Raw genomic sequence first — 57,671 nt, forward strand, 5'->3', positions numbered from 1 at the left:
GACCGCGCGGTCCCTGCCATAATTCTTGGTCAGGCCGCGGGCCGACAGCAAAAGCCCGGATCTTGACGGAGCGTCCACCGCATCAGGCGTCGTCGCCATGATCAGCTAGCCTTGACTTCATTCCAGATTTTAAGCCACTCGGAGTAATTCTCCGGCGCAACCGGCCACATGAATGACTTCATGACATCCATGTCGTCGATGAAGATCGCTTCCTGCTGCTCCTTCGACAGGTCGTCGCGGATGATCGAGGACGTGGTTGCATAGTTGCCGATCTTGGCGATCTGGCTCGCGAATTCCGCACCAAGCAGATAGTCGATGAACTTGTAGCCGATTTCGGTTTTTTCCGCAGACAGCGTCGCCGGCATGGCGAAGCAGTCGCACCAGCCCATGATCCCGGCTTTCGGCTTGGCCATTCCCATCGCCAGCTTGTCCTTCAGCGCATCATAGGGAACCCGCCACGAAAATGCGCAGGAAACCTCGCCGGTCGCAAACAGATTGATAAGATCGCCGATCGTCTGCCAATAGGTGCGCAACAGCGGCTTCTGCGCGACCAGCAGCTTCTTGGCTTCTGCCAGCTCCTTGGTCTCCATGACGAAGACCTTGTCGCGCGGCACACCGGCGACCAGACCGGCTATGGCGATGGATTCCAGCGCATAGTCGCGCATGGCAAGCTGGCCCTTATATTTCTCGTTGAACAGCGTCGTGTAGTCGGGCTCGCTGTCGAACTTGTCCTTGCGGTAGACGATCGGGTTGAGACCCCAGAGATAGGGAACCGCGAACTGCTTGCCCGAGGCATCGAGAACCTTGGGCGTGGTCTTGAAAACATCGTACATCTTGGTGGCGTTGGGGATCTTGCTCATGTCGATTTCTTTGAGCAGCCCGGCCTTGATGTAGCGCCAGCTTCCGTTCAGCGACGGGTTGATCATGTCCCAGTCGGAGGCCGTGCCGGTCTTCAGCGCCGCGAACTGCGCGTCCTCGCTGGAAAGATAGGACAGCTTTACCTTGACACCGGTCTGCGCCTCAAAGGCGGCGATATATTCAGGATGCCCATTGGAATCCCAGGTCGCCCAGACCATCTCGGAAACGGCGGCCCTGGCGCTGCTTAGCGAACCGAACATCCCTGCTGCCGCGCCAGCCGCGATCCCTGCAAGCGCTTCACGTCGGGTAATTCCTGAACCTGCCATCGTGCCCTCATCTGGTTGCTGTTATACCGGCACCAGTGTGGGCTGTTTCATCGGGAAAGCCTATTACGCAACCCAAATAGACTATATTGCGTTTTGTCAGTTTTTCACGGGGCCAACGTCACTAAACAGACGCCACGGCCTTAGTTATAGGCTGACGCCTGAGGCGGGAGAAATTTGACCACTACAGGCGCTGTCGCATCACAGGCGCGAACGTCGGCCGCAACAGACTTGATCATCTGTCGCAACCAGACATGGTCAGGCGACTGGTGCTTGCATTCATGCCAGAGCATGTAGAACTGCATCTGTCCAAGTTCGCGCGGCGCCTCCAGGACGACGAGTGGAAAGGCCTGAGCGATTTGTTCGGCAAAAATCCGCCCCGTCGTGAAGACGATGTCCAATTGCGTCAGCACATAAGGTGTGATCGCATATTCGGGCACCGACACGGCGATATTACGCTTGAGGCCGAGTTCGATCAGCCGCCCGTCGATCGGACTAAGTTGGGCTCGCTTATCTGAGGTCGGAGAAAGATGCTTCTCTTTCAGGAACTCGCCCATCGTGATTGGCTCGCATTGACTTGCCAGCCGATGGCTTGGACGGACGACACAGACGATATCGGTGGTCAGCAAGGGCGACATCCGCAGGTACTCCGGCGGATGCGGCCAGTTGCCTATGACCGCATCGATAGATCCGTCCGCAAGTTGGCTGATAAGTTCATCATAGCTCGGCATGTGAGACGCATCGACGCGAACACTGGGTGCCTTTTGTGCAATTTTGCCGACGAGCTGCGGCAGAAACACGGCTCCGAGGCAATTGTCCGCGATAATGCGGAAGTTTCGCGTCGCACTGTTCGGGTCGAAAGTGGCATAGGGAGAGAGGTGCGCATTGATCTGGTCGAGGATGTCGCGCAACGTCTCCTTCAGGACGAGACCTCGCTCCGTTGGTACCAATGCGCCTCCGGACCTAACTAGAAGCGGATCGTCCAGCATTTCCCGCAGCCGTTTCAACGTCAGGCTCACCGTCGGCTGCGCCTGGCCCAGGATATCGGCGGTTTTGGAAACGCTGCATTCCGTCAGCAGGGTCAGGAGCGTGCGCATCAGACGCACATCCATCATGCCATTCGCCTGTCGCGTCATGATCTGCCTTCCCCTAGTCGGACGGTGCTACAAACTTTGTGATAAGCATATTTCATGCCAGCCGGGGAGCTCGCTGGTCATGCCTGTAATTATCGCGGTCAAGAGCGTCGAAAGTTGTCGGGCAGAGGATCGCCCGATTTGGAAATATTTTCGCACGGGGAAGTTGCGCTTGCTTTCCATGTCCGGCGCTACCCCCTATGTAAGTCATCAAATCTATTCCACGAGCAATGCCACCCCCTCGCCACGCGGATCGTGGGCGCCCGCAGTTGATCCATCTTCCCGCCGGACAATGAGGCCGGCCTGTCCTGCAAGAGGGCTTAGCCGGTCGATGGACGAAAGCATGTGGCCGCGTGCAGCAAGTTCGGCAAACACTGTGTCGCCCGCGTCGATTTCCAGCTTCAGGCTGTCGCGGCTGTCCGAAAATGTCTTGCCCAGCAGGAAGCGCGATCCCGTGAGCGCGGTGACCGGATCCTCGCCGAAATCGATCATGCGCGTCAGGATCATCGACAGCGTCTGCGGCTGGCCATCGGCTCCCTGCGTTCCGTAGATCAGGGCAGGTTTACCGTCTCTTAGCGCCAGCCCCGGATTGAGCGTGTAGAAAGGTCGCTTTGCCGGAGCGATCGCATTGGGATGCTTGAGGTCGGAGGAAAAGGCAGCGCCGCGATTCTGCCAGAGTATCCCGGTGTCGCCGACAACCACGCCGCTGCCCCAGTCGAAATAGGTGCTCTGCAGGACGCTGACGCTTCTCCCCGACTGATCGGTCGCACCGAAGAAGACGGTGTCACCGGGGCGAAAGGGCTGCGGCCAGTCCATGGCACGTTTAAGATCGATGGACTGCGCCGATCTTGCCAGGTGCGCCGGGCTCAGCCAGTCCTCCACAGGCTGATTCATGAAGTCCGGATCGGCAATCAGCCCGCGATCCAGAAAGGCTCTTTTGACCGCTTCGACGCACAGGTGAATATGATCGACGCCGCCGGGCGCCAATGCTTTCAAATCGAAATGAGACAGAATGCCCATGATCGCCAGTGTTGAAATGCCTTGCGTCGGTGGTGGCGGGGCGAGCAGTTCCACGCCGCGATAATGGAGGCTCGCCGGCTCGCCCTGGCGTGTCCGGGTTGCGGCGAGATCGGCAGACGTGAGCGGAGATCCCGCAGCCATCAACCCTTTTGCAATCCGTGCCCCGAGTTCCCCTTCGTAGAAGCTGCGCGGGCCGTCGCGGGCGATTAGGTGCAATGAGTTCGCCAGCCCTTTCTGGCGGAAAGGCGCTCCGACCTGAGGGGCTATGCCGCCGGGCATGAAAATCTCGCTGAAGCCCGGCCAGTTCATAACTTCGGACTTTCGGAAATCCAGCCAGAACTTCTGGGATTTCGTGACAGGGAAACCGTCTGCTGCGTGCCCGATCGCATCGTCAAGCAGATTGGAAAAGGAGTGGCCACCGCCCCAATTCCGGACGGAATAGTCAAAGGCGTGACGCCAGGCATCCACCGCGCAGGCGGATGTGAGCGTCGACAGGGGCCCTCGCAAGGGGATGGCGTCGTCAAAGCCGGGCAGGATGCGGGCCGATTGGCCGATGCCGAGGAAGCAGTCTTTTCGACCCTCTTCATCTGCGACCATCCAGACAGCGTCACCGCCAAGACCACAGAAATGCGGATAGACCACCGCGATCGTGGCGCCGATGGCGATCGCGGCATCGAGCGCATTACCGCCCTCCCGCAGGATGCGGGCGCCGGATTCGCTGGCAAGTGCATGCGGGCTCGTGACCATGCCGCCCTGTCCCTGCGCAAATCCGGGTCCATTGGTCGACGGTTCGTTCGGTGTCATGCGTTCTTACTCCCAAGGCTTGTCATTTGGACAAAACCGGTTTCAACCTGTCACAAATACGCGCCCAGGAGACAAGCATGGCCATCGATCTCGTGATCCGCAATGCATTTCTGCAGGAGTCCGATGGCTTGACGGATATTGCGTTTGCGAATGGCCGGATTGCCGCAATGGCGCCCCGCTTCGTTTGCGATGCGCCGGAATACGATGCCGGTGGCAAGTTGATCAGCGGGGGCTTGATCGAAACGCATATCCATCTCGATAAGGCCGGCATTATCGGTCGATGCACGCTTTGCACGGGGACGCTGGCTGAAGCCGTCAGCGAGACGTCGAAGGCAAAGGCCGCCTTCACCGAGGAGGATGTTTACACGCGCGCTGCCGGGATCGTCGAACAGGCGATCCTCAATGGCACGAACCGGTTGCGCACATTCGTGGAGATCGACGGGCGCGCCGGGTTCCGGTCTTTCGACGCCATAAAGCGGATACGTGCCGACTACGCCGCTGCCATCGATATCGAAATCTGCGCCTTTGCACAGGAAGGGCTGACCAATGACCCTGGCACGGAGGAGATGCTGGGTGCGGCACTGGCTTCCGGCGCGGATCTGGTTGGCGGCTGTCCCTACACCGATCCGAGGCCGGACGATCATATCCGCAGGATCTTCGATCTTGGTGAGCGTTATGGCGTGCCGATTGATTTCCATTTGGACTTCGATCTCGATCCGGCAGGATCCAACCTTCCCTTTGTGATCGCCGAAACTCTAGCGCGTTGCTACCAGGGGCGCGTATCGGTCGGCCATGTGACCAAGCTCTCTGCCCTGCCGCCCGAAGCATTCGAAACCGTTGGTCGCAGTCTGGCGCAAGCCGGCATTGCGGTGACGGTGCTGCCGGCAACGGATCTGTTCCTGACGGGGCGTGCGGCAACCCATCTCGTTCCGCGTGGCGTCGCGCCGGCCCATCGGCTGGCGGAACTCGGCGTCGTCACGACACTTTCGACCAACAACGTCCTCAACCCCTTCACCCCTTTCGGCGATGTCAGCCTCATCCGCATGGCTAATCTCTATGCCAATGTTGCGCAGATTGGCACCGCTGATGCCCTCGAATCGGTGTTCGATATGATAACGATCAACGCCGCCCGGCTTATGGGGCTGAAACAATACCGGCTTGAAATCGGAGCTCCCGCCACGCTCGTTCTGTTCGATGGGATCTCCGGCGCTGACGCCGTGGCCAGGCTTTCACCGGCGGTGACGGGCTGGAAGGATGGTCGCCAGACATTTGTGCGACCGGCACCTCGATTGCTTTTCGGGCGGCAATGCCAAAGTTTCGAAGACAGGCTGGAATAGCGGCTTTCGGCGTTCATCGGCTGCAAGCCGCACAAATACCTCTTGGCTGGATGTCAAAGCTTCAACAATATTCTTCGCACTATCGCGCCACAGCGTAGATTAGGCGGGGCAGGCGAGCGAAGAGATATTCGCCTGGCACAGGTCGGGAGCCTAAGCCGCTAGCCCCGGGAGAGGCTTTTCAACCAGTCGCAGGAATCGTTGGTTGTGAGCCTCCGCAACCACGCCACAGCATAAAACAATAACCGCTCCCATCTAGGGGGCGGTTTTTGCGTTTTTGGGGTAATCAGCCACTGAAATGTCGCTGGCAAACCACACGTCAAGAACCCTTCGGCCGATCGATCCAGACCTCTCATCATTCAGGTGCAGGACCATCTCTTTAAGCCATGATGAGCGGCTCCTGAAGGGCTAACGAGGCCGCAGCGGTCATTCCTTGGCCCCAACCGCGATTTCTCGCAGCACGGGTCAGGAGCGGGCTTTTGTCCAAACCGCCCATGCAGAGACAAAGCAGGCGAGAATAATGGCATTGGAGACAATGCCGCAGGCAATTGCGATGAAGCGAGCTTCGTTGTCAGTCGCGGCACTTGCCGCAGTTGTCAGCGGCAACAGGATCGCCACGAAGACGACACCAACGCCCAATGGTATTGCAAGACCCATTGTTGGACGCGTGCGCAATGCAGTCAGCATCAGGAACAGAATCAATCCTATGCGGAACGGATCCACGAGCTGAGAGACGAGTGTTTCCAACATTTTAGATCCTCCATTTGCAGTCTTGGCCATGGTTCCACAAAGAACGTGCGCGAGCAAGCAGCCACACATGGTCGACCTTTGGAGATCTTCGACGTCTCTCCTTGCGCGGACCCTCTGTCGCGACGGATCATCGCCCTGCAGGTCAGGTTAAAATCGGTCCAATCAGGCGAGCCAAGGGAAGACAGGCTGTTCAACGGTCACTCCGCGCAGCATGGCTGACACGGGTCAAAAGGACAGGTCGAGAACCTTGCCTTCGAAGAGGCGATCGCGTGAACCTTCGAGGTGGCGGTGCATGAAATCGCGGGCGTCTTCGGCGCGGCCGTCGACGATCGCCTGATAGATCTGCTGATGTTCGCCATAGACCTTTTCGAGGCCGGCGCGGGGACCCATCAGCGACAGGCCGTGCAGGTGCATGCCGACGGCGATATGGGCGCGCAGCGCCTCCAGCGACGCGGTGTAATAGTGATTGTTGGCCGCCTCCGTGACAGCCTTGTGGAACAGGAAGTCGGCATCGGTGCGGTGCAGCTGGTGGCTGGTGGCTTCGCGTAGCTCGGCAAGGGCCGAAGCGATCCGGGCAATCGCTGCATCGTCGCGGCGCTGGGCGGCAAAGAAGGCGGCGGCCGGCTCGATCGTCAGGCGGAATTCGTAGCAGCGCTGGATATCGGCAATCGATTTCACCGGCGAATAGGCCAACTGGGCCGTGACGGAGACCTGCGCGCTCACGAAGGTGCCGGCCCCCTGGCGGGAATAGATCATGCCCTGTTCGCGCAACCGGCTCAGCGCATCGCGCACCACCGGCCGGGACACGCCAAGCATGGAGGCGAGTTCGTGTTCGCCGGGCAGCCGCGAGTCGGGCGCGTAATTGCCGGTGCGGATGCGCTCCTGCAATTGATCGAGCACCCGGTCGACGAGCTTCACCGCTTTGCCGCGCTCGGGTTTTCCGTCGCTGGCGATCACCTCGCCTGCCGCGATATTGCCTGCCATTCCGTTCACCGTTCTTTTCATTGCCCGGCCTCGCGCTTCGCCGGGTTTGCCTCAATTACCTTTATCAGAGATTGTGCATTGCCAAAGCCCCCGGATTTAACGGCGCAGCGGATTTGTCGACCATTGGCGCATCGGACTTCGAACCAGGGAATGCCCGCCTCGATCTCGCCCTTGGGCTCCAGCAATTGCACGCCGAGGCGGCGGAGAATGGCATGGGCTGTGTCGCCGCCCCCCATCATCAGCATGTCGGGGCGGGTCTGTTCGATGAGACGGGTCACGCCGGCGGCAAAGATCTGCGCAACGCTTGTGGCGTCCTGCTGGATGGCGCCGGTACAGCGCAGCAGCAGCGGAAGGGGGTGTGGCAACGCGTCAACGGCCAGCGCTCCGGCAGGGGCATCGCGAGATCCGGCCAGCATGCCGCTTTGCAGCAGCGCTTCCATCTGCGCAAGGGTGATCGGATCGTGGGAGCCGAGCGCAAACAGGGTCCGTTGCGTGCGTTGAAACGGTGATAGGCCGGCGCGGTCTTTTCTGCCGAATCGCCGTGCCAAGGCGCTGCCCAAACCGCGTGCGCCGACTGCGATGGTCGTTGCTCCGTCCAGTGCTGTGATCGCCCGGTCAAGGTCGGCGTCGCTCGATGCGTCGACGATGTCGATCGGCAGGCTGGATCCGGCAAACAGCGGAGCGATGGGCAACGGCTCCGGCACACCATGGCCGGTGACCATGCCGTTGCGGGTAAAGCGGTGCTGGTCGGGAACGGCCGGGGCAATCATGGCGCGGCTGAGGCCAAAGGTCGTTGCCAGAGCTTCGGTTTCTTCTCTGACATTGCCCTTGAGGCGGGAATCGATCTTCTTGAAGACGATAGTGGGCGTAACCGATTGAAACGCTGCGGCAGCTTTTTCAACTTCAGCTGCGGCATCGGCGGCCGGCAGGGAGCGCGAAGCCGTGTTGACGACCACGACATGTGCTCCCGTCGCCACCGCCTCTGCTGCCGCATCGACATCGACTGCCACGACCACGCGCAAGCCGACTTCCACGAAGGGTGTCCCGGTATCAAGGGCGCCCGTCAGGTCGTCGGCGATGATGGCGACGAGAACGGTCATGGCTTACTGTCCGTTGACCGCATGGCAGGCGACCCTATGGCCGGGACGGGCTTCTTTCCAGACCGGCACCTTCTCCTTGCAGATATCCATGGCGACCGGGCAGCGCGTATGAAAGCGGCAACCGGATGGCGGGTCGAGCGGGCTTGGCACGTCGCCCTGCAGGATCTGCCGGGTGCGGGTGCGTTCATGGGCGGGATCGGTTTCCGGCACGGCGGAGAGCAGGGCCTTGGTATAGGGATGCAGCGGTTCGCTGAACAGCGCGTCGCGGGTGGCAAGCTCGGCCAGCCGACCCAGATACATGACGCCGACGCGCGTGCTGATATGGCGCACGACCGCCAGGTCATGGGCGATGAAAAGATAGGTGAGGGCGTATTTTTCCTGCAGGTCGAGCAGAAGGTTGATGATCTGCGCCTGGATCGACACGTCGAGCGCCGAGATCGCCTCGTCGCAGACGATGAATTTCGGCTGGCAGGCGAGCGCCCGGGCAATGACGACGCGCTGGCGCTGCCCGCCGGACAGTTCGTGGGGATAGCGCGAGGCAAAGCGGGCCGGCAGGCCGACATCGCCCAGCAGCGTGGCGATCTTGCCCGGTAGCTCCGCCTTGGTCGCCAGCTTGTGGAACAGGATTGGCTCGCCCACGGCCTCGCCCACGGTCATGCGGGGATTGAGCGTTGAGTAAGGGTCCTGGAAGACGATCTGCAGATCACGACGGAACGGCCGCATGTGCTTTTCATCCAGCAGCGTCAGGTCCTGGCCCTTGTAGATCACCTTGCCGCCGCTGGCGCGATGGAGATTGAGAATGGTGAAGCCGGTGGTTGACTTGCCGCAGCCGGATTCGCCGACCAGGCTCAGGGTCTCGCCCTCGATGATATCCAGATTGAAATCGTCCAGCGCATGCACGGTGGCCGTCTTGTTGCCGAAGGCGCCAAGACGGACGTGGAAATGCTTGACGAGGTTTTCGATCCTCAAAAGCGGTTCGGGGTTCATCACGCGGCCTCCCTGGCCTGTTCGACGGCAAAGCAGGCGGCGCGGTGACCGCCGCTTGCCGAGACTGGTTCAAGCCGCGGAACGGTCGTCCGGCAGATCTCCATGGCCAGCGGGCAGCGCGGTGCGAAGGGACAGCCGGGCGGACGCCGGCGGGGTTCCGGCGGGGTTCCGCCGATCGAGCTCAGGCGGGCGGCCGGGGCATCGGAGAGTTTCGGGATCGAGGCCAGCAGCCCCTGCGTATAGGGATGACGGGGATTGGCGTAGAGCTCATCGACCGGCGCATCCTCGACGACGGTGCCGGCGTAGAGCACGGCGACGCGATCGACCAAACCGGCGATCAGCGCCAGGTCGTGGGTGATCCAGACCACCGACATGCCGAGCTTCCGGCGCAGTTCCTTGACCAGGTCGACGATCTGCGCCTGGATGGTTACGTCGAGGGCCGTCGTCGGTTCGTCGGCGATCAGAAGCTTGGGGTCGCAGGCAAGGCCGATGGCGATCATCACGCGCTGGCGCATGCCGCCGGACAGCTCATGCGGATAGGCCTGCAGGCGTTCCTCGGGCCCTGGAATGCCGACCAGCCGCAACAGGTCGGCGGCCCGCTTGCGGGCCTCCGGCTTCTTCATGCCGCGATGGTAGATCAGCGGCTCGATGAGCTGGTCGCCGATGCGCATCACCGGGTTGAGCGAAGTCATTGGGTCCTGGAAGACAAAACCGACATCGCCGCCGCGCACCTTGCGCAACTCCTTGTTAGACATGGTCTGCAGATCGCGGCCGTCGAATTTCGCCTCGCCCCGGGTGACGCGGATCTTGTTGGGCAGAAGCCGCATCAGGCTCAGCATGGTCAGGCTCTTGCCGCAGCCGGATTCGCCGACGACGCCGAGCGTTTCGCCCCTGTCGACATGCAGGTCGATATTGTCGACGACCACGGCCGGGCCGTTGCGGCCGTCGATCTCGATGGTCAGGCCCTTGACGTCGAGCAGACGTCTGGTGTCGGTCGCGCCGGTCATTTGTTGCCTCGCGGGTTGAGGGCGTCGTTGAGGCCATCGCCGAGGAAGCTGAAGGCAACGGAGGCCAGGCCCAGCACGGCGGCAGGGGCGGCCAAAAGATGGGGATAATGCTGCCAGACGCGCAGGCCGTCGGAGATCATGTTGCCCCAGCTGGGGGTTGGCGGATTGACGCCGACGCCGAGGAAGGAAAAGGCGCTTTCCAGCACCATGGCGGTGCCGAGGCCGGCGCTGACCGAGACGATCAACGGACCCAGCGAGTTGGGCACGACATAGCGCATCATGATGATGCCGTTGGACAGACCGAGGGCGCGGGCGGCGGTGATATAGGCTCGGGAGCGGATCGACAGGACCTGGGCACGCACCAGACGAGCATATGGCGGCCAGGAAATCAGCGCCATGGAGCCGAAGACGAGGAAGAAGTCGATCCAGATGGTCTCGCGGTAGAACGGGTTGAGCGTCGCCAGATAACGCGCCTCCATCCATTGGGCGATCGGCGTTTTCAGGGATGCGTTGATGACCACGACCAGCAGCAGGTTGGGCACGGACATAGTGATATCGGTCAGCCACATGATGACCCGGTCGAAGGGATCGCCGAAAAAGCCTGCGATGGCGCCGAGCATGGTGCCGATGAACAGCGCAATGGCAGTAACGACGACGGCCACCATGAAGGCGGTGCGCGTGCCGTAGACGACACGGCTGAAGACATCGCGGCCGAGATCGTCGGTGCCGAACAGATGGGCCAGCGACGGCCCCTGGTTGCGGGCATCGAGATTCTGGCTGAGGAAATCGTAAGGCGCCAGATAGGATCCGAACAACGCGATGAAGGCTAGCAGCACGATCACCACCAGGCCGAACAGGGCAAGCCTGTTGCGCTTCAGCCGGAACCAGGCATCGCGCCACAGGCTGACCGGGGCGTCTTCCGGCAGTGGATTTGTCTGGACAGGAATGGAGGACATGGTCAACGGCTCCTCTTGGTGTCGTTGGCACGCGGGTCGAGCAGCGGATAGAGCACGTCGACCAGCAGGTTGGAGATCATCACCAGGAAGGAGCCGATCAGGGTGATGGCGAGGATGACCGGGAAATCGGAATTGATGAGTGCCTGCACGGTGAGCCGGCCAAGACCCGGCAGGCCGAACACCAGTTCGACGAAGATGGCGCCGTTGACGATGGTGATCATGATCAGGCCGAGCTGGGTGACGACCGGGGTCAGGACCGGGCGCAGGATGTGGCGCAGGGCGACGATCACCTCCGGCACGCCCTTGGCGCGGGCCGTGCGGACAAAATCCTCCGACAGCACTTCGATGACCGCGGCGCGCGTCTGGCGGATGATCAGGGCGATCGGCTGGAAGGACAGGACGATCAACGGCAGGATGATGCGGGCGTCGAAGACGCCGCCCCAGCCATAGGGAACGTTGATACCCGGCAGCAGCACGATCAACCCGACCATCAGCAGAGGACCGGCGACATAGGCAGGAATGGCCCAGAGGAAAAGGGCCGAGCCGAGGATGATGTAATCGAGGCGGCGGTTCTGGTTGAGGGCCGCGATCATGCCGAGCGGAATGGCGACGACGGCGGTCAACACGATCGAACAGAGCGCCAGCTTGAAGGAGACCGGGGCGGCGGCTGAAACCATGGCCCAGACCGAGCGGCCGGAGGTCAGCGAGTTGCCAAACTTGCCCTGGACGATGTTCAGCACATAGGAGCCGAACTGCTCGAAGAAGGGCCGGTTGAGGCCGGCGCTTTCGCGGATCGCCTCGATCTTTTCGGGATTGTAGGCGACGTCACCGGGCGCCCGGAGGAATATCAGCTTGATCGGATCGCCCGCCCCGTAATAGGCCAGCGCATAGACCGCCATCATGACCAGAATGACCGACGGCACCCATATGGCGAACCGTGTTGCGATATAGCGCAGCATGCCGCGAATTCCTCCCGCCTTGCGTCCCGTGCCGGCCGGGCCGGGTGCGGGGCGCATTATGCACCTGTTTCAGCCGTTTTCCGCAAGTTCACCAAGGATAATGCGACGGCCATCTTATCTGCCGATGGCGTTCCCTCAGACATCAAGGCAACGCTATCGGCAGGAAGACCTGCGCGACGATTTTGCTCGCGCAGGTCCTGTGGATAGGGCTATCAACCGACCGTGATCTCCCACGGCCGGGCGACCTGCCAGTCGAGGTTCTTATCGATGCCCTTCACTTCGGCCGTTGCCCAGCGCGACATGGTCTGGGCGTACCAGGGGATGAAGGCCCAGTCGTCGCGGAAGGCCTTCTGGGCGTCCTGCGCCAGCGTCACGCGCTGCGGATCGTCGGCGGCCTTGGTGGCGGCTTCGGCCAGGAGGCTGTCGACCTTGTCGTTCTTGTAGCCGCCCATCTTGTTCTGGGCATTGGACGAAGTCGAGGCGATCGATCCCTGCAGGTAGGACACTGCGTCGGGGACGCGGGTGCCGACGTCGTCGCGGAAAATCTGCACCGCGTTCTGGTCGGGGCCGGCATAGGCATCCTGCTGCGGCTTCATGTCGACGGCGGTGATGCCGAGATTCTGGCGCCATTGCTCGGCAATGAACTGCGCCGCCATTTCGATGGCCGGGCCGGAGACGCCGACGAACAGCAGCTTGGGCAGGCGTTCAGGCCCGCCATAGCTGGATTCGGCCAGAAGTTTCTTGGCGCCTTCCGGATCGTAGGGGAAGGGCTCGAAGCCACTGTTTTCGGCGCCCGGCACCGAGTTGAGGACCTGGTCGGTCTTCTTGTGCGGTCCATCGGGGAAGGAGGCCTTGATCAGGCCGTCCCGGTCTACCGCGCGGATCAGCGCTTCGCGCACCTTCGGATCGTCCATCGGCGCGCGCGCCGTGTTGAACCAGAAATGCTGGCTGGTCGGGATCAGCGGGCCGGAGGCGAAATCGGCACCCAGGTCCTGCACGATGGTCGAGGTGACCAATTCGGTATGGGCGTTGAATTCGCCTGACTTCAGCAGCGAGGTTGCCGTGACATTGTCCTCGATCGAGCTGATTTCTATGCGCGCCAGTTTCGGCTTCGGACCAAAGAAGTTCTCGTTCGGCTCGAAGGTCAGCGTGCCGGCATCGAGATCGATCGCCGTCAGCTTGAAGGGGCCGGAATAGACGGCTTCGCTGTCGGGCATGTACCAGTCGGCCACTTCCTGGCCATCGGCACCGCGCGACTGGGACGCCTTGGTGATCGGCGCGATATGATTGGCAACGCGCATGAAATAGATCGGATCGGCTTCGCTGAGCGTGACGACAACCGTGTCTTCGTCCGGTGTCGCGATGCCGGAAATTTCGGTGGCGCTGCCCTTGCTGACCTCGGAATAGCCGGCAATCTTGCTCAAGACCTGGTCGGCGCGCTGGTTCTTGGTGTTCGGCATGGCCGATACGTTCCACGAGCCCTTGACGTCTTCTGCGGTGATCTTGCTGCCGTCGGAGAAGGTCGCCTTGGGATCGATCTTGAAGGTCCAGACCTTGTCGCCGTCCGACGGTTCCCAGCTGGTGAAGACATAAGGATTGATCTTGCCATCGGCATCGAAATACATCGGTGCGGCCCACCAGATGGAATTCCAGCGATAGGGCACGCCACCGCCGCGAAGCGGCGACCAATCCTGGTTGAAGGCCGGGTTGGCGACCTTGAGAACCTGTCCATCAGCCGCCATGACAATGCGGGCATTCATGCCGGCGATCGTCAAGCCGATCGTGGCGCCAAGACCGAGCTTCAGGGCTTGGCGACGCGAAATGGATGTCTTCCCAGCGGAAGCGTAGTCTTTCTGCTTGTTCATGCGATCCTCCCCTTGCGTGAAACCAAGCGCCGCCACTCCCTCCTCGGACCAGTCCAGGCGCTTTCGCCAACACTCGTCCGTTAATGTAAATATGTCAACTATAAATGCGATATTGCGCCGTTGAATTTTAATGCCGTTATAAAAACTATTTGATATCAATAATTTAAGTGTAATGATAAAATCAGGATTTGTTTTTTGTATTGACAACTCGGCCTGTGTTGAGGACAAACGCCATCTCATGTGGCCCGCTCGGGAGTGGCGGTTGCCAGGATATTTCCTGAAGGAGGAGCAGGCATGAACCCCAACCAGGTGGTGACCGGCGTCTATAGTGCGGCCTCGACGCCGCTGACTGAAAGTGGCGATCCGGATCTCGGTCTCTTCACCCGCCATTGCCGGCGTTTGCTGGATGAGGGTTGCCACGGCGTAGCACTGCTCGGCACCACGGGCGAGGCCAATTCCTTCTCGCAAGGGGAGCGCCGGACGGTCCTCGAAAGCGCGCTTGCGGCAGACATCTCGCCTGACCGGCTGATGCCGGGCACGGGCCTTGCTGCCATTCCCGATACCGTGGCGCTGACCCGACATGCCCTGTCTGTCGGCGTCACTCGCGTGGTCATGCTGCCGCCCTTCTACTACAAGGGTGTAAGCGACGAGGGGCTGTTTGCGGCCTATTCCCAAATTATTGAAAAGATTGCCGATAATCGTCTGCGGATCATCCTCTACCATATCCCGCAGGTCTCCGGCATTCCGCTGTCCATTCCCCTGATCAGCCGTCTGGCCAAGGCGTTTCCGGAGATCGTGGTTGGCATCAAAGATTCTGCCGGAGAACTCGCCAACATGCAGGCCATCCTGGCGGAGCTGCCGAATTTCTCGGTGCTGGCCGGTGCCGATCCGCTGCTGCTGCCGCTCTTGAAGGCAGGTGGCGCGGGCTGTATCACGGCAACGTCCAATCTTGTGGCCGACAGCCTGCGGGTGGTGTTCGACCATGTCGCCGATCCGGCCAAGCTGGCGGAGGTCGAGGCGGCCCAGGCGCGCATCAACGCCTATCGCACGCTCTCCAATTCCTATGTGCAGATCCCGACCATCAAGGGCATGATTGCCCTGAAGACGGGAGAGGATGCCTGGTTCCGGACGCGGGCGCCGCTGATCAGTCTCAACGCGAGCGAGCGGGCCGAATTGACAACCAAGTTCACCGCGCTGAACTAAGGGAGGCTGTCATGGACTTCACAGCCCTTGATCCGGCATTGGTTCCGGCCCTGATGACGGGAGAAGTTCGTCGAAATTCCGCCGAAAGCGGTCGTTTTGACGCCTATCTGCCGTCGCCTTGCGTCCAGAATCATGCTGCGAACCTCGCCTTTCTGCCGGACGGCACGCTGACCTGCGTCTGGTTCGGCGGCACGATGGAAGGCATGGGCGACATTTCCGTTTACATGTCACGCCTGGCGCCGGAGTCCGATCGCTGGTCAGAGCCGGAAAAGATGTCGGATGATCCGGAGAAATCCGAGCAGAATCCTTTGATATTCAGGGCCCCTGACGGGCGCATCTGGCTGCTGTTCACCTCGCAGACCTCCGGAAACCAGGACGGCGCAGTTGTCAAACGGCGGGTCTCTGACGATGGCGGCAAGAGCTTCGGCGCACCGGATATCCTGTGCGACAATCCGGGCACCTTCGTGCGGCAGCCCATCGTCGTGAATGGTGCGGGCGATTGGCTGCTGCCGGTTTTTCGGTGCATTCCGGAGCCGGGCCGACGCTGGACCGGGAATGTCGATACGGCCGGCGTGCTGGTATCGCGCGACAACGGCGTCAGCTTCGCTCTGCAGGATGTGCCGGACAGTCTCGGCGCCGTGCATATGAACATCGTGCCGCTGGGCGGGGCGGATATGGTGGCCTTCTATCGCAACCGTTTCGCCACGCAGATCCTGTGCAGCCGATCTGGCAATGATGGGCACAGCTGGAGCGCGCCGCGGCCGCTTGACCTGCCCAACAACAATTCGTCGATTCAGGCCGTTGGTTTGAAAAACGGCACTATTGCAATGGTTTACAACCATGCCAATGCCTCCATGTCGCAGGCGCGGCGCCATTCTCTCTATGACGAGATCGAGGGTGATGCTGTCCCCCAACCGCCATCGTCCGGCGGTGCGGTCTGGGGTGTGCCCCGGGCGCCGTTGAGCCTGGCTCTGTCGCGGGATGGAGGCCGGACGTTTCCGCTTCGGGTCGATCTGGATACCGGCGACGGCCACTGTCTCAGCAACAATTCCAAGGACAGCCTGAACCGCGAGTTCTCCTATCCCTCGATCGTCGAGGGACCGGATGGGGTCCTGCACATTGCCTACACCTATTTCCGGCGGGCGATCAAATATGTGCGGTTGGAGCCGGGCTATTTGTCGAAACTCTGAGCGGATGTTGCTGTGATTTGACATCTCGTCGGCACTTGTTCGTTGCTGCCCTGGTGGATGTCCGGGGCATCTCCATCTACAGGTGCAGATCTGCTCTACACTTGTTATAATCATTATATATCAATGTGATAGATTGTTTCTTTCTGAAAATTGCCTCGTCTTGTCATCAAGGTACCTGTCGAAATAAAACAAAAATGACCACCGTCTCTTGCCTTCGTCAGGCTTAGGTTATAACAAATTTACATGTTGTGATGCTTTGCGGGAGATTAAGGTGTCGCATGCTTGGGAGGATTGAGCCGATGAACAGACTGGATACGCCGATTTCCATGGTGAGGCCGGGCCATATCGAGTTCGGCGTCGGCACGTCTGGGCGGCTTGGCGCCTGGGCGCAGGCAAAAGGCTATGGCCGTATTCTGGTCATCTCGGACGCCTTCAATGCAACGCGCACCGATGTGCTCGGCCTGAAGGGCGACGTGGTCGTATTTGGAGAGATCAAGGCGGAGCCCGATACGGGCGATCTCGACAAGGTTCTGGAGGCCGCCGCCGAGGCCAGGGCGGACCTGATTGTTGGCTTCGGCGGCGGGAGCGCCATGGATCTGGCAAAGCTTGCTGCGGTGCTCGCGGACTCTTCGCAGTGTCTCTCTGATGTCGTCGGCGCCGGTCGGGTGGCGGCCCGCGGCGCGTCTGCGCTGGCGCAGGTGCCGACGACATCGGGCACCGGCAGCGAAGCGGGCATTCGCGCGCTGGTCACCGATCCCGTCACCAAGGCGAAGATGGCCGTCGAAAGCATCCATATGCTGGCCGATATCGCGGTGATCGATCCGGCGCTGACCTTCACGGTGCCGCCGCAGGTGACGGCCGCGACGGGCGTCGATGCCATGGCCCATTGCGTCGAGGCCTATACCAATCGCAAGTCCCATCCGGCGATCGATCTCTACGCCATTGAAGGCATCCGTCTGGTCGGGCGCTATCTGGCGCGCGCCGTGGCGGACGGATCGGACGCGGAAGCGCGCGCTGGCCTGTCGCTGGCCTCGCTTTACGGCGGCTATTGCCTGGGGCCGGTCAACACGGCCGGTGGTCATGCGCTGGCCTATCCGCTCGGCACCCGCTGGCATGTGCCGCATGGCGCGGCGAATGCACTGATCTTCCCGCATGTACTGGCCTTCAATGCGCCGGCTGTGCCGGAGAAGACCAAGGCGATCCTGCAGGCGCTGGATCTGGCGCCTTCCGACGATATCCAGACGATCTTCGAAGGCACGCATGGTTTCTGCGCGGCACTCGGCATCGAGATGAGGCTTGCGGCGCTCGGCGTGCCGCAGAGCGATCTTGCGACGATGGCCGACGATGCCTTTGCCATTCGCCGCCTGCTCGACAACAATCCGCGCGATCTGTCGCGCGCCGATATTCTGGCGATTTACGAAGCGGCTTTCTAAGGCCATAGAAGAGCTTCGTTGTTAGGGAGGACATCATGGGCAAACAGACCCGCGTCGCAATCACGCTTGGCGATCCGGCAGGCGTCGGACCGGAAGTGATCTGCAAGGCGCTTGCGTCCTTGCCGAGCGACGATCTCGCCAATTTCGTGGTTGTCGGCAATCTCGAGGCGCTCGAGCGCGCCCGGACGGCGACGTCGACCGACCTGCGTTTCGTCACCGTGGCCGAACCGGGCGCTGTCCTGGTCGAAGAAGTGGCGCTGGATGCGCCGCTGCCGGAGATCGGCAAGGTGAGTGCTGTCGCGGGCGAGGCCTCCGTACGCTATATCCGCCGTGCCGTCGAGATGGCGATGGGCGGACAGGCGGATTGCATCGTCACAGCGCCGATCAACAAGGAAGCCATGAACCTTGCCGGCCATCATTTCGACGGTCATACCGGGCTGCTGGCGCATTTGACCGGCTCAAAGAGTTCCTTCATGCTGCTGGCATCGGAGCGGCTGAACACCATTCATGTCTCCACCCATGTGTCGCTGCGCGGCGCCATCGAGCGGGCGACGACCGAGCGGGTGCTGGCGACGATCGAGGCCGGGCACAAGCATTTCATGCGTCTCGGCCGCAAGCCGCGCATCGCCGTTGCGGGCCTCAATCCCCATTGCGGCGAGAACGGCCTGTTCGGCGATGAGGATACGACATTCCTGGCGCCGGCCGTGGAGATCGCACGGGAGAAGGGCATCGACGTGGTCGGACCGATCTCGGCCGATACCGTTTTTGCCCGCGCCTATAACGGGGCCTTCGATCTGGTGATCGCGCAATATCATGACCAGGGCCATATCCCGATCAAGCTGGTGGCGTTCGAGACCGCGGTCAACGTGTCGCTTGGCCTGCCGATCGATCGCGTCTCGGTCGATCACGGTACGGCTTTCGACATTGCCGGCACCGGCAAGGCCAATCACGTCAACATGCTGTCGGCGATCGATTATGCGCGACTGGTGGCCGGCGCTCCGCGCCTCTGATTATTGCACGAAGATTCCGACGCTGGCCGCCCGTCCGACAGCGTCGATGACGGTCAGGGTCGAATAGCCCGCACCTTCCGGCGTCCATTGGCTGGTCCGGGTGCGGGTCGAGCCCTCGAGCGGCTTGCCGTTGGCAAGCCAGCGGAACGGCGCCCGGCCGGCCTGGAGCTTCAGCACCAGCGGCAACGGCGAACCATCGGGGCTGAGGCCCAGTTCCACATGGGCGCCTTCCGGCGGATAGACGATCTGCGGCGGCTTCTCGCGGGTCGAGGCACTGAGCAGGCCGTTCGGATCGATCGAGAAGCGGCGCTGGCTGATCGGCAGCTCGGCAAGGGCGATACGCGACGCGCCGGGCGGTGCGGGTGGCAACGGGGTTCCGGCAACGCCCGATCTCGAAAAGGCCTCAAACAGGATGGGTGCGGCGGTGGCATAGCCGGTCAGGCCGGGGATGGCGGCATTGTCCGGCCGGCCGACCCAGACGCCCAGCACATAACGTCCATCGAAACCGACCGACCAGGCATCGCGGTAGCCGTAGCTGGTGCCGGTCTTGTAGGCGATGCCCATTGGCCGGCTGCCGAGCGGCGGCGTGACGCCGGCCAGCGCGTCGGCCACCGTCCAGACGGCAACGGGCTCGATCAAAGGCGGGCCGTCGATCGGGGCGGGCGTGTCGCGCACGCCATCGCCGAGCCGCACCGGCCTGCCGCGATTGGCGAGCGCCGCATAGCCCTGAACCAGATCCTTCAGCGTCATGCCGACGCCGCCGAGCGCAATGGCCAGGCCCGGCGCCTCGTTCTTCGGCAATTGCATCGCCACCTCGGCACGGCGCAGCCGCACGATCAGTTTTGTCGGGCCAACGGCGTCGAGCAGCCGCACGGCCGGCACGTTCAGCGACAGTTGCAGGGCCTGGCGAACACTGACATCGCCCTGATAGGTCATGTCGAAATTCTTCGGCCGATAACCGAAGAAATCGGCCGGCCGATCCTCGATGATGGTTTCCTGTGACACCATGCCTTCCTCGAAGGCGAGACCGTAGATGAACGGTTTCAGCGTCGAGCCCGGCGAGCGGTTGATGCGGGTCATGTCGATCCAGCCAGACCGGGCGGCATCGAAATAGTCGGCCGAGCCGACTTCGGCGATGATCTCGCCGGTTGTCGCGTCGGCCATCACCATGGCCAGCGACACTTTCGGATCCAGCTTTTCGGCGGCCCGGCGGGCGACCGTCTCCAACTCCTGCTGCACGCTCCGGCGCAATGTCGAGCGATGCACGGTCGCCGCTTTGTCCATACGCCGGGCTGCTTCGGCCAGATGGGCGGCCAGGGCGGGCAATTGCAGGCGACGCGAAGGGATGTCCGTCCGTTCGGCGCGGGCAATCTCGCTTTCCTCCATCAGGCCGACGGAGCGCATGCGCTCCAGAACGCGGCTGCGGGCAAGCGTGGCATTTTGCGGGTGGCGGTCCGGCCGGCGCAGTTCTGGCAGTTGCGGCAGCGCCACCAGCAGGGCCGCCTCGGCGACCGACAGCCGGCGCGGCTCCTTGCCGAAATAGGCAAGGCTCGCCGCCCGCACACCCTCCAGATTGCCGCCATAAGGCGCGTGGGTCAGGTAAAGGTCGAGGATCTCCGCCTTGCTCAGGCGCCGCTCGATCTGGATGGCGCGGGCGATCTGGATGAATTTCGTCAAGAACGAACGCTCGCGGCCGGGTTCGATCAGCCGCGCCACCTGCATGGTGAGCGTCGAGGCACCCGAGACGATCCGGCCATTGCCAAGCAATTGCCACGCGGCGCGGCCGAGCGCCAGCAGGTCGACGCCGGCATGGCTTTCAAAGCGGCGGTCCTCGTAGGCGACCAGCATGGCGAGGAATTGCGGATCGACATCGGCGGCAACCGTTTTCAGCCGCCAGCGCCCGTCGGGCATGGCAAAGGCCCGCAGCAATTGCCCGTCGGCGTCCAGAACCTCGGTCGAGACCGTGCCGGCACCATCGAGCGGCGGCGGAAAGGCCCGATCGGCGGCCTCAAGTGCAAAGAGGCCGCCGACTGTCAGGGCGAGGGCAGCGGCGATACCGCTGCCGATCTTCAACCAGGTCCGCATCAGTCGGCCGCCTGAACCTCCATGCGGCCCGTTGCCGAGCGCGCATAGAATTGCGGGCGATACATGTCCTCGACATGGGCGGCGGGGTGATCGTAAGCGCCGGGTGTCACAGCGCGCACCACATAGGCCAGCGTGATCTCGCTATTGTCATCGGCCGGTCGGTCGATGGCGGCGACGAAACGGTCGTTGCGGAATTCCAGATGGGCGGTCTCGGTTTCGCCGATCCAGTCGAAATTGGTCAGCTGGGCGCTGTCGACGAGGCTCGGATTATCAATCTCGAATCCGGCCGGCAACAGGTCGGTGATCAGCAATTGCTGCGACCAGTCGGCGGTCTCCGTCACCTGGATGACCACGACATAGCGTTCGTTCTGTGTCGCTTCGCTGACATTCGCCTCCTCGCCGTCCATCGTGTAATAGGTCCGGACGATATCGAAGCCGTTGCCGCCAGCCGGTAGCGGCATGGCGGGGGCCGCGACCGTGGTCACCGCCGCCGACACCGGATCCGGGCCGCGATTGGTCAGAACGACCGGATTGGCCAACAGGCTTTCCCCTGTCATGCGGGCGCTGTAGCTGCCGGTGTAGTCGGCGCCGTTGACGTCGAGCTTGATGCCGTCGTCACCCTTTTCCAGGGCACGGGCGGCCAGCAGCGCCCAGGTCTGTTCCTGGGTGCTGGTATAGTCCTTCTGCTGCCATTCCTTCGCGACGATTTTTGTCAGCATCGGCACGATGGGCGGAACGGGACGGCTTTCGGCGGCCAGTGCCAGCACGGCGGCACCGTCGCGCAACGACGAGCCGTAATCCGTGCGTGAGAAGCTGACGGGTGTCAGGACGGCCTGTTCCGACATCTGGGCGGCTTCCAGGAAGACCGTCTTGGAGCGCTGGGCATCGCCATAGAGCGACAGGGCGGCGGCGAGATGCGCTTTTGCCAACGGTGACGGGAAGTCGTTCAGCATCGTATCCGCATAGTAGCGCAGATCGCTGATGGCGGCTTTCTTGTTGCGGGCCAGGACATAGAGACCATAGGCGATCTCGTTGCCGCGATCCCTCACATTGGTGTCGTAGCCGACCTGGTTCTGCAGGTTGTCCAGGGTCTGGATCATCGCCTGATCCGGCACGAGATAGCCCTGCTCGCGGGCCCTGGTCAGGAAGTCGCCAATGTAAGCGTCCAGCCACATATTGCCGTAGCCCGGGCCCCAGAGGCCGAAGCTGCCGCTGGACGACTGGAAGGACAGGACGCGGTAGATCGCATCCTGCACGCGCTTCTTGACCTCATCGCGCTCCGGCAGGCCGGAGACGGCCGAGAGTTCGCTGAAATAGAGCAACGGCAGCGCCTTGCTGGTGGTCTGTTCGGCGCAGCCATAGGGGTAGCGGTCCAGGCTCATCAGCAGGGCCGGGATGTCGAAGCCGTCGGCACGGGTGACGTTGAGGCTGACGGCGGCATCCTGCAACAGGCTGTCGGCCAGCAGTTCGCCGTCCACCGTCAGGCTGCTGCCGCTAGCAAGGTCGAGAACGCGGCGCTGGGTGACCGGCAGCGATGCCGGCCGGACGGGGATGTCGAGCCCCTGTTCCAGCGACATGTCCGCCTTGTCCGACAGGGTAACGGAGATCGTACCGGCGCCGGCTTCGACGGCCGTCAGCGGCAGGGTCAGGGCCAGCGTCTTGCCTTGGGTGAGCGCCACCGTCTGGGCGGCGGCCTCTTCCGCCACATTCACCATGGAATTGCTGGTGACCAGCAATTCGTAGTCGCCAGACGGCGCGTCCGTCGCGGCGAGTTCCAGGCGCAATTGCGAGGTGTCGCCGGGAGCGAGGAATTTCGGCAGGCTGGCGGTGACGACAACCGGATCGCGGATGATGACGTCCGTGACCGCATGGCCGACGCCGGTCTTCGACCAGGCAACCGCCATGATGCGCGCCGTGCCGTTGAACTGCGGAATGTCGAAGCTGACCTCCGCCTTGCCATCGGCGTCGAGCTTGACCGGGCCGGAGAAGAAGGCGACGAGCTTTTCCTTCGGCGGATTGCCCTGCAGGGGCATTTCCGATCCGTCGCCGCCGGTGCGCAGCCGGCCGGTCGCGCCGAGCGAACCGTCGATCAGGCGACCATAGAGATCGCGCATTTCGAGACCCAGCCGGCGCTGGCCGAAATACCAGCCATCCGGATCGGGCGCCTCGTAACGCGTCAGGTTGAGAATGCCGACATCGACGGCGGCCAGCGTCACATAGGCCTCATCGCCGACACCGGCACCGCTCACCGAGATCGGAATGGTCAGCGGCTGGCGCGGCAGGGTCTTTTCCGGCGGCGTCAGAGTGACAGCCAGTTTGTTGTCGCCCGGATCGACCGTCAGCCAGGTGATGCCGATGGCGCGCATCGGCATGCGGCTTTCGGCGGCTTCGCCGGGACGATAAAGCGTCGCGGTGACATAGGCGCCCGCACCCCAATCGGCGGTGATCGGCAGATCGACCTCGCCACCCTCGGCGGCAATGGTCGCGGTCTTTGTTGTGACCAGATCCTCGGTGCCGACGGTCAGCAGAAGTTCGCCGGAAAAGCGCGGCGAGACCTTCAGCTTCGCCGTTTCGCCGATCGCATAGCTCTCCTTGTCGAGGGCGATTTCGAGCGCGTCAGGTGTCTCGGTCGATGTCGCCTCGACATACCAGCCTGCATCGAACTCGACGCTGCTGGTCGGTCCGTTGACCTCGGCGGTGTCGACTTCCAGCCGGTAGCGGCCCCAGGTGACGGGAACCGATATCTCGCCACCGTCCTGCGTCAGATCAAGCGTGCCATCGGCCACCTGCTTGGTGGAGATGATCGGCTCATAGCGCCAGGACGTGCCTTCGCGATACCATTGGTAATTGCGCTCCAGGCTGACGAGCTTCCAGCCAAGGCCCGACATGGGTTGTTTTTGGCCCTGCGGATCGACGGCGATGACATGGAATTTGCCGACGGAGTTTTCGGCGAGATCGCCGGTGAATTCCGGCTTGATGCCGATCATCGGCGTTTCGGAGCGGATCGGCAGGGTCAGCTTGCGCTCGACGGCACGGCCGCCGCCCTCGCGCATGCGGATCACCACCTCAGCGTCCAGCATCTGCGTTGTCGAGGGTACCTCGTCGACGAGAATGTCGACGGTCGCCTTGCCGTCATCGTCGAGCGGCAGCAGGCCGTCCAGCGCGATGCGCGTGTCGTCGACGGCTTCCTCATCGGCGAGGCCGAACTGGTAGCGCTCGAAATCGGCGCTAGTGCGGGTCGGCTTGATGTTCATTTCGCCTTCGATCGAAAGACCCGCGGCCGGCGCACCATAGAGATAGCGCCCGTCGACACTGACCTGCAGCGATGCGCCGATTTCGGCATGGGTGGCGTCGCTTTTCAGGTCGAATTCGATCCGGTCGGGGGCGAAATCATCGACCAGAAACTGCTTCTCGCCGATCGCCGCCTTCTTCGGATCGGTATAGATCGCCATGGTCCAGGTGCCGCGCATGGCATTGGCCAGCAGCGGCAGATCCAGCGCATGGCCGCCCAGCGCCTCGCCATTGCTGACCACTCGGCGATATTCGACGCCATCCGGACGGTTGAAGATGAAGGTCAGCGGCAGGGTCTCGATCGCCTTGGCCTCGATGTCGCGGGCCATCGCTGCGGCATGCACGGTTTCGCCGGGGCGGTAGATGCCGCGCTCGGTCCAGGCCAGAATATCGATGGCGCCGGGGGCGGGGCGGCCGGTGACGCCTCGGTCGGAGAGATCGAAGCCGGCGCGGGTCATGTCGAGGAAGACATAGTCCTCGTCGCCATTCTTGGCGGTGATGACGGCCGGGGCCAGCGCCGCGCTGGCGCGCATCAGGCCGGCGGTAAAGCTCGCCCGTCCATCGGCATCGGTGGTGGCGGTGCCCAGTACCTCGTTGTTCTTGGCGAGCAATTGCAGTTCGACGCCGGACAGCAGCTTGGCGGTGGCGAGCGACCGGGCAAAGACATTCAGGCCATCGGTGCCGGCATAGGTCGACAGGCCGATATCCGAGACGACGAACCATTGCGTGGCGCGCGGGTTCCAGTCGTCATTGGTGGTGTTCGACACCGCTGCCGTCAGCACATAGACGCCGGGGCGGCGCTTCGGCAGAGCTTCATCGACCGGGAAGCTGGTGACGACATCCTTGTTGAGATCGGTGGCGATATCGATCGAACCTTGCCAGATCAGTTCGCCGGATTCGGCTTCGATGCGGTCGGCGCTGTAGCCGTCCAGTTGCGTCAGGAATTGCGAGGAGGTCAGCAGCGGCGCGATATTGCGGTCGCCGATGCGGTAGAGCTTCAGGTCGGCGCTTGCGGCGTTGACCGAAACCAGCGGAATGCCGCGACGGGCCGTGGACGGCAGCACGAAGCTGTCCCCGGTAAAGCGCACCGTGGCGGAGCGATCCTTGACATAGATGTCGAGGTTGACTTGCTCCAGCAGGTTTTCCTCGACGGAGGACGGCAGGCCGGCGCGCAACGACAGCTTGTAGCGCTCGCCATGCGCCAGACCCTCGACGCAGATCTGATTGTCCTTGGCTTCAACGGCTTTCGGGGCCGCGCCGTTCAACAGGACAAAAGGAGTGTAGTCCACGCCGCTCTTGACCAGCGGGTCGGAGAACTGAACGCAGGCGCGCGGTGTGACGCCGTCGGAATCGATGGTATTTTCGACGACGCGGAAGCCACGACGCGAGCGCAGGTCGTCATAGGCCACTTTCACGGATTTGGTGGCAACAAGGGCGAGGCTCGCTTTATAGGCGCTGAGGGCAGGGCGGTAATTCTCACCGTTTTCGAACGCCTTGGCCATCACGGCCAGCGCGTCGGCGCGGGACTGCTTGGTGCGGCTGAGCTCGTAACCGTTGATGGCGGCGAGAAGTCCATCGGATGCGACGGCGCTGTTGCCGGTCACGGTATTGGCGGCGCGGGCGACCTTGATCCAGAGCGCCTGGTCGTCCGGTTCGATGGAGAGCGCCGCCTTGAAGGTGACGAAGGCGGCATCGACATTGCCGACGGCCAATTCGGAATAGGCCTGGGCGACCAGACCTTCGAGGCCGATTGCCTCCTGCTCTTCGGTGATGGTCAGATTGGCCTTGGCTTCGCGCGCCTGCTGGCGCAGGTCGTCGGACACGAAGTCGAGCCGGGCCGGCGCGCCGATATCGGGCTTGGTCGTGGTTTCGACGATCTTGCCGGCGATGGCGCCCGCAAAGGTGTTGAGCTGGCTGAAATCCGATTTCAGGAAGCACCATTTCACCTTGGGATTATAGGTGAAGGCCTTGCAGGACTTGTCGCCGATACAACTCTTTTCGCATTGTTCCAGCGAGACATTCTGCTCGGTGCGCAGGTCGAAGCCGAAATAGTCGCCGTCCTGCGTGGTGACGATGCTGCGCTCCGTGTCGGCCGCCGTTGCCGGCGGCGCGAAGGCGATCATGATCGATGCGAGTGCGGAAAAAACGATAGACCTGCGCTTAGACATTGGTCTCCCCCAACGCTGTCCGTTTGTGCTGGGGCGCACTCTTCTGCGTTAGGGGCCGCTTGTCAACGTGGCGCGTTATGCTCCGCGCGGCCTTTATGGGGCGTTGTCGGCAATGGTGCGGACATTGACCTGGAGCGGTCGTCCGGCACCCCAGCCATTGAGGGCGGCACCGACGCCAAGAGCGACAAACAGCACGGCACTCATGGCGAAACTGCCGGTCCAGCTCTTGATCAGCCCGACCAGCAGCGGGCCGATGGCGGCCAGCGAATAGCCGACGCATTGCGCCATGCCGGAGAGGTGGGCGGCGACATGCGGATTGCCGGAGCGCAGCACGATGGCCGTCATGGCGAGCGCGATCAAGCTGCCCTGGCCGATGCCCTGCAATACGGCCCAGACCCAGACGGTCGACAGCGGCGCGAAGAGCAGGCCAAGGAGAGCGATGACTGCGATACCGGCCATCGAAGCATTGACAAGGCTCTGGCTCTTGCCGCGCACGGCGATCTGCGGTGCGACGATGCAGGAGGCGGCCTGCACCATGACGGAAAGCGAGACGATGCCGCCGGCCGTCACACCGTCGAGGCCGCGTTCGCGCAGGATCGGTACCAGCCAGCCGAAGACGCAATAGGCCAGCGCCGATTGCAGGCCCATGAACAGCGTCACCTTCCAGGCGAGCGGATCGCGCCACAGGCCTTCGACGCGAAAACCGCCGCGTTTGGTTCTGGCGCCGGCGCTGAAGGTCTGCGGCAGCCAGATCAGGGCAACGGCAAGGGCGGGCAGGGCCCAGGCGGCCAGAGCTGCCGCATACGAGCCGCCAAGAGCAGCCTCGATCGGCAGGGTCAGGCCGGCCGCCCCTGCCGCACCCCCGCACAGTGCCATGGTGTAGAAGCCGGTCATCAAGGCGGCGCGATCGGCAAAATCCCGCTTGACCAGGCCCGGCAGCAGGACATTGCCAACCGCGATGCAGGCGCCGGCCAGCGCCGTGCCGAAAAACAGCAGCGGCACGGAGGACAGGCCGCGCAGGCTTGTGCCGAGCGCCAGGAGCAGCATGACTGCCAGAAGCGTGCGCTCCGACCCGATGCGGTTTGCCATACGCGGCGCCAATGGCGAAAACAGGCCGAGACAGACCACCGGCAGCGTGGTCAGCAGGCTGGCGCCGATGGACGACAATCCAAGTTCGGTGCGGATTTCGGGCAGCAAGGCTGAGGCGCTGGAAAAGACCGGACGCAGGTTGAAGGCGATCAGCACGAGGCTGAGGCCGAGAACGATCCGGCCGATCGGCCCCTGCGGCAGGATGGTCGGCTGGGGTGCCGGGTCTTCGGCGTCGATCAACAGCTCGTCGGCGAGATCCATGGGGTGGATGGAGCCGGCTGTCGGTGGCGGGGATTGCAGGTTCATGGCTGCAGCATCCGGTCGAGATGGTCGAGCACCGGTGCCATGAAGGCGCGCACCGCGGCGTCGGCAATCTGAGGGTCGCCGGTGGCGATGGCGTCGACGATGGCGACATGGGCGGCCATATCAGGCTCCGGCAGGGAGCCGCCGGTGGTCGCCTCGATGGTCTGCATGATCGATGCGGAGAAGAAGTCGTAGATCTCGACCATGGCGCGATTGCCAGAGGCGGCGATCACCGCCTTGTGGAAGGCGATGTCGCGGGCAATGAAGCCGGCTTTATCCGCATCGGCATCGGAATTGCCGCGCTGGTCGAGAAGGGCGCGCAATCTGGCAATCACCGCCGGGGTCTGGCGCAGGGCGGCGAGGCGTGCGGCTTCCACATCGAGGGCGCAGCGCGCCTCCAGCCGGTCGCGCAGGCTTGCCTGGCGCGCCCTATCGAGCGGCAGCGTCGCGTCGGTGGTGGTCAGGACATAGGTGCCGGAGCCTTGGCGGGTTTCCAGGAAGCCTTGTGATACCAGAACCCGCACTGCCTCGCGCACCGTGCCGCGGCTGACGCCGAGCATGGCCGACAGGTCCGCCTCGTTGGGCAGGCGTTCGCCGATCGGCCAGCGACAGGCGAGGATTTCGGCCTTGATGGCCGTCACGGCGGTATCGGCCAGATTGACTTTGTGCAGCGGTTTCATTGGATTTTGATAAAGTCATCGGATGACTTAGTCAATACAGATTTGCCTTTCGTCATTCGGAAATCCGAATTTTTTGTATGGTGCGACAAAAGACAGCTTCACTTTCATGAAACCTGTATTATAGCTTTCTGAAAGCTAGGAGATGTCCGCATGCAGCAGATTCCGGATGGATCGCTTCCCCCAGGTGATTTCGTCACCAATGCGATTGCCTCGATCACCCGGCTGATCCGCGACAAGGACCTCAAGCCGGGCGATCGTCTGCCGGCCGAGGCGGCGTTGTCGGAGCAGTTGCAGGTGTCGCGCACGGTGGTCCGCGAGGCGCTGCGCTCGCTGGCCGCGCTTCGTCTCGTCGATCTCGGTGTCGGCCGGCGGCCGGCGGTTGCCCAACTCGATGATGCCTCGATGGCGCTGATGATCGAGCATGGGGTGATGACCGACCAGATCGATATTCAACAGATCTACGACGCGCGCCGCACGATCGAGGCGCGCACGGCAACGCTGGCCGCGCTCCGGCGCACCGAGGCGGAAGCGCTGCTGATCCTTGGTCACGCCCACGCGATGGAACAGGCTTTCGGTGATCCGGTCGATATCATGGAACATGATCTGGCCTTTCATGTCGCGATTGCCCGCGCCTCCCGCAATCCTGTCTTCGCGCTGATCATCGGTGCCTTTCAGGGCGTCACCCGCCAGACCTGGCCGATCGGCTGGAAAAGCCGCACCAGTGACGACGAGCGCCGGGCGATGAATGCCCTGCATGTGGAGCTTGCCCAGGCGATCGTTGATGGCAATCCGCAGGCCGCAGCCGCGCTGATGAACCGGCATTTCGATCAAAGCATCAAGGCCCTGCTGACGGCAGGCCTTATCTGACCATCCAACGAGGATATATTCATGAAAATCACCGGGCTTGAAACCGTGCGCGTTGCGGAACGCGCCAATCTTCTCTGGCTTCTGGTTCATACCGACCAGGGGATCACCGGCCTTGGCGAGACGTTTTTCGGTGCTGAGACCGTCGAAGCCTATGTGCACGAATATATCGCGCCGCGGGTAATCGGCCGCGATCCGCTGCAGATCGATCTGCTGGCCGCCGACCTGGTCGGTTATCTCGGCTTCCGCTCGTCGGGCGCCGAGGTGCGCGGCAATTCGGCCTTCGACATCGCCCTCTGGGACATTTTCGGCAAGGCGACGGGCATGCCGATCGCCCAGCTGCTGGGCGGCTTCACCCGTCGTGAGATCCGCACCTACAATACCTGCGCCGGCACCGAATACATCAAGAAGGCGACCGGGCAGACGACCGCCAATTACGGCCTGTCGGAAGGTCGCGACTATGACGACCTCAACGGCTTCCTGCACAATGCCGACGAACTGGCCCATTCGCTGCTCGAAGAGGGCATCACGGCGATGAAGATCTGGCCCTTCGACGCGGCTGCCGAAAAGACCCGCGGCCAGTATATCTCGATGCCGGACCTGAAGCAGGCGCTGCAGCCGTTTGAAAAGATCCGCTCGGCCGTCGGAGACAAGATGGACATCATGGTCGAGTTTCATTCCATGTGGCAGCTCCTGCCGGCCATGCAGATCGCCAAGGCGCTGACGCCTTACGAGACCTTCTGGCATGAAGACCCGATCAAGATGGACAGCCTGTCGAGTCTTGCCCGTTATGCCGCCGTTTCGCCGGCGCCGATTTCGGCGTCCGAAACGCTCGGCTCGCGCTGGGCGTTCCGCGATCTCCTGGAAACGGGTGCGGCCGGCGTGATGATGCTCGACATTTCCTGGTGCGGCGGCCTGTCGGAGGCGCGCAAGATCGCCTCGATGGCCGAGGCCTGGCATCTGCCGGTGGCGCCCCATGACTGCACGGGACCGGTGGTGCTGTGCGCCTCCACCCATCTGTCGCTCAACGCGCCGAATGCGCTCGTCCAGGAAAGTGTGCGTGCTTTCTATCGCACTTGGTATCGGGATCTGGTAACGGCTTTGCCGGAAGTGAAAAACGGCATGATCACCGTTCCGCCAGGCCCGGGCCTTGGCATGGAGCTCAATCCGGAACTGGATCGTGCCTTTACGGTCAGCCGCCGTCTGTCAGACGCGGCGAGCCTTTGACGCTTCAACGAAAAGACAGATTGGGAGGCATTCCGTGACGAATTTAGACACCCGCACCGCCGGATTGGGAGCTTCGGCGATGGCGGGTCCGCTGATCATGCTGCTCGGCATGCTGATGTTTGCGCTCAACGATGCCATGGGCAAATGGCTGGTGGCCAATTACGGGCTCGGCCAGGTCATCCTGATCCGCAGCCTTGCGGCGCTGATCATTCTGGCGCCATTCATCTGGCAGGCGGGCCTGAAGTCGATCACCTCGGTCGAGCAGCCCTGGATGCAGTTCGCCCGCGTGGCGTTTTCCACCATGGAGGTTTTCTGCTTCTACTATGCGGTGATGTATCTGCCGCTGGCGGATGTGATGACCTATTGGCTGGCAGCACCGATCTATGTGGCGGCGGCGTCTCCGCTGCTGCTCGGCGAAAAGGTCGGATGGCGGCGCTGGTGTGCAATCGCTGCCGGCTTTGTCGGCGTCATCATCACGCTGGAGCCGTCCAGGGCGATGTTTACCCTGCCGGCGCTGATCTCGATCGTCGGCAGCGGCGCCTTCGCCTTCATGCTGCTGTCGGGCCGCGGCCTGCGCAATACGCCGGACAAGACGCTGGTATTCTTCCAGGTGGGAGGCGCAGCCCTCGCCGGCCTCGCCTTCGCGCCTTTCGACTGGGCGCCGATTTCGTCCAGCCTCGATCTGGCGCTGCTCGGCCTGCTTGGGATTGTCGCGATGGCCGCTCATATGCTGGTCAACCGCGCCCTCAAGATCTCCGATGCGGCCACCGTGGCACCGCTGCAATATACGCTGCTGCTGTGGGCGGTGGTGTTCGGCTGGATGTTCTTCGGCGATGTGCCTCGCCTCGGCATGGTGGTCGGCGCGGCACTGATCGTCGCCTCGGGTCTGTTCATCTTCTTCCGCGAGCGGCAGTTGAAGAAGCGGGATACGGTCTTGCCGGCCGTTCCCGAGTGAGTTGAACCGGATCACGCACCATCTGAACCGTGTATAAAAAGGGGACCGAAGCGCTAGGCTCGGTCCCCTTTTCGATGTCTAAAAGCGCTTCAGCTTATTTGCGGATTTCGGCCAGTTCCGCGAGGATCGCGTCCACGACGTCGGCGCCAATTTCGGCCTTGTGCTTGTCGTAAACGATCATCGACTTCTCGCGGATACGGACCTGTTCTTCCGGCGACAGCGTGTTGACGGCGAGGCCGGCTTCCTTGATCTTGGCCAGCGACTTCTGGTTCAGATCCTGGATGACCTTGCGCTCTTCGTCACGGCCAACCACGGCGCATTCGCGCAGGGCCGCCTGTTCTTCAGGCGTGTAGGTGTCGAAGATCGCCTTGGAGAACAGCAGCAGGAACGGCGTGTAGGCGTGGTTGGTCTCGGTGACGTATTTCTGGACCTCGTAGAACTTCGAGGTATCGATCGTCACGTAAGGATTTTCCTGGGCGTCGATCGCGTTGGTTTCCAGAGCCGAGAACACTTCACCGAAGGCCATCGGCGTGGCGTTTGCACCGAGGTTCTGGAAGGTGTCGAGGAAGATGTTGTTCTGCATGACGCGAACCTTCATCCCCGAGAAGTCTTCCCACTTGGTGACCGGGCGAACGGAGTTCGACAGGTTACGGAAGCCGTTTTCCCAGTAGGCGAGATTGACGAGGCCGGCAGCAGCCAGCTTCTCGTTCATCATGTCGCCGAACTTGCCGTCCAGCACCTTGTAGGCTTCCTGGGGCGTGGAAAACAGGAAGGGCAAGTCGAAGACGCCGAGAGCCGGGATGATGCCGACCAGCGGCGAGGACGAGGTGACGACGCCTTCCTGGACGCCCGAGCGCAGGGCCTGGGTTGCCTGAAGGTCGCCGCCGAGCGCGCCGCCCCAGAAGGCGGTGATCTTCAGCTTGCCGCCGGACTTCTCGTCGAGGCAGGACTGCATGGCCTTGATGCCATTGCCGACGGGATGGTCGGCATTGATGCCGTTCGAGATGCGGATGTTGCGGTCGTTGAACTCGGCGAAGGCCGGAGCGGCGGCCGACAGGCCAAAGGCGATCGCGGTGGTGGCTAGAAGCAGTTTTCTCATAATATCCTCCCTGGATGGTTGAGTGAGACTGTGGTGGCGCCGACTGCTAATGCAGCCAGCGAGCGGGCACGATGACGAGGTCCGGAAACAGGACCAAGACGAAAAGGACGAAAACCTGTGCGGCCAGGAACGGCATCACGCCGATCGTGACCTTGCCGAGCGGCACGCGTCCGACGCCACTGACGACGTTGAGAACAACGCCGACGGGGGGTGTCAGAAGACCGATGCAGGTGTTCATGATGAACAGCACGCCGAAATAGACGGGATCGATGCCGGCTTGCTTGATAATCGGCATCAGAACCGGCGTCAGGATCAGGATGGTCGGTGTCAGGTCGAGGGCGGTGCCCACGACGAGGACCAGCAGCATGATGACGAACATCAGCAGGATCGGACGATCGATCAGCGGCTCGATATAGCCGGTGATTTCGGCCGGAATATTGGCAGCTGTGATCAGCCAGGCGGATACGAGCGCCGCGCAGACCAGGAACATGACGACTGCAGTCGTCTTGGCGGCCTGGAGGATGACGCGGGGCAGTTCCTGCAGGCTCAATTCACGATAGATGAACACGCCGACGAACAGGGCATAGGCTGCGGCAACCACGGCTGCTTCCGTCGGCGTCACGACGCCCGCCTTGATGCCGCCGAGGATGATGACCGGCATGCCGAGTGCCCAGAGGGCGCGACCGGTTACCCGCATGCGCTCCTTCATCGGCGTGCGTGGCAGCGCCTGGACTTTATCCTTGCGAACGACGATCAGCCAGGTGGCGATGAGAGCGATGCCCATCATCAGGCCGGGAACGATGCCGGCCATGAACAACTGGGTGATGGATACGTTGGCTGAGACACCAAAGACGATGAAAGCCATCGACGGCGGGATCACCGGAGCGATGATGCCGCCGGCGGCAATCAGGCCTGCCGATCGCGGCACGTTGTAGCCGGCCTTGGCCATCATCGGGATCAGAATAGCGGCAAGTGCTGCCGTGTCGGCAGCCGCAGATCCGGAAATGCTGGCCATGATGATGGCGGCCATGATGGCAACAATGCCAAGGCCGCCGCGAATATGGCCGACGCAGGCGATGGCAAAATCGATGATGCGGCGGGACAAGCCACCGGCATTCATCAATTCGCCAGCGAGAATGAAGAACGGGATGGCGAGCAGAGTAAAGGTATCAGCGCCGGCGATCATGTTCTGCGCAATGATCTGAGTGTTGAACATGCCCATGAACCACATGAGCACGACACCGCAGAACATCAGGGAGAAGGCGACCGGAACGCCGATGGCCATTGCTCCCACGAGGGAGACGATGAAGACAAGCAAAGTCATTGGCTGCGCTCCGCCATCTGTTCTATAGTCATATTTTCACCGACAAATGCAGCGATTTCTTCGTCGGTCACCCGTCCGGTCAGCAATCTGATCAGCCGTTCGAGCGCAATGATCACGACGCCTGCGCCGGTGAAGAAGCCGATGCCATAAACCCAGATCATCGAGATCTTGGTGACCGGCGCGTCCATGCTGGCGTTGATCGGAGATTGCTTCCAGGTTCCCCAGAAGAAAATCGCCGAAACGCCGATAATGATGATGTTCGACAGGATCATGCAGATGATGCGGCCCTTGCGGCCGAACATCATGACCAGGGTTTCCACCCCGACATGACCGTGTTCGCGAAAGGCGACCACGGCGCCGATGAAGGTCAGCCACACGAAGAAGTAGCGAGACAGTTCATCGGAGATGTTCAGGCCGGAGTTGAAACCGTAGCGCATGATCACGTTGATGAAGACCATGATCGCCATGCCCGACAGCAGGACGATCAGCAGAAGTTCCAGGAAGCGGTAGAAGAGGTCTATTGCCTTTTGCATGGTGTCCCTCACGCCTTGTCCAGAAGACCGCGGCCGGCCAGGTTGCGAATGAGAGCACCGACGCCGAATGTCCATTCCGGACAGGCATCGCTGCGCTCTACCCAGTTAACTAGGCGGCCGAGCTTGGCTGTCGATATTTCCACGCGATCACCGACCTCATGGGTAAAGCCGAGGCCCGCGCCGCGCCGGTCTTTGACAGGCGCGAACATGGTGCCGAGAAACAGCACGGCGCCATCCGGATATTGATGATTGCGGTTTCTGAGCTGCGAGGCAAGGTTTTCCGGCGAGCGGCTGATGGCCTCTAGCGGGCTTTCACCTTCCATCTCGAAGCCGTCTTCGCCCTGCACCAGAAGCAGAACCTTGACGCGGCGAAGATCGTCGATCGTGAATTTTTCGTCGAACAGGCGGATGAACGGGCCGATCGAGCAAGAGGCGTTGTTATCCTTGGCCTTGCCGAGCAGCAGCGCCGAACGGCCTTCGACATCGCGCAGGTTGACGTCGTTGCCAAGGGTTGCGCCGACGATCGTGCCGTCGGCGCGAAGCGCCAGCACGATCTCGGGTTCCGGATTGTTCCATTGCGAAATCGGATGGATGCCAACGAGGTCGCCACAACCAACGGAGGACATCGGCTGGGATTTGGTGAAGATCTCAGCATCGGGGCCGATGCCGACTTCCAGATATTGCGACCAGAGGCCCATGTCCTGCAGCAGGCCCTTGACCTTGGCTGCCTGCTCGGAGCCGGCAACCAGGCCGCGAAGGCTGTCACCGAGAACTGGCGCCAGCCTGGCGCGGATATCCTGGGCGCGCAGCGGATCGCCCTTGGCCTGCTCCTCGATGACCCGTTCCAGCATGCTGTCGGCAAAGGTCACGCCGGCGGCCTTGATGGCCTGCAGATCGATTGGAGCCAGTACCGTGCCATTCTCGCCGGATAGGAACGCGTCGAGGGCGCCGAGGTCCGTCAGTCCCGATGCGTTGCGCAGCAGGTCGACGAGGTTGTCCGTTTCGAGAAGGGCCGACATGGTGGCGGCCAGGCCCGAAAGGTCAAGAACGCGACCGCCCGAGATCATCACCGGGCAGGGGCCAGCGTTTGCCTTCGACCAGACGCGTCCGACCAGAAGAGCATCGGCGGCGTCATCCGGCAAGATGGACTCTGCGCGCAGTACACGTACGGAATTCAAATGTAGTCCTCCACATCATCCGGGAAAGCCTGCCCTCCAGCACTGCTTGCCCTATTGTCAGGATGTCTGACAACGCTCCAGCTGCGTTTCTAGTATGACTTATTCGGCCTGTCCAGAGGCCAAGGCGCAAAGCCGATAAAAACCTGCAGGTATCGGTCCCGTGCCGATCAGCCGGATAGGACTTTCAGAATTTTTCGAGCGTCAGGTCGAGCCGGGCTGCCGCCCCCATGATGTGGGTGCGCATCGCGGCGCGGGCCTTGAGCGGATCCCGTGTCGCGACTGCGTCTCGGATGGCGACGTGTTCGGCGATCGTGGTCTCGACGATTTCCTCAAGGATAGCAGTGGCGCGGGCGGCATTGATGGCAAGGCTAATGCGCTCGGCGATGAAGCCGATGAACAGCGGAAAATACTCGTTATGGGTGGCAGCAGCCAGGGCGCGATGAAAGACGAGGTCCGCGACGATGCCCTCGTCGGTCCATTTCTCGGCGCCGGTCATCTGGGCCAGCGAGTCATCCAGCTTTTTCAGGTCGGTATCGTCGTGGTGAACAGCGGCAAGGCCCGCTGCCTCGATCTCCAACGGCATGCGCAGCTGGAACAGGCTGCGGAAGCTCTCACGGTCGTAGAGGTCGGCTTGCTCGATGCGAATGGAACCTCGCCCCAGGCTTTCCGTGACGAAGGCGCCGACGCCCTGGCGGGTCTCGACAAGTCCCTCGTTGCGCAACTGGGCGATCGCCTCGCGCACCACGGAGCGGCTGACGCCGAATGTCTTGGCCAGAATATGCTCGGTCGGCAGTTTCTCGCCGGGCGCGATGCGGCCCTCGGCGATTTCCTTGCCGATATGGCCGGCGATGCGCGCCGGGAGATGTTCGATCCGTCTAATCTGACTGAAGTCCGCCGTCATGCTGTTGTCCGCCCCTGATGATGCCAGACTATTCTACGATATGATGGGGAAATTCAATTGGCAGCCCGGGTTCATCACCATGGTCGGATCGATGGCCCGCTTCAGGGCGGTCAGCAAGGCGCGCCGCGAAGGATCCAGCCGCTCTTCGAAATCGGCACGCTTCAGCCGGCCAATGCCGTGCTCGGCGCTGATGCTGCCCTTGTAGCCGTCCAGAACCTGGTTCACCACGGTCTTTGCCTTGTAGATCCTGGCGGCGGCTTCGTCCGGCGGGCTGCCGGATGGCGGCAGGACGTTGAGATGCACATTGCCGTCGCCGACATGGCCGTAGGACACGCTGATGCAATCGGGAAGCGCCTCCGATACTGCCTGTTCGGCATCGCGCACGAAATCGGCAAGGCGGGAGAGCGGCACGGAAATGTCGGTGCGCATGTGCGGGCCGCGCTTGGCCTGTCCCTCGTTCATGCCTTCGCGGAACAGCCAGAGATTACGGGCCTGGGCCTGGGATGCGGCGATCACGCCGTCGACCACAAGACCGTCCTCCATCACGCCGCCGAGGAAGCGCTCCATCAGGTCGGCGATATCGACGAGGCCCGAGCCGGAGATCTCCATCAGCACATAGGCCGGATAGTCGCCGGCAATCGGCATGGGCAGATCCGGGATCGCTTCGCGCGCCAGGACAAAAGCCAGCGGCGGCATGAATTCGAAGGCCGACATCAGATCGCAGCAATCGCGCCGGGCGCGGCGATAGAGCTTGATAGCATCGTCCAGAGAGTTCAGTCCGAGTAGGGCGGTCGCCACCTGATCGGGGCAGGGCATCAGCTTGATCGACACGGCGGTGATGATGCCGAGCGTGCCTTCGGCGCCGATGAACAGTTGTTTCAGGTCTATGCCGCGATTGTCCTTGCGCAGGGTCGACAGCCCATTGAAGATCGTGCCGTCCGGCAGCACGACTTCAAGGCCCAGCACCAGTTCGCGGGTCATGCCATAGCGCAGCACGTTGATGCCGCCGGCATTGGTCGAGACATTGCCGCCGATGCGGCAGGAGCCCTGGGCACCGAGCGCCAGCGGGAAATACATGTCCTTTTCGGCGATCCGGTCTTTGAGTTCCGACAGGATGCAGCCGGCTTCCACGACGGCCGAAAAGTCGTCTGCGTCGATATTGCGGATTGCGCTCATGCGCTCGAGGCTCAGAACCACCTGGTTTTCCGGGTGATCGGGGATGCCGCCGAGCACCAGCCCGGTATTGCCGCCTTGGGGGACGATCGACAGTCCGAGGTCCCGGCAGGTGCGCACAGCTGCGGCGACATCCTGCGTCGAGCGCGGGCGCAGCACGGCAACAGCGCTGCTGGTCACGTCTCCATGCCAGTCACGACAGAAGCGCAGCATTTCGCCCGCGTCCGTCAGCACCATATCGTCGCCCAGTGCCGCGCGCAGGGATGCCTGCAGATCCGTAGATGTGCTCATGACGTCCGCCCCCATTGTCTTGCCTTTCCTCCCGGACTGCCGCTTCGAGACCGTCTGCCTTCTTGCAAAAGGGCATCAGATTTTTCGTGGGCGTTCCAAATATTCTGTTTTCAAGCGGATCATATAAGGTTATCAGACAACCTTACAATAGAAATTTTGTCCGCCTGTCGTTGAGGTGTTTCTAAGACGTTTCGGAGCGGTCGAATCCAGGGAGGAGAGACCTGATGCATATCCTGATCATTGGTGCTGCCGGCATGGTTGGCCGCAAACTCGCAGCCAAGCTGACCGCGGACGGCCAGCTGGACGGCAAGCCTATTACCGAAATGACATTGGTGGATGTCGTGACGCCGGAGGCGCCCGTGGGCTTTACCGGCAAGGTCAATGCCAAGGAAGCCGACCTGTCGGCACCCGGCGAAGCCGAATCGCTGGTTGCGGCCCGGCCCGACGTGATCTTCCATCTGGCAGCGATCGTCTCCGGCGAAGCCGAGCTCGATTTCGAGAAGGGCTACCGGATCAATCTCGATGGCACGCGCTATCTGTTCGATGCCATTCGGCTGGCCCATGGCGTGGACGGCTACAAGCCGCGCGTCGTCTTCACGTCATCGATCGCCGTCGTCGGCGCGCCGCTGCCCTATCCGATCCCGGACGAGTATCACACGACGCCGCTGACCAGCTACGGCACCCAGAAGGCGATCTGCGAACTGCTGCTGTCCGACTACAGCCGCCGTGGTTTCTTTGACGGCATCGCCATTCGGCTGCCGACGATCTGCATTCGTCCGGGCAAGCCGAACAAGGCAGCGTCCGGCTTCTTCTCCAATATCCTGCGCGAGCCGCTGGTCGGAAAAGAAGCGATCCTTCCCGTCTCCGACGACGTTCGCCATTGGCACACCTCGCCGCGCTCGGCCGTCGGCTTCCTGATCCATGGGGCAACCATCGATCTCGACACGGTCGGACCGCGCCGGGCGCTTTCCATGCCGGGCCTCAGCGCCACGGTGGGCGAACAGATCGAGGCTCTGCGCCGCGTGGCCGGCGACAAGGCCGTCGCGCTGATCCGCCGTGAGCCGGACGAGATGATCATGAAGATGGTCGCCGGCTGGGCTCCGGGCTTCGAGGCGACACGCGCGAAAGCGCTTGGCTTTACTGCCGAAACCTCCTTTGATGAGATCATCCGCGTGCATATCGAGGATGAACTGGGAGGAAAGCTGTGAGCGGAACAGGTCTGGAGCTAAAGCAGCCGCGCCGGATCGCCTTTCTCGGAACAGGGCTGATGGGCGCGCCGATGGCGCGGCGGCTGCTGGCTGCCGGCCATCAGGTCACAGTCTGGAACCGCGATCCCGCCAAGGCGCAGGCTCTTGCTTCGGACGGTGCTGCCGTGGCCGGGACGGCTGCTGCGGCGGCCAAGGGGTGCGACATCGTCTTCACCATGCTCAGCGACGGCAAGGCCGTCGATGCCGTGCTGTTTGACGGCGGCGTGGCCGGGGCTCTGGTCAGGGGCGCCGTCGTCGTCGACAGCAGCTCGATCTCGCCGCCGATCGCCAAGGATCATTCGGCCCGCCTGAAGGCGCTCGGCATCGCCCATCTCGATGCGCCGGTCTCCGGTGGCGTGGTCGGAGCGCAGGCCGGAACGCTGGCGATCATGGCTGGAGGCGAGGCCGAGGTCATCGAAGGGCTTGCGGACGTGTTTGCAGCTCTTGGCCGGGTGACCCATGTCGGGCCGTCCGGCGCCGGGCAGATCTGCAAGCTCGCCAACCAGCAGATCGTCGCCATCACCATCGGCGCTGTTGCCGAAGCGATGATGCTCGTCGAAGCCGGCGGGGCGAGCCGCGGAAAATTCCGTGAGGCAATCCGCGGCGGTTTTGCCGAGAGCCGAATTCTCGAGCTGCACGGTGCGCGTATGGTCGACCGCAATTTCACACCCGGCGGACCGTCGAAGTTCCAGCTGAAGGATCTCGACGCGGTGAAGGCCATGGCCGATCTGTTTTCACTGGACCTGCCCTTGACCGAGCAGGTGCGCCGCGAGTTTTCCGATTTCGTGGCGGGTGGCGGCGGTGACACGGATCACAGCGGCCTGCTGCTGCATCTGGAAGCAATGAATGCCGCCAAGGGCGGGGAGGGGAAATAATGGCTGAGGACAACAAGGCGCCGCGCCGCCTGCGCTCGCAGGACTGGTTCGACAATCCCGATCATCTCGACATGACGGCGCTCTATCTCGAACGCTTCATGAATTACGGCACCACGCCGGAAGAACTGCGCTCCGGCAAGCCGATCATCGGCATTGCCCAGTCAGGCAGCGATATCAATCCCTGCAACCGACACCATATCGAACTTGCCAAGCGCATCCGCGACGGCATCCGCGATGCCGGCGGTATTCCGATCGAGTTTCCGACCCATCCGCTGTTTGAAAACTGCAAGCGGCCAACCGCGGCACTCGATCGTAACCTTGCCTATCTCGGCCTGGTCGAGATCCTCTACGGCTATCCGCTCGACGGCGTGGTGCTGACCACCGGCTGCGACAAGACCACGCCCTCGGCGCTGATGGCGGCCTCGACCGTCGATATCCCGGCGATCGTTTTCTCCGGCGGACCGATGCTCGATGGCTGGCACGATGGCGACCTGGTCGGCTCCGGCACGGTCATCTGGCGGTCGCGCCGCAAATATGCGGCCGGCGAGATCACCCGCGAAGAGTTTCTCCAGTCGGCGCTCGATTCAGCACCGTCGATCGGCCATTGCAACACCATGGGCACGGCCTCGACGATGAATGCCATGGCGGAAGCGCTCGGCATGTCGCTGACCGGCTGCGCCGCTATTCCGGCTGCCTATCGCGAACGGGGCCAGATGGCCTATCGCACCGGGCGGCGGGCCGTGGAGCTGGTGCTGCAGAACATCAAGCCGTCGGATATTCTCACTCGCGAGGCGTTTCTGAACGCCATCCGGGTCAATTCGGCAATCGGCGGATCGACCAATGCGCAGCCGCATCTGGCCGCCATGGCCAAGCATGCCGGCGTCGAGCTGCATCCCGATGACTGGCAGACCCATGGTTTCGACATTCCGCTGCTGGCCAATGTGCAGCCGGCCGGCGCCTATCTCGGCGAGCGCTTCCATCGGGCTGGCGGCGTTCCCGCTATCATGTGGGAATTGCTGCAGGTTGGCAAACTGGACGGCGGTTGTCCGACGGTGACCGGCCGGACCATGGCGGAAAACCTGGAAGGCCGGGAATCCACCGACCGCGAGGTCATCCTGCCGTTCGACGCGCCGCTCAAAGAGCGCGCTGGCTTCCTGGTGCTGAAGGGCAATCTGTTCGATTTTGCGATCATGAAGATGAGTGTCGTCTCGGCCGGTTTCCGCGAGCGTTATCTGAGCGAGCCCGGCAAGGAAGGCGTGTTCGACGGCAAGGCGGTGGTGTTCGACGGCTCCGAGGATTATCACAAACGCATCAACGATCCGGACCTGAATATCGACGAGCGCACGATCCTGGTGATCCGCGGCGCTGGCCCGCTCGGCTGGCCTGGATCGGCCGAAGTGGTCAACATGCAGCCGCCGGATCACCTGATCAGACAAGGCATTCTCAGCCTGCCGACCATCGGCGACGGTCGCCAGTCTGGCACGGCCGACAGCCCGTCGATCCTCAACGCCTCGCCGGAAAGTGCGGCCGGTGGCGGTCTTGCCTATGTGCGCAGCGGCGACATCATCCGCATCGATTTCAACCATGGCCGTTGCGACATGCTGGTCGAACCGGAAGAAATCGAACGGCGCAAGGCCGACGGTATTCCGGCCGTTCCCGCCGATGCGACGCCGTGGCAGATGCTCTACCGCCGCACGGTGACGCAGCTGTCGGATGGTGCCGTCATCGAGGGTGCCGCCGACTTCCGCAAGCTGGCCGAAAAACTGCCGCGCCATAATCACTGACACTGGCGGATCTCCATTGACAAGGGCGGCCATCGAGCCGCCCTTTTTGCGTTCAGGCACTCGGCTCCGGGCGCGTCAGCACGAATGCCGCGCAGGCAACGAGGATGATGCCGATGCCGCCGCGCCATGTGGTGGAGAGCGGACTTGCGAACCACATGATGGCGAAGCTGACGCTCATCAGCGACACCGAGGCGATCTTGGCCGGGCGCGAGATGGCTCCGTTCTGGCGCCAGTCGGTCAGCGGTTTGCCGTATCTGGGGTGATCGAGCAGCCATTTCTCAAAACGCGGCGAGGAACGGGCGAAGAGGGCGGCGGCGAGGATCATGAAGGGGGTCGTCGGCAGGACCGGCAGGAAGACGCCGATAATGCCGATCGCCACCATCAGCCATCCCAAGGCCAGAAGGACGATCCGCATCTGCACGTTCCTTCCATGAGATGGTGGCAAACGCCGGGCTGTCATGAGCGCGGCATGGAATTGTAGTCAAACAGGTTGGCGGTATCAGGGCAAGGGCAATGGCCCTGCTGCGGCAGGGCCGATTGTCGCTGGAGACTCAGGCGTTCGATGCCGTGGCAGCTTTGGCGCGGTCGTAAGCCGCGACCAGCGCCTTTGCCTTGGCGCGCACGGAACCTGCCTGTTCGCCCGGCTTATAAAGGCTGGTGGCGATGCCGAAACAGGTCACGCCGGCCTTCATATATTCCTCGAAATTGCTTTCGCCGACGCCGCCGACGGCCCCCAACGGGAACTGTGCCGGCAGGATGGCCTTTATGGCCGAAATGCCGGCGGCACCAAGCACGCTGGCGGGGAAAAACTTGAGCGCCGAGGCGCCGGCCTTGATGGCAGCAAGCGCTTCGGTTGGGGTGAAGGCGCCGGGCATGCTGACCATGCCGTGTGTGCCGGCCTGCTGGATGACGGCCGGGTCGGTATTCGGGGTGACGATCAGGTTGGCGCCGATGCCGGCCAGCCGATCGACATCCTCCGGGCTCAGTACCGTTCCGGCGCCGACCAGAATGGACGAGGGGGCGAGCTTGCGGGCCATCTCGATCGAGGTGAAGGGCTCCGGCGAGTTGAGCGGTACTTCGATCGCCTGGAAACCTTCCTCCAGCAGCGCCGCTACGACGCTTTCGATATCGGTCGGGGTGATGCCGCGCAGGATGGCGACGAGATTGCGGTCGAGCGTCGGCCAAGCGATGGTCTGGCGGGTCATGGCAATATCCTTGTCAGTTGGTCGAAAGCAGGGCACGGGCGGCGGCAAACAGGCCGTTTCGCACCAGCGCGCTGCCGTCGAGTGTTTCAGGCTTTGCGCCGGCCAAAGCCAAGGCCTTGGTATAAAGGGCGTTGAGGCTCTCAGAGCCGATCAGGTGAACCGTATCGCCGGGCTTGAAGAAATCGCGCATGGCGGCGATCTCAGCGCCGATCAGGAAGCCCGAAAGACGGGCGGTGGCTTCGTTCTCGACCGGCGTCGACAGCAGGCCGGCAGCGCGGATGGAAAACAGATTGGCCGTCAACGAAAATCCTTCGCCGAGCGCCTGCTGGACCGCCTCTGCGAACACCGGATGGTCCGGCGTGCTGCGGTCGGTGGCAGCGATCGACAGGCGCAGGATCGACTGCTTGCTGAGCAGTTCATAGAGCTCGCCGGTCATCGAAGTGCGAAAGCGCAATACGGTGCCGTCGCGCATATCAACCCATTTGGAATGGGTGCCGGGCAGGCAGAACACGCCGGTTGGATGGCCTGTGGCCGCGGCACCTGCCAGCTGGGTTTCCTCGCCGCGCATCACGTCGAACGGGCCCGTCACCTTCTGGCAGAGGCCGGGCAGGATGTGCACCGGTCGCGAGGCGGCAGGCGAGACGGCGTGGTTCTGCAGATTGGCCAGGGGTGCCGGGGTCTCGACATAGGCGGCTTCCAGCCAGCCGGCGCGCGCACCGGCCATGCCGGCAATCACCACCGGCAGAGAGGCCGGCGCAGACAGGTCGGTAAGATTTTTCTCCAGCACGGCGGCAAAACGATTGTCGGCAGCGCAGGCCGACATGCCATCGGGCGACTGGCATTCGCCGAGCACATGGCCGTCACGATCGACCAGCCAAAGCCGGAAATTGCTGGTTCCCCAGTCTGCGAGCGCAACATAAGATGCGCCCGCTGCGGTTTCGGCCGGATCGCTCATCGTGTCGCGGCGTCCTTACTTCAGGTCTTCCGGCAGCAGGGCGGCCGGGATGTTCTGATAGCTGACCGGACGCAGGAAGCGGCGGATGGCCATCGTGCCGACCGAGGTTGCACCGAAATTGGTGCTGGCCGGATAGGGGCCGCCATGCACCATGGCGTCGCAGACTTCAACGCCGGTCGGGAAGCCATTGGCCAGCACGCGGCCGGCCTTGCGCTCCAGGACGGGCATCAGGCGACGGCCGAGTTCCGTGTCGCCATCGTCCATCTGCAGGGTGCAGGTCAACTGGCCCTCAAGGCTTTCGGCAACCTTCAGCATCTCGTCCTTGTCGCTGACCGTCACCACGACGCCGAGCGGTCCGAAGACTTCCTCGCCGAGTTCGTGATTGGCCAGCCATTCCTTGCCGGTGGTGGCAAAGAGATAAGGCGTGGCATTGCGCAGGTCGCAGCTGGAGGTCAGCACGGCCTGAACGCCGGCGGTCGCGGCAATGCGGTCGGCGCCCTTGCGATAGGCATTGGCAATGCCGTCGGTCAGCATGGTCTGCGGCGCGACGCCGGCGAGACCGTCCTTGGCAGAGGCGACGAAAGCGTCGGCCTCAGTGCTTTCGATCAGCACGGCAATGCCTGGATTGGTGCAGAACTGGCCGGCACCCATGGTGAGCGATCCGGCCCAGCCCTTGGCGATGGTTTCGCCACGGGCGGCCAGCGCTTCCGGCAGCAGGAACATCGGGTTGACCGAACCCAGCTCGCCGAAGAAGGGGATCGGCTCGGGACGGCTGACGCAGAGGTCGAACAGGGCGCGGCCACCGGCCAGCGAACCGGTGAAACCGACGGCGCGGATCAGCGGGTGCTTGACCAGCGCAATGCCGACATCGTGGCTGCCGCCCTGGACGAGCGAGAAGACGCCCGGATGCATGCCGAGGCGCTTGATCGCCGCGTCGATGGCCTGGGCGACGATTTCGCCGGTGCCGGGATGGGCTTCATGACCCTTGACGACAACCGGGCAACCGGCTGCCAGCGCGGAGGCGGTGTCACCGCCGGCGGTCGAGAAGGCCAGCGGGAAGTTGGAGGCACCGAAGACGGCAACCGGGCCGATCGGGCGCTGCATCAGACGGATATCGGGGCGCGGCAGCGGCTGACGATCCGGCAGGGCGGCGTCGTAGCGGCGGTCGAGATAGTCGCCCTTCAGAATATGGGAGGCGAACAGGCGGAGCTGGCCGGTGGTGCGGCCGCGCTCGCCGTTGAGGCGGGCTTCCGGCAGGCCGGTTTCCTGCGTGCCGATCAGGGTGATGGCTTCGCCACGCTTGTCGAGTTCCTCGGCAATGGCTTCCAGCAGGGCAGCTCGTTCGGCGCGGGTCGAGTAGCCGAAGCTCGCAAAGGCTTCTTCGGCGGCTTTGACGGCGCGGTCGACTAGGTCAGGCGTGCCGATGGAGAAGGTGTGCGCATCGCCGGTGGCGGGCCGTGAGGTAAAGGTCCCGTTGCCTTCGACCCATTCTCCTGCGATCAGGTGTTTCCCGGTCAAATTCAGCGTCATCCTGCTATCCTTTCAAAACAATTGGTTATTGCAGAGCGAAGCCTTGTCGGCCACCGCATTCTGCTGAATGCCTTCGCATGCGATCAGGCTGCCCGGCCGCTGGTCGGCCGCCGGGGCCGTCTTACTCGATGAAGGCTTCGACTTCGTGACGCTCCGCCGTGAGGAAGGCGTCGGCCACAAGCCGCAGCGGCTGGAAATCCGCATCGCTGGTCCGGGTGCGAACCAGTTCCGCAAAGCGCGTGTAGATGCGGGCATATTCCCGATCCGGCCCTTCGACGGTCAGCGTCTCGTCTATATAGAGTTCCGCACCGCCCTTTGCGAGCCGCAAGGTGCCCTGATCCGTCTTGACAACGATATCCCAGGTCTGCGGGCCTTCCTGGCGCCAGTCGAATTCAGCGGTGATCGGTGCCCCGGCGGCGCTTCTCATCTGCAGGCTGGCCGCAATCGGCTGCTGGCGATTGGCGGGGAAGGACAGCGATGCCTTTTCGACAAGGGTCTGGCCCGGAATGATGGCGGTCAGGATGGACAGGGCGTTGATGCCGGGATCGAAAACGCCGAAGCCGCCCGCTTCCCAGATCCAGGCCTGGCCGGGGTGCCAGCGCCGCACGTCTTCTTTCCAGGTAATCTCGATCCCGGCGATTGTCTTATCGGACAGCCATTCGCGGGCCGGCTCGACGCCGTTGGCAAAGCGCGAATGCCAGGTGGCAAACAGCGAGACACCGGCCTTATCGGCCAGTTCGGCCAGAGCCTGCGCTTCGCCGATGGTGGCGGCCGGCGGCTTTTCGAGCAGCACGTCTAGACCGGCGGCAATCGCCTTCTTTGCCATGTCGAAGCGCACTTCCGGCGGCGTGCAGAGCGAGATGGCGCGAATGTCCGGCCGGGCCGTCAGAAACGCGTCATAGCTTTCGAAGTTCTCGGCGCTGTCGATCTTGCCATGGCGGCTGATAGCGGCCTGGATGACGAAATCGTCGCCATTCTCCACCGATGGAATGTGCTGGTCGCGGGCAATCTTGCCGACGCCTGCCAGCGCCAGTCCAATGCGATCCGTTGCGGTCATGATCCCAATCCGTTCTTGGCGTTTGTCAGGGATGTTCGGTTTTCCCGAAAAGACAAACGAAAACAAAAGAAGCTTAAGCTGGCCCGGTTCACTTAAGAACCAGGCCAATCCTTTAGTGCGAGTCCTTGCCGACATCGCTGCCGCGACAACCCTTCAGGAAGTCGAAATCCGCGCCGGTATCGGCTCCTTCGACATGATCGTGGAACATGCGGGCATAACCGCTGGCCGGAGGCTCGACGGACGGACGCCAGGCCGACAGGCGCAGCTGCATTTCCTCGTCGGTAATGTCGAGATGAATGCGGCGGTTGGCCACATCAAGCTCGATCATGTCACCGTTGCGCACGATCGCCAGCGGACCGCCGACAGCGGCTTCCGGCGAAGTGTGTAGCAGGACGGTGCCATAGGCGGTGCCGGACATGCGCGCATCCGAAATGCGGATCATGTCGGTGATGCCCTTGCGCAGAACCTTCGGCGGCAGGCCCATGTTGCCGACTTCGGCCATGCCTGGATAGCCGCGCGGACCACAGTTCTTGAGCACCATGACGCAGTTTTCGTCGATGTCGAGCGCCTCGTCGTTGATCTTGGCCTTGTAGTCGTCGATATCCTCGAACACCACGGCGCGGCCGCGATGCTGCATCAGGTGGACGGAGGCTGCGGACGGCTTCAGCACGCAGCCCTTCGGCGCGAGATTGCCGCGCAGGACGGCAATACCGCCCTGCTGGGTCAGGGCTTCGCTGACGGGACGGATGACGTCCTCGTTCCAGTTGCGCACGTCCTTGACCTCGTCCCAGATCGGGCCGCCGGAGACGGTCAGCGCGTCCTTGTGCAGCTTGCCGGCTTCGCCGAGCATCTTCAGGACAACCGGAAGGCCGCCGGCATAGAAGAATTCTTCCATCAGGTATTTGCCTGATGGCATCAGGTTGACGACCGTCGGGATGTCGCGTCCACAGCGGTCCCAGTCGTCGAGCGTCAGGTCGATGCCGACGCGGCCGGCCATGGCAAGCAGATGCACGACGGCATTGGTGGAGCCGCCGATCGCGCCGTTGGTGCGGATGGCATTCTCGAAGGCTTCCTTTGTCAGAATGTCGGACGGCTTCAGGTCGTCTTTGACCATCTGCACGATACGACGGCCGGACAGCTGCGCCATGACGCGGCGACGGCTGTCGACGGCGGGGATCGCGGCATTGCCGGACAGCGCCATCCCCAGCGATTCGATCATCGAGGCCATGGTCGAGGCCGTGCCCATGGTGTTGCAGGTGCCGGTCGAGCGCGACATGGAGGCTTCGGCCTCCAGGAATTCTTCCTGGGTCATCTCGCCGGCCTTGACGGCTTCGGAGAACTTCCACAGATGCGTGCCGGAGCCGACCCGTTCGCCACGGAAATAACCGTTCAGCATCGGGCCGCCGGTGACCATGATCGACGGGATGTCGGTCGAGGCGGCGCCCATCAGCAGCGATGGGGTGGTCTTGTCGCAGCCGACGAGCAGGACCGCGCCGTCGATCGGCTGGCCGCGCATGGCTTCCTCGACGGCCAGTGCCGCGAGGTTGCGGTACATCATCGCCGTGGGACGGAAGGTGTTTTCGGAGGCCGAGAAGACCGGGACTTCAACCGGGAAGCCGCCGGCTTCCCAGACGCCGGCCTTCACCTTTTCAGCCAGATCGCGCAGATGGCCGTTGCAGGGGGTCAGGTCGGACCAGGTGTTCATGATGCCGATCACAGGGCGACCGTCGAAGAGGTCGTGCGGGTAGCCCTGGTTCTTCATCCAGCCGCGGTGATAGATGGTATCGCGCGACGTGCCGCCGTACCAATGCTGCGACCGGAGTTTACGGGGCCAGGCTGCTGGCTTGAAAGCGCTCATGGCGTATCTCGATTCTGTTCAATGCGGTCGTGATGGGCCGCGATACGGCGGCCCGGAGCTCAAAGCATTTCGATGCGAAGACTGTCTTCTTCGGCAATCTTCAACGGGTTCTTCAGGGCCAGGCCGAATTGTGGCGAGCTGATCTCGAAGACATCGCCGGCCTGCGTCGTGATGCCGTCGGCGACCGACAGGGTCGCTGTGCCGAACATATGCACATGCAGGTCGCCCGGCTGGCGGAACAGCTGGTATTTGAAGTGGTGGTATTCCAGGTTCGCCAGGGTGTGCGACATGTTGGCCTCGCCCGATAGGAAAGGCTTTTCCCACAGGACTTTGCCGTCGCGCAGAATGCGCGAGGTGCCGATCACTTCGTCCGGCAGGGGACCGACCAGCATTTCCGGCCCGAAGGAGGCTGGGCGCAGCTTGGAATGGGCCAGAAAGAGATAGTTGATCTTCTCGGTGACGTGGTCGGAGAATTCGTTGGCCAAGGAGAAGCCGAGGCGGAAGGGTGTGCCATCGGCGCTGATGATGTAATAGCCGGCGATCTCGGGTTCTTCGCCACCGTCCAGCGCGAAGGAGGGGGAGACCAGCGGCTCGCCAGGAGCCACGGCCATCGTGCCGGTACCCTTGTAGAACCATTCCGGCTGGACGCCCTTTTCGCCGGGCTTGGGCTTGCCGCCCTCCATACCCATGCGGAACATCTTCATGCTGTCGCTCATGCCGGCCGTGTCGGCATGCATGCTGTCGCGGGCCGAAGCCGAGCCGGTATGGGTGAGGCCCGTGCCCGTCAGCGCCATATGGCCGGCATCGGGGTGACGCACCGGACAATCGAGCGCGCCCTTGTCGGCCAGCGCGGTCAGATCGACCGTGTCGCCAAGGCCGCGGCGCTCGATGGCGACGGCCAAGCTGATACCGTCGGAAATGGCGGCTTTCGCCAGATCATATGTGCTTGAGGCGCCCTGGACCAGCCGCGCGACATCGCCTTCGCGGCAGATGACGCCGCCGGCCTTGAGTTGCGAGAGATACATGTTCGTGCTTCCTCAGACTGCTTTGTTCTTGTTGTAGACGTCGAAGAACACGGCAGCGAGCAGCACCAGGCCCTTGACGAGCTGCTGGTAATCGATGCCGAGACCCATGATCGACATGCCGTTGTTCATCACGCCCATGATCAGCGCGCCGATGACCGCGCCGGTGATCTTGCCGACGCCGCCGGATGCCGATGCACCGCCGATGAAGCAGGCCGCAATGACGTCAAGCTCGAAGCCGACGCCGGCTTTCGGCGTTGCCGAGTTGAGGCGAGCGGCGATAATCATGCCGGCGAGCGCTGCCAGGACGCCCATATTGACGAAGGTGTAGAACGTCAGCCGCTCGGTGTTGATGCCGGAAAGCTTGGCCGCCTTCTCGTTGCCGCCCATCGCATAGATACGGCGGCCGATGGTGGAGCGTGTGGTGATGAAGGCGTAAAGTGCGATCAGCACGCCCATGATGACGAGAACGTTCGGCAGGCCGCGATAGGTTGCCAGCTGGAAGCCGAGGAATACCGCAACGATGCTGATGATTGCCATCTGCACGGCAAAGAACACGAAGGGCTCGTTCTCGCTGCCATGCTGTTCGTTGACCTGACGATTGCGGAAGCCGAAGTAGATGGCAAGAGCGACCAGGACCAGAACGACGGCGAGGGCAAAGTAGTTCTTGATCAGGCTGGTGGCCGGATCAGTGAAGGACAGGAAATCGGGGATAAAACCGGTCGAGAGGATCTGGAATTCCTTCGGAAATGGACCGATCGGACGGTTCTGCAGCACGAGATAGGTCAGGCCGCGGAAAACGAGCATGCCGGCCAGCGTGACGATGAAGGCTGGGATCTTCTGGTAGGCGACCCAATAGCCCTGTGCCGCTCCCAAAATACCGCCGAGGATCAGGCAGAGCGGAATGACCAGCGCGAAATGCATGCCCCATTTGACCAGCATGATGGCCGAGAGGGCGCCGACGAAGGCCACGATTGAGCCGACCGACAGGTCGATATGCCCCGCGACGATGATCAGCAGCATGCCGAGCGCCATGATGACGATGAAGGAGTTCTGCAGCACCAGGTTGGTGATGTTGACAGGCTTGAACAGCACGCCGCCGGTCACAACCTGGAAGAAGACCATGATGATGACGAGCGCGACAAGCAGGCCGTATTCGCGAATGTTCTTCCTCAGATAGTCCCCGACGGATGTTTTGGACGTTTCGGTTTTGGCTTCGGTGACCATTAGTGTTTCTCCCCGGAGCGCATAATGGCGCGCATGATGGATTCTTGGCTTGCTTCTTCCTTTGAAAGCTCAGCGACGATGCGTCCTTCGTTCATGACGTAGATGCGGTCGCAGGTTCCCAGAAGTTCGGGCATTTCCGATGAGATCATCAGGATGCCTTTGCCTTCGGCGGCAAGCTGGTTGATGATGGAGTAGATTTCGAACTTCGCCCCGACGTCGATACCGCGGGTCGGTTCATCGAGGATCAGTACCTCGGGATTGGTGAACAGCCACTTGGACAGAACGACCTTCTGCTGGTTGCCGCCCGAGAGGTTGACCGTTTCCTGATAGATCGAATGCGAGCGGATGCGCAGCTTGGCGCGGTAGTCGGTAGCAACCTTGGCTTCCTTGCGGTCGTCGATGATGCCGTTTGACGATACGGCATTCAGGTTCGACAGCGTGGTGTTGCGCATGATGTTGTCGATCAGCACGAGACCCAAGTGTTTGCGGTCTTCGGTGACGTAGGCAAGGCCGGCGTCGATCGCCTTCGGGATGGTGCTGACATCGACGGGCTTGCCGCGCATCGAGACTTCGCCGGTGATCTTGTGGCCCCAGGACTTGCCGAACACGCTCATGGCGGTCTCGGTGCGTCCGGCACCCATCAGTCCGGCAATGCCGACCACTTCGCCGGCGCGCACGTTGAAATTGACGTCATGCAGGAACTGCCGGTCGCGATGGTTCTGGTGGAAGACGTTCCAGTTCTTCACTTCCAGCAGGGTTTCGCCAATCTTGGGAACGCGCGGTGGATAACGGTCTTCCATCTCGCGGCCGACCATGCCTTTGATGATGCGGTCTTCGCCGATATCTTCGCTGTGACAGTCGAGCGTTTCGACGGTGCCGCCGTCGCGCAGGATGGTGATCTTGTCGGCGACCTTCTTGATCTCGTTCAGCTTGTGCGAAATGATGATCGAGGTCATGCCCTGCTTGCGGAATTCCATGAGCAGCTGCAGCAGCGCGTCGGAATCGGTTTCGTTGAGCGAGGCCGTCGGTTCGTCGAGAATGAGAAGGCGCACCTTCTTGGACAGCGCCTTGGCGATTTCCACCAGCTGCTGCTTGCCGACGCCGATATCGGTAATGCGTGTCGTGGGCGAATCCTTGAGGCCGACCTTGTCCAGCAGCGTCTTGGTGCGCGCGAAGGTCTGCGGCCAGTGGATCACGCCATTGGTGGCGATTTCGTTGCCGAGGAAGATGTTCTCGGCAATCGACAGGAGCGGCACGAGCGCCAATTCCTGGTGAATGATGATGATGCCGAGATGTTCGCTGTCGGAAATCGTCGAGAAGCGGCGAAGTTCGCCGTCGAAGTGGATTTCGCCATCGTAGGTGCCCGCGGGGTAAACGCCACTCAGGACCTTCATCAGGGTCGATTTGCCGGCGCCGTTTTCGCCGACAAGCGCGTGGATTTCGCCTTCGCGGACCTTCAGATTGACATCGTCCAGGGCCTTGACGCCCGGAAACGTCTTGGTAATGCCCCGCATCTCGAGAATGATTTTGTCCATGTGCAAGAATTCCACGCCAGCCTGCTTAACGATCAGGTCAGACCGACAATGCAAGCTCCCTCATCATGATAGAAAGGGGTCCGCGACGGATCGCGGACCCCGGGAAACAGCAGATCTTAGTTGTCGATCTGGGCTTCGGTGTAGTAGCCGGCGCCAACCAGGATTTCCTTGGCGTTCGACTTGTCAACCGCAACCGGCTTCAGCAGGAAGGACGGAACGACCTTGACACCGTTGTTGTAGGTCTTGGTGTCGTTGATTTCCGGTTCCTTGCCGCCGATGATGGCTTCAACCATGCCGACGGTAACCTTGGCGAGTTCGCGCGTGTCCTTGAACACGGTCGAATTCTGTTCGCCAGCGAGGATCGACTTGACGGACGGCAGTTCGGCGTCCTGGCCGGTGACGATCGGCATCGGCATGTCGCCGGAGCCGTAGCCTACGCCCTTGAGAGCCGAGATGATGCCGATCGAGAGACCGTCGTAAGGCGACAGGACACCGTCAACCTTGGCGTCGGTATAGGTCGAGGACAGCAGGTTTTCCATGCGGGCCTGTGCAACTGCACCGTCCCAACGCAGCGTGCCAACCTGGTCCATGCCCATCTGGCCGGACTTGACGACGATCTTGCCCGAGTCGATCAGGGGCTGCAGGACCGACATTGCGCCATCGTAGAAGAAGAAGGCGTTGTTGTCGTCCGGCGAACCGCCGAAGAGTTCGACATTCTTAGGCTCGGTTGCGGCATCAAGGTTCAGGCCCTTGACGAGCGAGGTTGCCTGGAGAACGCCGACCTGGAAGTTGTCGAAGGTCGCGTAGTAGTCGACATTGGCCGAGTCGCGGATCAGGCGGTCATAAGCGATGACCTTGACGCCGGCATCGGCCGACTTCTGCAGGATGTCGGACAGGGTCGTGCCGTCGATGGCGCCGATGATGAGAACCTTGGCACCCTTGGTGACCATGTTTTCGATCTGGGCGAGCTGGTTCGGGATGTCGTCATCGGCAAACTGCAGGTCCGGGGTGTAGCCGGCTTCCTTGAACAGCTTTTCCATGGTCTCACCGTCGGAGATCCAGCGGGTCGAGGTCTTGGTCGGCATCGAGATGCCAACGGTGCCCTTGTCCTGCGCAAATGCGGCGGTGGACAGAAGCGATGCGCCCAGTGCGATGGACGCAATTAGAGTGGTGAACTTTTTCACAGGAACCTCCCAATGTTGCCAGGCGGCCCCAGCTCCGTCTGCCAGCCGCCCGAAAAAGAACCAGCACGCAGACAATGCGGCGTGATCCGGTCGCGACTCTTATCGTCCGTCCCATATCGATCAAATGAATTATTTGACATACTGCATACCATCATTGATATGTGACCTATGACCGACACGCTTGCCAACCGTCTGCAGCCCAAACATTTTAGCTTGATCAAGGCTGTTGCCGAGACGGGCCAGCTCAGTCTTGCGGCCCATGCCTTGTCGATTACCCAGCCTGCGGCATCGCGCATGCTGGCCGATGTCGAGCGGCTGGTGGGTGCTCCAGTCTTTATCAGGACGCCGAAAGGCATGGAGCCGACGGCGGTCGGAAGGGCTCTCGCCAGGCGGGCGCACGGGCTGCTGGAAGAGTTCCGCGAGGCGGCGCGAGAGGTCGACGCGATCAAGCGCGGGTTGATCGGTTCCGTCAGGGTTGGTGCGGTCACGGGCGGGGCTCTAGGCTATATCGTGCCGGCAATCCGGGCCTTGAAGGCCGAAGCGCGCACGGCCGATATCCACGTCGACGTGGCGCCCAGCGGCTCGCTGATTTCCGACCTTCGCTCGGGGCAACTGGACTTCATCCTCGGGCGGATTCCCGTGGGCACGGATGCCCGGCAATTCGATGTTCGCCATGCGCGCGTCGAGGAGGTGGATCTGCTGGTGCATCAGAGTCATCCTCTGGCTTTTGCCTCCAAACTGGAGATGAACGATCTGGTGCATTTCTCCTGGGTGATGCAGGGGCCCGGTGCACCGGTGCGCCAGGCGGTGGAGAGCGTCTTCATCGAGGCGGGCGCTGCAATTCCTTCCGACATCGTTAATACGACGTCACTTCTGGTGATGATCGCCATGCTCGCCACCTCCTACGCGATCGCTCCGATGTCGAGCGAGGTGTCGGATCTGCTCTGTCGCCATACGACCGGCTCGGGCCTCTGCCGGCTCGATATCCGCACGCCGATCATCGTTGCGCCCTATCACCTGATCACGCTCAAGGGCAAACGCAGCACGCCGGTGGCCGAACGGCTGTGCGATCTCGTGTTGCACGAATTCATGACACGGCGTCTGGATTGAGCGAAACAGCGCCGGAGGGATCCAAAGCGCATTGGATCCGCGGCAGGCATTCCCATGGCATCGCCTTTCGAAAACCTGGATCGGGCAATCCCACATCGTCGCGTTTCGGACGCGTCCTGTATTTTTGCGACATAAGCCGCAAACCTGTTGAATCTGGCTTGTTGGAGCGAATAATCCGCCATTATATGCGCGGATTGGGCTGGACAGGAGGGGCGCCTTCTGATCGTGTCCGCAACGAAAATATGACTAAAGTTTCACTGCAATGACTGACTTGGACTGAGGGGAGATTGGCTTGAAGATCGGTTCGCCAAGGGAAATTTTTCAAGGGGAGGCGCGGGTCGCCATGACCCCGGACAGTGCAATCCAGTTGAAGAAGCTGGGCTATGATTGCGTCATCGAGGCGGGAGCGGGCAAGGCGGCCGGCTTTTCCGATGATGCGTATCGCGCTGTCGGTGTCGATGTGGTGGAGACTGCCGAGACGCTGTTCGCATCCGTTGACGTGATTGCCAAGGTGCGTCCGCCGGAGCCGGCGGAAGTCGATCGGCTTTCGTCCGGCAAGACGCTGATTTCGTTCTTCTATCCGGCCCAGAGCAAGGACCTTCTGGAGCAGGCCAAGTCGACTGGTGCCAACGTGATCGCCATGGACATGGTGCCGCGCATCAGCCGCGCCCAGAAGATGGATGCCCTGTCGTCGATGGCCAATATTGCCGGCTATCGCGCCGTGATCGAGGCTGGCAGCAATTTCGGCCGCTTCTTCACCGGCCAGGTGACGGCGGCCGGCAAGGTTCCGCCCGCCAAGGTTCTGGTCATCGGCGCCGGCGTCGCCGGTCTCGCCGCGATCGGCACGGCCACCTCGCTTGGCGCCATTACCTATGCCTTCGACGTTCGCCCTGAAGTGGCCGAGCAGATCGAGAGCATGGGCGCGCAGTTCGTCTATCTCGATTTCACTGAGGCCCAGGATGGCGCTGCGACCGGTGGCTATGCCGCCCCGTCCTCGCCGGAGTTCCGCGAAAAGCAACTCGCCAAGTTCCGCGAACTTGCACCGGAGATCGACATCGTCATCACCACGGCGCTGATCCCCGGCCGCGATGCGCCGAAGCTGTGGCTCGCCGACATGGTGGCTGCCATGAAGCCGGGCTCGGTGGTGATCGATCTTGCTGCCGAACGCGGCGGCAATTGCGACCTCACCGTGCCGGATCAGAAGATCGTCTCCGACAATGGCGTGACCGTGGTCGGCTATACGGATTTCCCGAGCCGCATGGCGGCGCAGTCCTCGACGCTCTATTCCACCAATATCCGCCATATGATGACCGACCTGACGCCGGCCAAGGACGGCGTACTGGTTCACAACATGGAAGACGACGTCATCCGGGGCGCGACGGTCACCTATCAGGGCGAGATCACCTTCCCGCCGCCGCCGCCGAAGATCAAGGCGATCGCGGCCGCCAAGCCGAAGGAAAAGGCCAAGGAGCTGACGCCCGAGGAGAAGCGAGCCAACGAGATCGCCGCCTTCAAGGCCCAGACCAAGAGCCAGGTCGGCCTGCTGGTCGTTGCCACGCTGCTGTTGTTGCTGGTCGGTGCCTATGCGCCCGAAAGCTTCATGGGCCATTTCATCGTCTTCGTGCTGGCCTGCTTCATCGGCTTCTCGGTCATCTGGAATGTCAGCCATTCGCTGCATACGCCGCTGATGGCCGTGACCAATGCCATTTCCGGCATCGTCATCCTTGGCGCTCTGCTGCAGGTCGGGTCCAGCAACTGGCTCGTCGTTATCCTGGCCTCCCTGTCGGTTTTGATCGCCACGATCAATATCGTCGGTGGCTTCCTCGTCACCCGGCGCATGCTCGCCATGTTCCAGAAGTCTTGAGGGGGATCAGGTCATGACGATCGGTATCGTTTCCGCCGCCTATATCGCTGCGGCTGTTCTTTTCATTCTCTCGCTCGGCGGCCTGTCCGGCCAGGAGAGCGCCAAGCGCGCCGTGTGGTACGGCATCACAGGCATGGGCCTTGCCGTAGTCGCGACGGTGTTCGGCCCTGGCGTCGGCAACTGGTTTATCATTCTTCTGATGATCGCTGGCGGTTCGGTCATGGGCTATTACGTCGCAAGCCGCGTCCAGATGACCGAGATGCCGCAGCTGGTTGCGGCGCTGCATTCCTTCGTTGGTCTGGCCGCCGTGTTCATCGGCTTCAATGCCGAGCTTGAACTCGGTACGGTTCTGGCCCTGAAGGCGGCCGGCGGCGATTTGACGACACTGGCCGGCTTTGCTGAAAAGCTCGCCCACAAGGATGCGGTGGAAATCGCCATCCTCAAGGTCGAGGTCTTCCTCGGCGTGTTCATCGGCGCCGTCACTTTCACCGGCTCGGTCATCGCCTTCGGCAAGCTGGCCGGCAAAGTGGACGGCAAGGCCAAGAAGCTGCCCGGCGGGCATTTCCTCAATGCCGGCGCGGCCCTCGCTTCGCTGGTCCTGCTGATCCTGTTCTTCAACGGCGCCGGAATCTGGACCCTGGTCCTGATGACGCTGCTGGCCTTCTTCATCGGCTATCACCTGATCATGGGCATCGGCGGCGCCGACATGCCGGTGGTGGTCTCCATGCTGAACAGCTATTCCGGCTGGGCGGCGGCGGCCATCGGTTTCACGCTCGGCAATGATCTGCTGATCGTCACCGGCGCGCTGGTCGGCTCGTCAGGCGCGATCCTGTCCTACATCATGTGCAAGGCGATGAACCGCTCCTTCGTTTCGGTCATCCTCGGCGGCTTCGGCACGGTAACGGGACCGGCCATGGAGATCGAGGGCGAACAGATCGCCATCGATGCCGAGGGCGTTGCCTCGGCTCTCAACGAAGCCGACAGCGTCATCATCGTTCCGGGCTACGGCATGGCCGTTGCCCAGGCACAGCAGGCCGTCTCGGAACTGACCCGCAAGCTGCGCGCCAGCGGCAAGGAGGTGCGTTTCGCCATCCATCCGGTGGCGGGCCGTCTGCCCGGCCACATGAACGTGCTGCTGGCG

46 protein-coding genes (2 of these 46 cut by a window edge) are annotated in these 57,671 nt (G+C 62.4%); 14 read left to right on the forward strand and 32 right to left on the reverse strand.

Annotated features, from left to right (window positions below; genetic code table 11):
* The 4 genes from HFC70_RS17955 to HFC70_RS17970 all read right to left on the reverse strand — a co-directional run.
* Positions 1–99 carry the beginning of an ABC transporter ATP-binding protein gene (locus HFC70_RS17955; protein WP_168474651.1) on the reverse strand. The gene continues 978 nt to the left of window position 1, outside the view, so only the first 99 of its 1,077 coding nucleotides appear in the window; its start codon is at positions 97–99; the stop codon falls past the left edge of the window.
* Between the two features lie 2 nt (positions 100–101).
* The gene (locus HFC70_RS17960; RefSeq protein WP_246735843.1) at positions 102–1,184 is read right to left on the reverse strand and encodes a PotD/PotF family extracellular solute-binding protein; all 1,083 of its coding nucleotides are present in this window, start codon (positions 1,182–1,184) and stop codon (positions 102–104) included.
* Positions 1,185–1,324: 140 nt separating this feature from the next.
* Positions 1,325–2,317: a LysR family transcriptional regulator gene (locus HFC70_RS17965; RefSeq protein WP_246735844.1), complete on the reverse strand. Its 993-nt coding sequence runs from the start codon at positions 2,315–2,317 to the stop codon at positions 1,325–1,327.
* A 213-nt stretch (positions 2,318–2,530) separates the two neighbouring features.
* The gene (locus tag HFC70_RS17970; RefSeq protein ID WP_168474744.1) at positions 2,531–4,081 is read right to left on the reverse strand and encodes a gamma-glutamyltransferase family protein; all 1,551 of its coding nucleotides are present in this window, start codon (positions 4,079–4,081) and stop codon (positions 2,531–2,533) included.
* 134 nt (positions 4,082–4,215) lie between these two features.
* Here HFC70_RS17970 and HFC70_RS17975 point away from each other — a divergent pair, with 134 nt between their 5' ends.
* Positions 4,216–5,475: an amidohydrolase family protein gene (locus HFC70_RS17975; protein WP_168474652.1), complete on the forward strand. Its 1,260-nt coding sequence runs from the start codon at positions 4,216–4,218 to the stop codon at positions 5,473–5,475.
* A 462-nt stretch (positions 5,476–5,937) separates the two neighbouring features.
* Here the strand turns inward: HFC70_RS17975 and HFC70_RS17980 are convergent, their stop codons facing one another.
* From HFC70_RS17980 to HFC70_RS18015, 8 genes are all read right to left on the reverse strand, one after another.
* A complete protein-coding gene (locus HFC70_RS17980) occupies positions 5,938–6,222 on the reverse strand; it encodes a hypothetical protein (protein ID WP_168474653.1) in 285 nt (94 codons plus the stop codon).
* A gap of 225 nt (positions 6,223–6,447) precedes the next feature.
* Positions 6,448–7,206 carry a FadR/GntR family transcriptional regulator gene (locus HFC70_RS17985; RefSeq protein ID WP_168474654.1) on the reverse strand — a complete coding sequence of 253 codons (759 nt, stop codon included), beginning with the start codon at positions 7,204–7,206 and terminating at the stop codon, positions 6,448–6,450.
* Between the two features lie 17 nt (positions 7,207–7,223).
* Positions 7,224–8,306 (reverse strand): four-carbon acid sugar kinase family protein, encoded by a 1,083-nt coding sequence (locus tag HFC70_RS17990; protein WP_168474655.1) that lies wholly within the window; start codon positions 8,304–8,306, stop codon positions 7,224–7,226.
* Between the two features lie 3 nt (positions 8,307–8,309).
* Positions 8,310–9,293 carry an ABC transporter ATP-binding protein gene (locus HFC70_RS17995; RefSeq protein ID WP_168474656.1) on the reverse strand — a complete coding sequence of 328 codons (984 nt, stop codon included), beginning with the start codon at positions 9,291–9,293 and terminating at the stop codon, positions 8,310–8,312.
* A complete protein-coding gene (locus HFC70_RS18000; RefSeq protein WP_168474657.1) occupies positions 9,293–10,300 on the reverse strand; it encodes an ABC transporter ATP-binding protein in 1,008 nt (335 codons plus the stop codon). The genes HFC70_RS17995 and HFC70_RS18000 overlap by 1 nt, the downstream gene beginning before the upstream one ends.
* A complete protein-coding gene (locus tag HFC70_RS18005) occupies positions 10,297–11,256 on the reverse strand; it encodes an ABC transporter permease (protein ID WP_168474658.1) in 960 nt (319 codons plus the stop codon). Before HFC70_RS18005 ends, HFC70_RS18000 begins: the two co-directional genes overlap by 4 nt.
* Before the next feature lie 2 nt (positions 11,257–11,258).
* Positions 11,259–12,215, reverse strand: coding sequence for an ABC transporter permease (locus HFC70_RS18010; RefSeq protein ID WP_168474659.1), 957 nt, complete (start codon positions 12,213–12,215; stop codon positions 11,259–11,261).
* Between the two features lie 212 nt (positions 12,216–12,427).
* Positions 12,428–14,080 (reverse strand): ABC transporter substrate-binding protein, encoded by a 1,653-nt coding sequence (locus HFC70_RS18015; protein ID WP_168474660.1) that lies wholly within the window; start codon positions 14,078–14,080, stop codon positions 12,428–12,430.
* A gap of 294 nt (positions 14,081–14,374) precedes the next feature.
* On the opposite strand from HFC70_RS18015, the gene HFC70_RS18020 reads away from it, so the two are divergent.
* From HFC70_RS18020 to pdxA, 4 genes are all read left to right on the forward strand, one after another.
* Positions 14,375–15,283, forward strand: coding sequence for a dihydrodipicolinate synthase family protein (locus tag HFC70_RS18020; protein WP_168474661.1), 909 nt, complete (start codon positions 14,375–14,377; stop codon positions 15,281–15,283).
* 11 nt (positions 15,284–15,294) lie between these two features.
* Complete coding sequence (locus tag HFC70_RS18025) at positions 15,295–16,473, forward strand: exo-alpha-sialidase (RefSeq protein WP_168474662.1); 1,179 nt, start codon at positions 15,295–15,297, stop codon at positions 16,471–16,473.
* Positions 16,474–16,772: 299 nt separating this feature from the next.
* A complete protein-coding gene (locus HFC70_RS18030; RefSeq protein ID WP_168474663.1) occupies positions 16,773–17,906 on the forward strand; it encodes an iron-containing alcohol dehydrogenase in 1,134 nt (377 codons plus the stop codon).
* A 35-nt stretch (positions 17,907–17,941) separates the two neighbouring features.
* Positions 17,942–18,916, forward strand: a complete 975-nt coding sequence (gene pdxA, locus HFC70_RS18035; protein WP_168474664.1) for a 4-hydroxythreonine-4-phosphate dehydrogenase PdxA — start codon at positions 17,942–17,944, stop codon at positions 18,914–18,916.
* On the opposite strand, the gene pbpC is transcribed toward pdxA, so the two are convergent.
* From pbpC to HFC70_RS18055, 4 genes are all read right to left on the reverse strand, one after another.
* The gene (pbpC, locus tag HFC70_RS18040) at positions 18,917–21,001 is read right to left on the reverse strand and encodes a penicillin-binding protein 1C (RefSeq protein WP_168474665.1); all 2,085 of its coding nucleotides are present in this window, start codon (positions 20,999–21,001) and stop codon (positions 18,917–18,919) included.
* Positions 21,001–26,415 (reverse strand): alpha-2-macroglobulin family protein, encoded by a 5,415-nt coding sequence (locus tag HFC70_RS18045; RefSeq protein ID WP_246735854.1) that lies wholly within the window; start codon positions 26,413–26,415, stop codon positions 21,001–21,003. Before HFC70_RS18045 ends, pbpC begins: the two co-directional genes overlap by 1 nt.
* Positions 26,416–26,553: 138 nt before the next feature.
* Entirely contained in the window at positions 26,554–27,855 is a 1,302-nt protein-coding gene (locus HFC70_RS18050) for an MFS transporter (protein WP_210259322.1), read from the reverse strand.
* Positions 27,852–28,532 carry a FadR/GntR family transcriptional regulator gene (locus HFC70_RS18055; RefSeq protein ID WP_168474667.1) on the reverse strand — a complete coding sequence of 227 codons (681 nt, stop codon included), beginning with the start codon at positions 28,530–28,532 and terminating at the stop codon, positions 27,852–27,854. Before HFC70_RS18055 ends, HFC70_RS18050 begins: the two co-directional genes overlap by 4 nt.
* A 150-nt stretch (positions 28,533–28,682) precedes the next feature.
* Between HFC70_RS18055 and HFC70_RS18060 the strand changes: the two genes are divergently transcribed.
* The 3 genes from HFC70_RS18060 to HFC70_RS18070 all read left to right on the forward strand — a co-directional run bounded on the left by HFC70_RS18060 (position 28,683) and on the right by HFC70_RS18070 (position 31,578).
* Entirely contained in the window at positions 28,683–29,399 is a 717-nt protein-coding gene (locus HFC70_RS18060) for a FadR/GntR family transcriptional regulator (RefSeq protein ID WP_168474668.1), read from the forward strand.
* 21 nt (positions 29,400–29,420) lie between these two features.
* A complete protein-coding gene (locus tag HFC70_RS18065) occupies positions 29,421–30,623 on the forward strand; it encodes a mandelate racemase/muconate lactonizing enzyme family protein (protein ID WP_168474669.1) in 1,203 nt (400 codons plus the stop codon).
* Between the two features lie 79 nt (positions 30,624–30,702).
* Positions 30,703–31,578, forward strand: coding sequence for a DMT family transporter (locus HFC70_RS18070; RefSeq protein WP_168474746.1), 876 nt, complete (start codon positions 30,703–30,705; stop codon positions 31,576–31,578).
* Positions 31,579–31,672: 94 nt separating this feature from the next.
* Here HFC70_RS18070 and HFC70_RS18075 read toward each other — a convergent pair whose 3' ends face one another.
* The 6 genes from HFC70_RS18075 to HFC70_RS18100 form a co-directional block, all read right to left on the reverse strand.
* The gene (locus HFC70_RS18075) at positions 31,673–32,677 is read right to left on the reverse strand and encodes a TRAP transporter substrate-binding protein (protein WP_168474670.1); all 1,005 of its coding nucleotides are present in this window, start codon (positions 32,675–32,677) and stop codon (positions 31,673–31,675) included.
* 46 nt (positions 32,678–32,723) lie between these two features.
* Positions 32,724–34,001 carry a TRAP transporter large permease gene (locus HFC70_RS18080; protein ID WP_168474671.1) on the reverse strand — a complete coding sequence of 426 codons (1,278 nt, stop codon included), beginning with the start codon at positions 33,999–34,001 and terminating at the stop codon, positions 32,724–32,726.
* Positions 33,998–34,534: a TRAP transporter small permease gene (locus HFC70_RS18085; RefSeq protein WP_168474672.1), complete on the reverse strand. Its 537-nt coding sequence runs from the start codon at positions 34,532–34,534 to the stop codon at positions 33,998–34,000. The genes HFC70_RS18080 and HFC70_RS18085 overlap by 4 nt, the downstream gene beginning before the upstream one ends.
* 8 nt (positions 34,535–34,542) lie before the next feature.
* On the reverse strand, positions 34,543–35,712 hold the full coding sequence (locus HFC70_RS18090; protein WP_168474673.1) for a fumarylacetoacetate hydrolase family protein: 1,170 nt from the start codon (positions 35,710–35,712) through the stop codon (positions 34,543–34,545).
* 184 nt (positions 35,713–35,896) lie between these two features.
* Positions 35,897–36,613 (reverse strand): FadR/GntR family transcriptional regulator, encoded by a 717-nt coding sequence (locus HFC70_RS18095; protein WP_168474674.1) that lies wholly within the window; start codon positions 36,611–36,613, stop codon positions 35,897–35,899.
* Positions 36,614–36,646: 33 nt separating this feature from the next.
* Positions 36,647–38,077, reverse strand: coding sequence for an FAD-binding oxidoreductase (locus tag HFC70_RS18100; protein ID WP_246735845.1), 1,431 nt, complete (start codon positions 38,075–38,077; stop codon positions 36,647–36,649).
* Between the two features lie 224 nt (positions 38,078–38,301).
* Between HFC70_RS18100 and denD the strand changes: the two genes are divergently transcribed.
* From denD to HFC70_RS18115, 3 genes are read left to right on the forward strand one after another with little or no spacing between them, the layout of a single operon-like run.
* On the forward strand, positions 38,302–39,285 hold the full coding sequence (denD, locus tag HFC70_RS18105) for a D-erythronate dehydrogenase (RefSeq protein ID WP_168474676.1): 984 nt from the start codon (positions 38,302–38,304) through the stop codon (positions 39,283–39,285).
* A complete protein-coding gene (locus tag HFC70_RS18110) occupies positions 39,282–40,199 on the forward strand; it encodes an NAD(P)-dependent oxidoreductase (protein ID WP_168474677.1) in 918 nt (305 codons plus the stop codon). The genes denD and HFC70_RS18110 overlap by 4 nt, the downstream gene beginning before the upstream one ends.
* On the forward strand, positions 40,199–41,983 hold the full coding sequence (locus tag HFC70_RS18115; RefSeq protein WP_168474678.1) for an IlvD/Edd family dehydratase: 1,785 nt from the start codon (positions 40,199–40,201) through the stop codon (positions 41,981–41,983). Before HFC70_RS18110 ends, HFC70_RS18115 begins: the two co-directional genes overlap by 1 nt.
* Before the next feature lie 52 nt (positions 41,984–42,035).
* On the opposite strand, the gene HFC70_RS18120 is transcribed toward HFC70_RS18115, so the two are convergent.
* From HFC70_RS18120 to chvE, 10 genes are all read right to left on the reverse strand, one after another.
* The gene (locus tag HFC70_RS18120) at positions 42,036–42,398 is read right to left on the reverse strand and encodes a YbaN family protein (RefSeq protein ID WP_168474679.1); all 363 of its coding nucleotides are present in this window, start codon (positions 42,396–42,398) and stop codon (positions 42,036–42,038) included.
* A gap of 136 nt (positions 42,399–42,534) precedes the next feature.
* The gene (locus HFC70_RS18125) at positions 42,535–43,188 is read right to left on the reverse strand and encodes a 2-dehydro-3-deoxy-6-phosphogalactonate aldolase (protein WP_168474680.1); all 654 of its coding nucleotides are present in this window, start codon (positions 43,186–43,188) and stop codon (positions 42,535–42,537) included.
* A gap of 13 nt (positions 43,189–43,201) precedes the next feature.
* The gene (locus HFC70_RS18130; RefSeq protein WP_168474681.1) at positions 43,202–44,143 is read right to left on the reverse strand and encodes a 2-dehydro-3-deoxygalactonokinase; all 942 of its coding nucleotides are present in this window, start codon (positions 44,141–44,143) and stop codon (positions 43,202–43,204) included.
* A gap of 15 nt (positions 44,144–44,158) precedes the next feature.
* Entirely contained in the window at positions 44,159–45,673 is a 1,515-nt protein-coding gene (locus HFC70_RS18135; RefSeq protein WP_168474682.1) for an aldehyde dehydrogenase (NADP(+)), read from the reverse strand.
* A 121-nt stretch (positions 45,674–45,794) separates the two neighbouring features.
* Positions 45,795–46,730 carry a Gfo/Idh/MocA family protein gene (locus HFC70_RS18140; protein ID WP_168474683.1) on the reverse strand — a complete coding sequence of 312 codons (936 nt, stop codon included), beginning with the start codon at positions 46,728–46,730 and terminating at the stop codon, positions 45,795–45,797.
* Positions 46,731–46,842: 112 nt separating this feature from the next.
* Positions 46,843–48,588, reverse strand: coding sequence for an L-arabinonate dehydratase (gene araD / locus HFC70_RS18145; protein WP_168474684.1), 1,746 nt, complete (start codon positions 48,586–48,588; stop codon positions 46,843–46,845).
* Between the two features lie 59 nt (positions 48,589–48,647).
* On the reverse strand, positions 48,648–49,613 hold the full coding sequence (gene araD1 / locus HFC70_RS18150; RefSeq protein ID WP_168474685.1) for an AraD1 family protein: 966 nt from the start codon (positions 49,611–49,613) through the stop codon (positions 48,648–48,650).
* Positions 49,614–49,625: 12 nt separating this feature from the next.
* Positions 49,626–50,837, reverse strand: coding sequence for a multiple monosaccharide ABC transporter permease (gene mmsB / locus HFC70_RS18155; protein ID WP_168474686.1), 1,212 nt, complete (start codon positions 50,835–50,837; stop codon positions 49,626–49,628).
* The gene (gene mmsA / locus HFC70_RS18160; protein ID WP_168474687.1) at positions 50,837–52,372 is read right to left on the reverse strand and encodes a multiple monosaccharide ABC transporter ATP-binding protein; all 1,536 of its coding nucleotides are present in this window, start codon (positions 52,370–52,372) and stop codon (positions 50,837–50,839) included. Before mmsA ends, mmsB begins: the two co-directional genes overlap by 1 nt.
* Before the next feature lie 116 nt (positions 52,373–52,488).
* On the reverse strand, positions 52,489–53,556 hold the full coding sequence (gene chvE, locus HFC70_RS18165) for a multiple monosaccharide ABC transporter substrate-binding protein (RefSeq protein ID WP_168474688.1): 1,068 nt from the start codon (positions 53,554–53,556) through the stop codon (positions 52,489–52,491).
* A gap of 168 nt (positions 53,557–53,724) precedes the next feature.
* Between chvE and HFC70_RS18170 the strand changes: the two genes are divergently transcribed.
* From HFC70_RS18170 to HFC70_RS18180, 3 genes are all read left to right on the forward strand, one after another.
* Positions 53,725–54,666 (forward strand): LysR family transcriptional regulator, encoded by a 942-nt coding sequence (locus HFC70_RS18170; RefSeq protein ID WP_168474689.1) that lies wholly within the window; start codon positions 53,725–53,727, stop codon positions 54,664–54,666.
* Between the two features lie 292 nt (positions 54,667–54,958).
* Positions 54,959–56,530 (forward strand): Re/Si-specific NAD(P)(+) transhydrogenase subunit alpha, encoded by a 1,572-nt coding sequence (locus tag HFC70_RS18175; protein ID WP_168474690.1) that lies wholly within the window; start codon positions 54,959–54,961, stop codon positions 56,528–56,530.
* Between the two features lie 13 nt (positions 56,531–56,543).
* Positions 56,544–57,671: the 5' portion of an NAD(P)(+) transhydrogenase (Re/Si-specific) subunit beta gene (locus HFC70_RS18180; protein WP_168474691.1), read on the forward strand. It continues 312 nt past the right edge of the window; the window shows 1,128 of its 1,440 coding nt (coding positions 1–1,128); the start codon lies at positions 56,544–56,546; its stop codon lies beyond the right edge, outside the window.

Source organism: Agrobacterium sp. a22-2, assembly GCF_012276985.1.
Taxonomy (GTDB): Bacteria; Pseudomonadota; Alphaproteobacteria; order Rhizobiales; family Rhizobiaceae; genus Allorhizobium.

Coding starts and splice junctions, on each gene's coding strand:
- mmsB (WP_168474686.1), bottom strand. CDS start 50,837: ATGGTCACCGAAGCCAAAACCGAAACGTCCAAAACATCCGTCGGGGAC.
- HFC70_RS18100 (WP_246735845.1), bottom strand. CDS start 38,077: ATGAGCACATCTACGGATCTGCAGGCATCCCTGCGCGCGGCACTGGGC.
- pdxA (WP_168474664.1), top strand. CDS start 17,942: ATGGGCAAACAGACCCGCGTCGCAATCACGCTTGGCGATCCGGCAGGC.
- HFC70_RS18025 (WP_168474662.1), top strand. CDS start 15,295: ATGGACTTCACAGCCCTTGATCCGGCATTGGTTCCGGCCCTGATGACG.
- pbpC (WP_168474665.1), bottom strand. CDS start 21,001: ATGCGGACCTGGTTGAAGATCGGCAGCGGTATCGCCGCTGCCCTCGCC.
- HFC70_RS17970 (WP_168474744.1), bottom strand. CDS start 4,081: ATGGTCACGAGCCCGCATGCACTTGCCAGCGAATCCGGCGCCCGCATC.
- HFC70_RS18055 (WP_168474667.1), bottom strand. CDS start 28,532: ATGAAACCGCTGCACAAAGTCAATCTGGCCGATACCGCCGTGACGGCC.
- HFC70_RS18020 (WP_168474661.1), top strand. CDS start 14,375: ATGAACCCCAACCAGGTGGTGACCGGCGTCTATAGTGCGGCCTCGACG.
- HFC70_RS18125 (WP_168474680.1), bottom strand. CDS start 43,188: ATGACCCGCCAGACCATCGCTTGGCCGACGCTCGACCGCAATCTCGTC.
- HFC70_RS18075 (WP_168474670.1), bottom strand. CDS start 32,677: ATGAGAAAACTGCTTCTAGCCACCACCGCGATCGCCTTTGGCCTGTCG.
- HFC70_RS18045 (WP_246735854.1), bottom strand. CDS start 26,415: ATGATCGCCTTCGCGCCGCCGGCAACGGCGGCCGACACGGAGCGCAGC.
- HFC70_RS18015 (WP_168474660.1), bottom strand. CDS start 14,080: ATGAACAAGCAGAAAGACTACGCTTCCGCTGGGAAGACATCCATTTCG.
- HFC70_RS18115 (WP_168474678.1), top strand. CDS start 40,199: ATGGCTGAGGACAACAAGGCGCCGCGCCGCCTGCGCTCGCAGGACTGG.
- mmsA (WP_168474687.1), bottom strand. CDS start 52,372: ATGGACAAAATCATTCTCGAGATGCGGGGCATTACCAAGACGTTTCCG.
- HFC70_RS18170 (WP_168474689.1), top strand. CDS start 53,725: ATGACCGACACGCTTGCCAACCGTCTGCAGCCCAAACATTTTAGCTTG.
- araD (WP_168474684.1), bottom strand. CDS start 48,588: ATGAGCGCTTTCAAGCCAGCAGCCTGGCCCCGTAAACTCCGGTCGCAG.
- HFC70_RS18010 (WP_168474659.1), bottom strand. CDS start 12,215: ATGCTGCGCTATATCGCAACACGGTTCGCCATATGGGTGCCGTCGGTC.
- HFC70_RS17975 (WP_168474652.1), top strand. CDS start 4,216: ATGGCCATCGATCTCGTGATCCGCAATGCATTTCTGCAGGAGTCCGAT.
- HFC70_RS18135 (WP_168474682.1), bottom strand. CDS start 45,673: ATGACGCTGAATTTGACCGGGAAACACCTGATCGCAGGAGAATGGGTC.
- denD (WP_168474676.1), top strand. CDS start 38,302: ATGCATATCCTGATCATTGGTGCTGCCGGCATGGTTGGCCGCAAACTC.
- HFC70_RS18130 (WP_168474681.1), bottom strand. CDS start 44,143: ATGAGCGATCCGGCCGAAACCGCAGCGGGCGCATCTTATGTTGCGCTC.
- HFC70_RS17960 (WP_246735843.1), bottom strand. CDS start 1,184: ATGGCAGGTTCAGGAATTACCCGACGTGAAGCGCTTGCAGGGATCGCG.
- HFC70_RS17995 (WP_168474656.1), bottom strand. CDS start 9,293: ATGAACCCCGAACCGCTTTTGAGGATCGAAAACCTCGTCAAGCATTTC.
- HFC70_RS18050 (WP_210259322.1), bottom strand. CDS start 27,855: ATGAACCTGCAATCCCCGCCACCGACAGCCGGCTCCATCCACCCCATG.
- HFC70_RS18000 (WP_168474657.1), bottom strand. CDS start 10,300: ATGACCGGCGCGACCGACACCAGACGTCTGCTCGACGTCAAGGGCCTG.
- araD1 (WP_168474685.1), bottom strand. CDS start 49,613: ATGTATCTCTCGCAACTCAAGGCCGGCGGCGTCATCTGCCGCGAAGGC.
- HFC70_RS17965 (WP_246735844.1), bottom strand. CDS start 2,317: ATGACGCGACAGGCGAATGGCATGATGGATGTGCGTCTGATGCGCACG.
- HFC70_RS18005 (WP_168474658.1), bottom strand. CDS start 11,256: ATGTCCTCCATTCCTGTCCAGACAAATCCACTGCCGGAAGACGCCCCG.
- HFC70_RS18030 (WP_168474663.1), top strand. CDS start 16,773: ATGAACAGACTGGATACGCCGATTTCCATGGTGAGGCCGGGCCATATC.
- HFC70_RS18085 (WP_168474672.1), bottom strand. CDS start 34,534: ATGCAAAAGGCAATAGACCTCTTCTACCGCTTCCTGGAACTTCTGCTG.
- HFC70_RS18120 (WP_168474679.1), bottom strand. CDS start 42,398: ATGCGGATCGTCCTTCTGGCCTTGGGATGGCTGATGGTGGCGATCGGC.
- HFC70_RS17990 (WP_168474655.1), bottom strand. CDS start 8,306: ATGACCGTTCTCGTCGCCATCATCGCCGACGACCTGACGGGCGCCCTT.
- HFC70_RS17985 (WP_168474654.1), bottom strand. CDS start 7,206: ATGGCAGGCAATATCGCGGCAGGCGAGGTGATCGCCAGCGACGGAAAA.
- HFC70_RS17980 (WP_168474653.1), bottom strand. CDS start 6,222: ATGTTGGAAACACTCGTCTCTCAGCTCGTGGATCCGTTCCGCATAGGA.
- HFC70_RS18070 (WP_168474746.1), top strand. CDS start 30,703: ATGGCGGGTCCGCTGATCATGCTGCTCGGCATGCTGATGTTTGCGCTC.
- HFC70_RS18065 (WP_168474669.1), top strand. CDS start 29,421: ATGAAAATCACCGGGCTTGAAACCGTGCGCGTTGCGGAACGCGCCAAT.
- HFC70_RS18060 (WP_168474668.1), top strand. CDS start 28,683: ATGCAGCAGATTCCGGATGGATCGCTTCCCCCAGGTGATTTCGTCACC.
- HFC70_RS18080 (WP_168474671.1), bottom strand. CDS start 34,001: ATGACTTTGCTTGTCTTCATCGTCTCCCTCGTGGGAGCAATGGCCATC.
- HFC70_RS18140 (WP_168474683.1), bottom strand. CDS start 46,730: ATGACCGCAACGGATCGCATTGGACTGGCGCTGGCAGGCGTCGGCAAG.
- HFC70_RS18095 (WP_168474674.1), bottom strand. CDS start 36,613: ATGACGGCGGACTTCAGTCAGATTAGACGGATCGAACATCTCCCGGCG.